Here is a 47965-nt window from a genome sequence, read left to right as displayed (position 1 = left end):
TGCCCTGTTACCCGCTGTGCAATGTAGCGCAATCTGCTCGTGGCATGGCGGACAATGGGAGCCAGCCGGCTCCCGGCCTTCCCTGCGCCCTCTTTCATGAGGGGGTGAGAAGACGAGCAAAGCTCGGGCGAAATGCGCCGCGAGGATGCGAGGGTGTGTCTGCGATTGAACTGCGAATTGGAGGAGCGACGCTGCCCCCACACATTCCGTCATTGCGAGCGCAGCGAAGCAATCCAGAACCTTTCCGCGGAGGGACTCTGGATTGCTTCGCTGCGCTCGCAATGACGGTGTTGAGACAGGTGCGCACAAAAAACCGCGCTCTCGTGCCCCGGACGCAGCGCAGCGCTTCTTCAGCGGTGCGCTGCAGAGCCGGGGCCCATGTCGCAGCAAGTCGCGCGGCCGGCTGGGTCCCGGCTCTGCGGAGCGTCACTGCGTGCCGCACCGCTACGCGCTGCGTCGCGTCCGGGACACGAGAACGATGCTAAACCGGCTTGCCCGTATAGGGCATCGACGCCGTCAGGCCGCCGTCCACCGGGAACGCTTGCCCATTCACATACGAGGCCTCGTCGCTCGCCAGAAACAATCCCATCGCGGCGAGCTCGTGCGGCTGGCCGGGACGCTTGAGCGGATTGAGCTGGCCGATCTTGTCCTGGGTGCCGCGCTCCTTGGCGCGGTCGAAGATCGGCTTGGTCATGCCGGTTTCGATCAGGCCCGGGCATACCGCGTTGATGCGCACGCCGGTGCCGGTCAGCGAATAGGCCGTGGTCTGCACCAGCGAGATCACGCCGGCCTTGCTCGCCGCGTAGGGATGTCCGCTGGCGCCGGCCTTGAGGCCTGCGACGGACGCCGTCAGCACGATCGCGCCGGATTGCTGCTTCACCATGTGCGGCATCGCGTGCTTCACCGCGAGGAACGGGCCGATCAGATTGACGCGCAAGACCTCCTGCCAGTGCTCCACCGTCTGCTCGCCGAGCGGCACCAGCCCGCCGGAGACGCCGGCATTGGCCCAGATCACATCGAGCCGGCCATGCGTCTTCACCGCCTTGTCGATCACCGCAATGACGTCGGTTTGGGAGCCCGCATCCGCGATCATGGCTTCTGCGACACCGCCGGCCTTCTTCACCTCGTCGACCGTCTCCTTCACCGCCTCGGTGCGATCGACCGCGATGAGCTTTGCGCCTTCCCTGGTGAAGAGCAGTGCTGCCGCACGGCCGATGCCGCTGCTGGCGCCGGTGATGATGACGGATTTGCCTTGCAGACGGCCCATGCGTTTCTCCCTTTGCTTCGCACGCGACGCTTGCCGCGCGACGGAATTTCAAACAAGATTTCAAACGGTAAAGTGTCTTGAGACACATTCACACCTGACGTACAGCGACATCACACGGGATGGAAGGGTTTCGATGGCATCCGCAGACAAGCCGAACGTGATCACGACGCGCTGGTGGTGGGTCCGTCATGCGCCGGTGCGCAATGACGGCGGCAACATCTACGGCCAGAGCGATCTCCCCTGCGACACCAGCGACACCTACGTCTTCAATGCTGTTGCCAAGGTGCTGCCACGCAAGGCGGTCTGGTATTCGAGCAATCTGATGCGCACGCACCAGACCGCGGAAGCGATCTGGGCGGCCGGGTACCCGAAGCCTGCGTCGATGCCATGGGAAGCAGATCTCGCCGAGCAGAATCTCGGGCGATGGCAGGGCATGAACCGCGCCCAGTTCATCGCGAGTCGCCCCGTTGGATCGAGCTGGTTCGCCGACATCAACGAGCCCGCGCCCGGCGGCGAGAGTTTCATGGATCTCTACAATCGCACGCGCCGCACCGTCGAGCGTATCAACAGCGAGGCGGGCGGGCAGGACATCATTGCGGTCGCGCATGGCGGCACCATCAAGGCCGCAATCGGGCTTGCGCTCGACGGCCAGGTGGAGAGGGCGCTGTCGTTCGACATCGACAATTGCTCGATCACGCGGCTCGACTATTTCTCGAGCCCCGAACGCTCGGTCTGGCGATTGCCGATGGTGAACCAGCAGCCGTGGATCGCCGATGACGCGCACGCGGAGATGCATCAGCCGTCGGGTCCGGAAGTCAAGAAGCTCGCCTGAGCAATTGCCCGGTCGCGCGGGCGCGGCGTAAGTTTCAGGCCAACAATAATCGCACTCTGCAAATCATAACTCTGGGAGAGAAGCATGACCTTGTTCGACATGAAGGGGAAAGTCGCCGTCATCACGGGATCGACGCGCGGCATCGGGCTTGCGATCGCCGAGCGCATGGCCGAGCACGGCGCCAAGGTCGTGATCTCCTCGCGCAAGGCAGACGTCTGTGACCAGGTCGCCCAGGGCATCAACGACATGTTCGGCAAGGGCACCGCGGTCGCGATCGCCGCCAACATCTCGTCGAAAGAGAATCTGCAAAACCTGATCGACGAGAGCAATCGCGCTTTCGGCAAGATCGACGTGCTGGTCTGCAACGCCGCCTCGAACCCGTATTACGGTCCGCTCGCCGGCATCTCCGACGATCAGTTCAGGAAGATTCTGGACAACAACATCGTCGCCAACAATTGGCTGATCTCGATGGTGGTGCCGCAGATGATCGAGCGCAAGGACGGCTCGGTCATCATCGTCTCCTCGATCGGCGGCCTCAAGGGCTCGACCATCCTCGGCGCCTACGCGATCTCGAAGGCCGCCGACATGCAGCTCGCGCGCAACCTTGCTTGCGAATACGGCAAGCACAATATCCGCGTGAACTGCATCGCGCCGGGCCTGATCAAGACCGATTTTGCCAAGGCGCTGTGGGACAATCCGGAGAATTTGAAAGCCTCGACCTCGCGCTCGCCGCTGCTGCGCATCGGCATCCCCGACGAGATCGCGGGCGCAGCGGTGTTCCTGGGTTCGAAGGCGGGCGACTTCATGACCGGCCAGACCATGGTGATCGACGGCGGCGCGACGATCAGTTGAGGCGCTCCCGCCCAAGGGAAGTGGTTGGGTGAGCCGCTACGGCGAGGAACCAACCACTTTCCGGCTCGTTAGCCCCGCGCATTCATCGTCGACCGATATGGCAGACGAGGGCGAAAAGCGAGATAGATGATCCCCACGGTGATCAAGCCGCAATCTCCCGACGACGTCTCCGCAATGGTTGTCACGGTAGGGGCGGCGATCCTCAGCATTATCATCGTCTCGGCTCTCTATCTGGGACGGGAAATCTTCGTTCCCGTCGCGCTCGCCATCCTGCTGAGCTTCGTGCTCGCAGCTCCCGTCAGGTTGATGCAGCGTCTTCACGCGCCACGCGCGCTGGCCGTGGTCGGCGTCGTGCTGTTTGCCTTCGCCATCATTTTCGCCTTGGGAAGCGTGATCGCGACGCAGCTCAACGGCCTCGCCGGCGATCTGCCGAAGTACCAGGTCACGATTCTCTCCAAGATCCAGTCGGTGCGCGGCGTCGCCGGCGGCAGTTCCACACTGGAGCGCGCCGCCGGGATGCTTCAGGACCTCGGCAAGGAGCTGGACAAGCCCAAATCGGTTGCGCCCGCCAATCCGCTGACCTCCGGCACGCCCACCCCCGGCGTCAAGCCGGTCCCGGTGGAGGTCTTGCAGCCCGATCCCGGCGCGCTGGAGAGCCTGCGCTCGCTGATCGCCCCCTTGGTGTCGCCGCTGGCAACGACCGGGATCATCGTCATCTTCGTGATCTTCATCCTGATTCAGCGCGAGGATCTTCGAAATCGTCTGATCAGGCTGGCGGGCTCGCACGATCTGCAACGCACGACTGCTGCACTCGACGACGCCGCGGCGCGCTTGAGTCGGCTCTTCCTCAACCAGCTCATGCTCAACACGGGCTTCGGCGTGCTGATCGGCACCGGCCTGTGGCTGATCGGGATTCCCAGCGCCGCGCTGTGGGGCATTCTGGCAGCCGTGCTGCGCTTTGTGCCGTATATCGGTTCGATCATCGCGGCGGCATTTCCGCTCGCGCTCGCCGTGGCGGTCGATCCGGGCTGGTGGATGCTGGCCTGGACCGCAGCGCTGTTCTTCGTCATCGAACCGCTGGTCGGGCAGGTCGTCGAACCGCTGTTGTACGGCCGCACGACGGGCCTGTCGCCCGTGGCGGTCGTCGTCTCGGCGACGTTCTGGACGGCGCTGTGGGGACCGATCGGGCTTGTGCTCGCAACGCCGCTCACCGTGTGTCTGGTCGTGCTCGGCCGCCACGTCGAAAGGCTGTCCTTTCTTGACGTCATGTTCGGCGATCGCCCGGCGCTGTCGCCTCCCGAAATCTTCTATCAGCGCATGCTGGCGGGCGACCCGACCGAAGCCGCCGAGAAGGCCGAGCAGTTCCTCAAGGAGCGATCGCTCGCGGCCTATTACGATGAGGTCGCGATCAAGGGCATGCAGCTGGCCCAGTCGGACCTCGACCGCGCGGCGCTGGACCAGACGCGGCTCGTGCGCATCCGCGATACCGTGGTTGAATTTGTCGAAGATCTCTCGGATCAGGAGGATGGCCGTCCCGCCGGAAATGAGCGGACCTTGGACGCCGAAGCCGTCGATGCCGTCGAAGCGGTCGCGCCGGCCACGGACCGGCCGGACATTCCTGTGCTCGACGCTGCCGTCCTCGCGGAACGCTTTCGCGGCGAAAATGCCGTGCTCTGCATTGGAGGCCGGACCAAGCTCGACGAGGCCGGGGCCATCATGCTCGCGCAGCTCTGCCGCGCCCATGGCGTCGGCAGCCGTGTCGAAGGACCGGAAGCGTTGTCGACCGCCAACATCTTCCGCCTCGAGACGTCAGGCGTGGCCTTGGTCTGCCTGAGCTATATCGGCATCACGAGCCCCGCGCATTTGCGCTACGCGGTGCGCCGGCTGCGCCGCAAGCTGCCGCAGGCGGCCATCATGGTCGGATGCTGGGCGGAGGGTGTCGTGAACATCGACGAGCTGCGGGAGACGGCGAAGGCCGATCTGTTTGCCACCTCGTTGCGCGAGGCGGCGCAAATCGTCGTTGCCATGGCGCAGGGCCAGGAGGGCACCGCGCCCTCTGCCGCGGAGCCTGGCTTGTTGGCGCGTGCCTGAGAAGGCTACTCCACCGCCGCGTAAACCAGATCCCGCACCAGCGTCCGGGTAAAATCGCGCTGGCCGGGGCCCTGGCTCATGAACACCGTGAACAGATCCTCCTTCGGATCGATCCAGAAGAACGTCCCGGCAATGCCGCTCCAGAAATACTGGCCGACGCTGCCGGGGAACGGCGCGATGCCAGCCTCGCGGCGGACGGCGAAGCCGAGGCCAAAGCCGTGGCCGGGCGAGAGCAGCGTGCCGTTGGTCACAACGTGCGGCCCGAGGTGATCGGAAGCCATCAGCTCCAGCGTCTTGCGGCCGATGATCCTGTTGCCGTCGAGCGTGCCACCATTGCGCAGCATCAGCGCGAAGCGGGCATAGTCCGTCGTGGTCGAAACGAGACCGCCGCCGCCTGACTCCATGATCGGCTGCTCCAGCATGTTGAACAGCGCGACCTTGTCGCCGGTCCAGGGATCGGCTTCGAACGGCTGGGCGAGCCTGTTGGCATTGGCCTCCGAGGTCGAGAAGCCGGTCTCGGTCATCTGGAGCGGTGCGAGGATGCGATCGGTCAGGAAGGCGCCGAGCGATTTGCCGCTGACGACTTCGATGATGCGGCCAAGGATGTCGGTGGAGCGGCTGTAGTTGAATTCGTCGCCGGGGTGGCAGACGAGGGGGAAGCTCGCCACCAAAGCGGCATGCTCGGCATTGGTGATCTTGCGGCTGCGGACGCGGGACTCCTGGTAGAGCTTGTGTACGGGGCCGTCGCCCTGGTGCTCATAAGTGAGACCCGAGGTGTGGCGGAGCAGGTCCTGCACCGTCATCGGCCGCTTGGGCGGAACCAGTTCCAGCTTGCCGCCGCTGACGACGCCGACCTTCTGGTCGGCGAATTCCGGGATGAACTTGGCAACGGGATCGCCCAGCAGCAGGTGGCCGTCTTCGACCAGGGCCATGATGCCGACCGACACGATCGGCTTGGTCATCGAGAAGATCCGGAAGATCGAATCAAGCGCCATCGCCGGGCCGGCCGGGCCCTGCCTGCCGAGCGCCTCGAACCAGCCGACCTGGCCGCGCCGGGCCACCAGCACCGTGATGCCGGGGATGGTTCCCTTGTCGATCTCGCGCTTGAACGCGTCCGACATCGCCTGGAGGCGGGGCCGCGACAGGCCCAGCGTCTCGGGCCTGGCCTCGGGCAAGGGCGGGGTTTTCGGCGCGGTCGTGGGGCGAGGGGCGGCTGTCGCGGTCATGGGGACTCCCGGTTGCTCTTTATTATCGGGAGGGGACTGTGACCCAGAAGCAGCGGTACAAACAAGCGAAGCCAGCGCGCTTCACCCTTGCAATCCGTCCTTGCAAACCAGCCGTCCCCTGTGCTTGAAAGCGCGCCTGATCCGCGTGGCGACGCGAGGGTCCACAGGAGTGTAGCTCAATTGGTAGAGCACCGGTCTCCAAAACCGGGGGTCGCAGGTTCGAGCCCTGCCACTCCTGCCAGCTAATCCCCGACAATCAGGATAAGTGGCAGGACAACGGCGAGTGAAAGCTCGGACCGTGGGTGATGGGGACGGGGTAAGCCCTTGATCCGGATCAGGTCCGTTAGCCCCAGCCACTTGTATCCCGGCCGGCCCACACCTTGACCTTTGGCCCCATCCGCAGTATCTACCCCGCACTCGCAGCCGGCCCGTTAGACGCGGATCTCCGGCGCGGCTTTGAAATCCCCGAACAATCGAGCCCGGTTTCCGGCTCATCCTTCGAGACAGAGGGCTGGGCCAACGGCGGCTGTTCGGATCCCTGAAATTCATTTGCGTCTGTCGACGGACGCTGGACCTCAAACGATGGCAGTCAGCCCGTTCAAGTTCTTGCAGGAAGTGCGCTCGGAGACCGCCAAGGTCACCTGGCCGACTCGCCGCGAGACCACGATCACCACCATCATGGTGTTCGTGATGGTCGCCGTGGCCTCGATCTTCTTCTTCGCCGCCGACCAGATCATCCGCTACCTCATCACCTTCCTTTTGGGCATTCACTGATGGCTACAGCAACCGCTCAATTGTCCGACAAGCGCTGGTACATCGTCCACGCCTATTCGAACTTCGAGAAGAAGGTCGCCGAATCGATCCGCGAGCAGGCCAAGCAGCGCGGGCTCGAGGAGCTGTTCGAGCTGGTGCTGGTGCCGACCGAGAAGGTCACGGAAGTGCGCCGGGGCCGCAAGATCGACGCCGAGCGCAAGTTCTTCCCGGGCTATGTGCTGGTGAAGATGAAGCTGACCGACGAGGCGTTTCATCTGATCAAGAACACGCCGAAGGTCACGGGCTTCCTCGGCGCCGAGAACAAGCCGATGCCGATCTCGGAATCCGAGGCCATGCGCATCCTGCACCAGGTGCAGGAGGGCGTGGAACGTCCGAAGGCGTCGGTGTCGTTCGAGATCGGCGAGAACGTGCGCGTGGCCGACGGCCCGTTCGCCTCGTTCTCGGGGGTGGTCGAGGAAATCGACGAGGCGCGTTCGCGCGTGAAGGTCGCAGTGTCGATCTTCGGCCGCGCCACGCCGGTGGAGCTGGAATTCGGTCAGGTCGAGAAGGTCTGATCGTTTGAGGCGTGAGGCTTCGGTCTCGCGCCAGCAAGAGGCCGTGGGAGGGAGAGGGCGGTTGCCAGCCGCATCCGACCCAGACCACGAACCTGAAACCGCCGGCCTGGCCGGCACAACAGGAGTGATACATGGCAAAGAAAGTGACCGGATACCTGAAGCTTCAGGTCCCGGCCGGTGCGGCGAATCCCTCGCCCCCGATCGGTCCCGCGCTCGGTCAGCGCGGTCTCAACATCATGGAGTTCTGCAAGGCGTTCAACGCCCAGACCCAGAAGGAAGAGAAGAACACCCCGATTCCCGTCGTGATCACGATCTACGCCGATCGTTCGTTCACGTTCGAGATGAAGACCCCCCCGATGTCGTTCTTCCTCAAGCAGGCTGCCAAGATCCAGTCCGGCTCGAAGGCGCCGGGCCGTGACAAGGCCGGCAAGGTGACCAAGGCGCAGGTGCGCGAGATCGCCGAGAAGAAGATGAAGGATCTCAATTGCGACACCATCGAATCGGCCATGAAGATGGTCGAGGGCTCTGCCCGTTCGATGGGTCTGGAAGTGGCGGGGTAAGGGCTCATGGCAATCGGAAAGCGTTTGAACAAAGCCCGCGAAGGTGTTGACCGCGAAAAGCTTTACCCGCTCGCGGACGCCATCAAGATGGTCAAGGAACGCGCCAAGGCGAAGTTCGACGAGACCATCGAGGTCGCGATCAATCTCGGCGTCGATCCGCGTCACGCCGACCAGATGGTCCGCGGCGTCGTGACTCTGCCGAACGGCACCGGCCGTACGCTCCGCGTCGGCGTGTTCGCCCGCGGCGCCAAGGCCGATGAAGCCAAGGCTGCGGGTGCCGACGTCGTCGGCGCCGAGGACCTGGTCGAGAAGGTGCAGAACGGCACGATCGATTTCGATCGTTGTATTGCGACCCCCGACATGATGCCGCTGGTCGGCCGCCTCGGTAAGGTGCTGGGCCCGCGCGGCCTGATGCCGAACCCGAAGATCGGCACCGTGACCATGGACGTCACCGGTGCGGTGAAGGGTGCCAAGGGCGGCTCGGTCGAGTTCCGCGTCGAGAAGGCCGGCATCCTGCAGGCCGGCGTCGGCAAGGCCTCGTTCTCGGAGGAGAAGCTGGTCGAGAACATCAAGGCTCTGGCCGATGCTGTCTCGAAGGCGAAGCCGGCGGGTTCCAAGGGCACCTACATCCAGCGCGTTGCGGTGTCCTCGACGATGGGCCCCGGCGTGAAGGTCGAGCCGGGCACCATTCTCAGCTAAGGCCTGCCTCGGCTGAGGTTTGGAAATTGCATGAGGCGAGGGGCGGAATCGGGCGACCGATTCCGCCCCTTTCCATTTTCGACGGCACTCATCGGACAACGGCATTCATCGGAAACAAGAACAATGGCTGACAAGGTCCTGGTCTACGCGCGCTTTCCCAAGACGATGCTGGCGCGCTTCGCCGAACGGTTCGAGCTGCTCGACACCGGAGGCAAGCCCGCACACGAGGTGTTTTCGGCGGACGAGATCGGCGGCGTCCGCGCGATGCTCGCCCAGGGTGGGGGCGCACTCGGCGGGGAGGCGATGGATCTGTTTCCAAAGCTCGGCGCCATCGTCTGCTACGGCACCGGCTATGACGGCGTCGACCTGAAGGCGGCAGCCGCCCGCAACATCGCTGTCGGACACAGCCCGGGCGCCAATGCGGCCTCGGTCGCCGACATTGCCATGACCCTGATGCTGGCGACGACGCGGCGGATCCTGGTCGCCGACCAGTATGTCCGCAGCGGCGATTGGGCGGCGTCAAAGCAGTCGCCGATGATGCGCGCGCAGGCCGGCATGCCCGGCCGCCGCATCGGCGTCTACGGCATGGGCGAGATCGGCCGCAAGATCGCCGCGCGCTGCGCCGCCTTCGAGAGCGAGGTCGGCTATTTCAGCCGCACCAGGTACGATCTGCCCTATCAATATTTCCCGACGCTGGAGGCGCTGGCCGATTGGTGCAGCGTGCTGATGATCGCGGTCCGGGCAGGGGCCGAGACCCAGCACGTCGTCAACGCCGATATCCTCAAGCGCCTCGGCGCGGACGGCTATGTCGTCAATATTTCCCGCGGCTCGGTCATCGACGAGAAGGCCCTGGTCGCGGCCCTGACCGACAAGACCATTGCAGGTGCAGGCCTCGACGTCTTCGAGAAGGAACCGCACGCCCCCGACGCGCTGACCGCGCTCCCCAACGTCGTGCTCGCCCCTCATCTCGGCGGCCACACCCTGGAATCGCACGTCGCCATGCAGAACTGCGTGCTGGCGAACCTGACCGCGTTTTTCGAGGGCAAGCCGCTACCTTATGAGGTGAAAAAGGCCTGAATCGGTCCTTGTCGACCCGCCTCAAGCCCCGCCGCCAATCGATTGGAACTGGTGTGAATTTTGCTCTTGGCAAGCAGGCAGAGAGCGGTTAAAGAACCGCTTCCGGACGTGCCGGCCTCGGCTGGCGCGTTCGTGCACGCATTCCGAAAACCCACAAGACAGGAGATCATTCCTTTTCAGGACGTCCGTGAGGATTTGCCCGAAAAGGAAGGAAAACCCGTCGGTTGGTGGAGTGCGGGCAGGGGTCGGACGGTTCGCCGGCTGACCTCGTCCTGTCCAAGACTGCAGGCGCTCGCGGGAAGTTTCGATTTCCCAACGGCTTAATCGCATGGCCTGCATAGACGGGTGAAGACCGGATTTCACTTCGCCTTCCACCTTAAGGGGTGGTTGCGGAACGGGTTCTGGTTCGGACCTCGACACGCCGTGGGCCTTAGCGGGCTCCCGGAGGGCAGGCTTTGAATTGTCGTCTCGCCCGGCGCGTGTCCGAAGGGGTTTTGCCCCCGAGGTTCAGGTTTTGGGTGGGACGATGGGTGCAACCCGGCGGTCCCGCTTCTCGCGATGACCGCCAACCGGAAAGAGCTTGCTGTGGAACGAGCGGCAAAAAAGGAAGCGGTCGAACAGCTCAACGGGGTCTTCAAGACCACGAGCGTCGCGGTCGTTGCTCAATATTCCGGCCTCACCGTCGCCCAGATGCAGAAGCTGCGCCAGCAGATGAAGCAGGCGGGTGCCTCGGTGAAGGTCTCGAAGAACCGTCTCGCCAAAATTGCTCTTGAAGGCACTGACGTCGTTGCCATCGGCCCCATGCTGAAGGGACCGACCGTGATCGCCACTTCGAACGATCCGGTAGCGGCGCCGAAGGTCGCCATCGAATTCGCCAAGGCGAACGAAAAGTTCGTCATCATTGGCGGCTCGATGGGGAAGACCGTCCTGAATGTCGACGGCGTGAAGGCGCTTGCCTCGCTGCCGTCGCTTGATGAACTGCGCGCCAAGATCGTCGGCCTGCTTGTGGCCCCGGCGACCAAGATCGCTCAGCTCGCCAACGCGCCCGCGGGCAAGCTCGCGCGCGTCATCCAGGCTCATGCCTCAAAGGGCGAAGCGGCCTGACGCCCTTCGCAAAACTCAAACCCGAACCAGACATACACGTAAGGAAACTGAACAATGGCTGACCTGCAGAAGATTGTTGACGACCTCTCGAGCCTCACCGTGCTCGAAGCTGCCGAACTCGCGAAGCTCCTCGAAGAGAAGTGGGGCGTTTCGGCTGCCGCGGCTGTCGCCGTGGCCGGCCCGGCCGGTGGTGGCGCTGCCGCCGCTCCGGCGGAAGAGAAGACCGAGTTCACGGTCGTTCTCGCCAGCGCCGGCGACAAGAAGATCGAGGTCATCAAGGAAGTCCGCGCCATCACCGGCCTGGGCCTGAAGGAAGCAAAGGACCTCGTCGAGGGCGCGCCGAAGCCTGTCAAGGAAGGCGTGAACAAGGACGAAGCCGAAAAGATCAAGGTGCAGCTCGAGAAGGCTGGCGCCAAGGTCGAGCTCAAGTAAGCAGCGCTTACTGGCCGGGTCTCGGGCGCGCATCAGCGAAGCCCGGGACCCTGGTCCTCCCTCGAAGGGGTGGGCCAGATGCAAAAGGCGTGCGACGGAACGTCCCGACGCAGGTCGAACACGAAAAAGTGTGGGGATTTGCGGGTTTACCCCTCGAATCTGCACTATTGTCGTCCCATATCGGGTCGACAGCACGAAAGCGCGGTGGCGGGGAGGCCGGATTTCCCTGTAAGCCGTTGGGAGAGCAAGCTATTTCGGGCTTTTGCAGTCCGTGAAGACGATCGTTGTGACGGGCGGGCGTGCCTATGCGCCCCGCGCGTCGTTTTGCGTTTTGAAGGTCTGAAGAACAGATTCAGGACATGACGGCCTGAAACTGGATTTTTGGTCCCCAAAGCGGGTTCGAAAAATTCAACCCGGGGAGCGGCGGCAGCTGCGTCCTGGACGGCGCGCCCAGAGCGGGCGACGAAATGAGAGGCCACGATGGCGCAGCAGACATTCACCGGTCGCAAACGCGTTCGCAAGTTCTTCGGACACATCAAGGAAGTCGCCGAGATGCCGAACCTCATCGAGGTTCAGAAGGCGTCCTATGACCAGTTCCTGATGGTCGACGAACCCCAGGGTGGCCGTCTCGACGAGGGTCTGCAGGCGGTGTTCCGCTCGGTGTTCCCGATCTCCGACTTCTCGGGCACCTCGATGCTGGAATTCGTCCGCTACGAGTTCGAGCAGCCGAAATACGACGTCGACGAGTGCCGCCAGCGCGGCATGACCTTCGCGGCACCCCTGAAGGTGACGCTGCGCCTCATCGTGTTCGATATCGACGAGGAAACCGGCGCGAAGTCGGTGAAGGACATCAAGGAGCAGGACGTCTACATGGGCGACATTCCGCTCATGACGATGAACGGCACCTTCATCGTCAACGGCACCGAGCGCGTCATCGTCTCGCAGATGCACCGGTCGCCCGGCGTGTTCTTCGACCACGACAAGGGCAAGACCCACTCCTCGGGCAAGCTGCTGTTCGCTGCCCGCGTGATCCCGTATCGCGGCTCCTGGCTCGACATCGAGTTCGACGCCAAGGACATCGTCTACGCGCGTATCGACCGTCGCCGCAAGATTCCGGTGACGTCGCTGATGTTCGCCCTCGGCCTCGACGGCGAGGCGATCCTGTCCACGTTCTACAAGAAGATTCAGTACAAGAAGATCAAGGAAGGTTGGCGCGTTCCGTTCGATGCCAGCCGTTTCCGCGGCTACTCGACCGTCAACGATTTGATCGACGCCGATACCGGCAAGGTCGTGCTCGAGGCCGGCAAGAAGCTCACCGTGCGCGGTGCGCGTCAGATGCAGGAGAAGGGCCTGAAGGCGCTGCGCCTGTCGGATGAGGAACTCGTCGGCAACTACCTCGCCGAGGACCTCGTCAACCCCAAGACCGGCGAGATCCATGCCGAAGCCGGCGAGGAAATCACCGACAAGTCGATGAAGGCGCTGAACGAGCACGGCTACAAGGAACTGCCGCTGCTCGACATCGACCACGTCAATGTCGGCCCCTACATCCGCAATACGCTCTCGGCCGACAAGAACATGACGCGCGAGGACGCGCTGTTCGACATCTACCGCGTGATGCGTCCGGGCGAGCCGCCGACGCTGGATTCGGCGCAGGCCATGTTCCAGTCGCTGTTCTTCGACGCCGAGCGTTACGACCTCTCCGCGGTGGGCCGCGTCAAGATGAACATGCGCCTCGACCTCGATGCGCCCGACACCCAGCGCACGCTGCGCAAGGAAGACATCCTCTGCGTCATCAAGACGTTGGTGGACCTGCGCGACGGCAAGGGCGATATCGACGACATCGACCATCTCGGCAACCGCCGGGTGCGTTCGGTCGGCGAGTTGATGGAGAACCAGTACCGCATCGGTCTGCTTCGCATGGAGCGCGCGATCAAGGAGCGCATGTCCTCGGTCGATATCGACACGGTCATGCCGCAGGACCTGATCAACGCCAAGCCGGCGGCTGCCGCGGTGCGCGAGTTCTTCGGCTCCTCGCAGCTCTCGCAGTTCATGGACCAGACCAACCCGCTGTCGGAGATTACCCACAAGCGCCGCCTGTCGGCGCTTGGACCGGGCGGTCTGACCCGCGAGCGCGCCGGCTTCGAGGTGCGCGACGTGCATCCGACGCATTACGGCCGAATCTGCCCGATCGAGACGCCCGAAGGTCCGAACATCGGCCTCATCAACTCGCTCGCGACCTTCGCGCGCGTGAACAAGTACGGCTTCGTCGAGACGCCGTACCGCAAGGTCAAGGACGGTCGCGTCACCGACGAGGTCGTGTACCTCTCGGCGATGGAGGAAGGCCGCTATTCCGTCGCTCAGGCCAACGTGCCGATCGACGCCAAGGGTCGCTTTACCGAAGACCTGGTGGTCTGCCGCGCCAGCGGTACCCGCGACGTCGTGCCGTTGACGCCGGACAAGGTCGACTACATGGACGTGTCGCCGAAGCAGCTCGTTTCGGTCGCCGCGGCCCTGATCCCGTTCCTCGAGAACGACGACGCAAACCGCGCGCTGATGGGCTCGAACATGCAGCGCCAGGCGGTGCCGCTGGTTCGCGCCGAGGCGCCGTTCGTCGGCACCGGCATGGAAGGTGTGGTTGCGCGTGACTCGGGTGCCGCGATCGCGGCGCGCCGTTCGGGCGTGATCGACCAGATCGACGCGACCCGCGTCGTCATCCGCGCCACGGAAGATCTCGATCCGACCAAGTCGGGCGTCGATATCTACCGTCTGATGAAGTACCAGCGCTCCAACCAGTCGACCTGCATCAACCAGCGTCCGCTGGTGAAGGTCGGCGACATCGTCAAGAAGGGCGACATCATCGCGGACGGTCCCTCGACCGATCTCGGCGAGCTCGCTCTGGGACGCAACGTGCTCGTCGCGTTCATGCCGTGGAACGGCTACAACTTCGAAGACTCGATCCTGCTCTCCGAGCGGATCGTGAAGGAAGACGTCTTCACCTCGATTCACATCGAGGAGTTCGAGGTGATGGCCCGCGACACCAAGCTCGGCCCTGAGGAAATCACCCGCGACATTCCGAACGTCTCGGAAGAAGCGCTGAAGAACCTCGACGAAGCCGGTATCGTCTACATCGGCGCGGAAGTCCGCGCCGGCGACATCCTGGTCGGCAAGATCACGCCGAAGGGCGAAAGCCCGATGACGCCGGAAGAAAAGCTTCTGCGCGCCATCTTCGGTGAAAAGGCCTCCGACGTTCGCGACACCTCGCTGCGCGTTCCCCCGGGCGTGCAGGGCACGATCGTGGAAGTCCGCGTGTTCAACCGCCACGGCGTCGACAAGGACGAGCGTGCGCTGGCGATCGAGCGGGAAGAGATCGAGCGTCTGGCCAAGGACCGCGACGACGAGCAGGCGATCCTGGACCGCAACGTCTACAACCGTCTTGCCGAGCTGCTCGAGGGACGGCAGGGCATTGCCGGTCCGAAGGGCTTCAAGAAGGACACCAAGATCACCCGTGCGGTGCTCGAGGAGTACCCGAAGTCGCAGTGGTGGCTGTTCGCTTCGCCGAACGACAAGCTGATGGCTGAGATCGAGGCCATGCGGAAGCAGTACGACGAGTCGAAGAAGGGCCTTGAACAGCGCTTCCTCGACAAGGTCGAGAAGCTTCAGCGCGGTGACGAATTGCCGCCCGGCGTGATGAAGATGGTCAAGGTCTTCGTCGCGGTGAAGCGCAAGATCCAGCCCGGCGACAAGATGGCCGGCCGCCACGGCAACAAGGGTGTGGTGTCGAAGATCGTGCCGATCGAGGACATGCCGTTCCTCGAAGACGGCACGCACGCCGACATCGTGCTCAACCCGCTGGGCGTGCCCTCGCGCATGAACGTCGGACAGATCCTCGAGACCCATCTCGGCTGGGCCTGCGCCGGCCTCGGCAAGCGTATCGGCCAGACGGTCGATGCGTACCTGTCGAAGCAGGACATCAAGCCGCTGAAGGAGACCTTGAAGAAGGTCTATGGCGAGGACGAGACCATCAAGTCGCTCAACGACAACGAGCTGCTTGAACTCGGCCATAACCTCAGCCGCGGCGTGCCGATTGCGACGCCGGTGTTCGACGGCGCCAAGGAAGCCGACATCGAGGAGATGCTGAAGCTTGCCGGTCTCGACGCTTCGGGTCAGTCGACCGTCTATGACGGTCGTACCGGCGATGCGTTCGATCGCAAGGTGACGGTGGGCTACATCTACATGCTCAAGCTGCACCATCTGGTGGACGACAAGATCCACGCGCGTTCGATCGGTCCGTACTCGCTCGTCACCCAGCAGCCGCTGGGCGGCAAGGCGCAGTTCGGCGGCCAGCGGTTCGGCGAAATGGAGGTGTGGGCGCTCGAGGCTTACGGCGCGGCGTACACGCTCCAGGAAATGCTGACGGTGAAGTCGGACGACGTCGCCGGCCGTACCAAGGTGTACGAGGCGATCGTGCGCGGCGACGACACGTTCGAGGCCGGTATTCCGGAATCGTTCAACGTGCTGGTCAAGGAAATGCGCTCGCTCGGCCTCAACGTCGACCTGCACAACTCCAAGGTGGGACCGGCGCCGACGTCGGAAGCAGCCGAGTAATACGACCTTTCATGCCCGGCCTTCACGGCCGGGCATTGGCGCCCCTCCCGAGGCCTTGAGGGCAGGGCGCCCCGATTGAGTGATTTTCGAATTTGCGGCCGTAGGCGACCGGCACGCGAGGAGAAGACGATGAACCAAGAAATTATGAATCTCTTCAACCCGACGACTCCGGCTCAGGTCTTCGACCAGATCCGGATCTCGATCGCGTCTCCCGAGAAGATTCTGTCCTGGTCCTACGGCGAGATCAAGAAGCCGGAGACCATCAACTACCGTACCTTCAAGCCCGAGCGCGACGGCCTGTTCTGCGCCCGCATCTTCGGGCCGATCAAGGACTACGAGTGCTTGTGCGGCAAGTACAAGCGCATGAAGTACAAGGGCATCATCTGCGAGAAGTGCTCGGTCGAGGTCACGCTGTCGCGCGTCCGGCGCGAGCGCATGGGCCATATCGAGCTCGCAGCCCCCGTCGCCCACATCTGGTTCCTGAAGTCGCTGCCCTCGCGCATCGGCCTGCTGCTGGACATGACGCTGAAGGATCTCGAGCGGATCCTGTACTTCGAATATTACGTCGTGCTCGAGCCGGGTCTCACCGCGCTCAAGGACCGTCAGCTGCTGTCGGAAGACGAGTATCTGAAGGCGCAGGACGAGTACGGCCAGGACAGCTTCACCGCCATGATCGGCGCCGAGGCGATCCGCGAGCTGCTCAAGGGCATGGACCTCGAGAAGCTCGAAGCTTCCTTGCGCATCGAGATGCAGGAGACCGACTCCGACATCAAGCACAAGAAGCTCGCCAAGCGCCTGAAGATCGTGGAAGCGTTCCGCCACTCCGGCAACAAGCCGGAATGGATGATCATGACCGTGGTCCCGGTGATTCCGCCGGACCTGCGTCCGCTGGTGCCGCTCGACGGCGGCCGCTTCGCGACCTCCGACCTCAACGACCTCTACCGCCGCGTCATCAACCGCAACAACCGCTTGAAGCGGCTGATGGAGCTGCGCGCGCCCGACATCATCATCCGCAACGAGAAGCGCATGCTTCAGGAAGCGGTCGATGCGCTGTTCGACAACGGCCGCCGCGGCCGCGTCATCACGGGCGCCAACAAGCGTCCGCTGAAGTCGCTCGCCGACATGCTCAAGGGCAAGCAGGGCCGCTTCCGTCAGAACCTGCTCGGCAAGCGCGTCGACTATTCGGGCCGTTCGGTGATCGTGGTCGGTCCCGAGCTGCGCCTGCATCAGTGCGGCCTGCCGAAGAAGATGGCGCTCGAGCTGTTCAAGCCGTTCATCTATTCGCGGCTCGACGCCAAGGGCCTGTCCACCACGGTGAAGCAGGCCAAGAAGCTGGTCGAGAAGGAGCGGCCCGAGGTCTGGGACATCCTGGACGAGGTCATCCGCGAGCATCCGGTGCTGCTCAACCGTGCGCCGACGCTGCATCGCCTGGGCATCCAGGCGTTCGAGCCGGTGCTGATCGAGGGCAAGGCGATCCAGCTTCACCCGCTGGTCTGCTCCGCGTTCAACGCCGACTTCGACGGCGACCAGATGGCCGTGCACGTTCCGCTGTCGCTCGAAGCGCAGCTGGAAGCGCGCGTCCTGATGATGTCGACCAACAACATCCTGCATCCGGCGAACGGCCAGCCGATCATCGTGCCGTCGCAGGACATCGTGCTCGGTCTCTACTACGTCTCGATCATGCGCGAAGGCCTGCCCGGCGAGGGCAAGATCTTCGGTGACATGGCCGAGCTCGAGCACGCGCTGCATGCGAAGGTCATCCACCTCCACACCAAGATCAAGTACCGGTGGCAGGGCATGGACGAGACCGGCAAGGTCTCGACGCGCTGGATCGAGACCACCGCCGGCCGCGTCATGCTCGGCAATCTGCTGCCGAAGAACCCGCGGATTTCGTACGAGATCATCAACAAGCTGATGACCAAGCGCGAGATCTCGGGCGTGATCGACCAGGTCTACCGTCACTGCGGTCAGAAGGAGACGGTGATCTTCTGCGACCGCATCATGGCGCTCGGCTTCTACAACGCGTTCAAGGCCGGCATCTCGTTCGGCAAGGACGACATGGTCGTGCCGCACGGCAAGTGGAAGATCGTCGACACCACCCGTACGCTGGCGAAGGATTTCGAGCAGCAGTACAACGACGGCCTGATCACCCATGGCGAGAAGTACAACAAGGTCGTCGACGCCTGGTCGAAGGCCACGGAAGAAATCGCCAAGGCGATGATGAAGGAGATCTCCTCGACCAAGAAGACGGCGAGCGGGGCCGATGCCGACATCAACTCGATCTACATGATGGCTCACTCCGGTGCCCGCGGTTCGCCGGCCCAGATGCGCCAGCTCGCCGGCATGCGCGGCCTGATGGCCAAGCCGTCGGGCGAGATCATCGAGACGCCGATCATCTCGAACTTCAAGGAAGGCCTCTCGGTGCTCGAGTACTTCAACTCGACCCACGGCGCCCGCAAGGGCCTCGCGGACACCGCGTTGAAGACCGCGAACTCGGGCTACCTGACCCGTCGTCTGGTCGACGTCGCGCAGGACTGCATCATCACGCAGTCCGATTGCGGCACCAAGCTCGGCATCAAGATGCGCGCCATCGTCGATGCGGGCACCGTGGTGGCTTCGCTCGGCTCGCGCATCCTCGGACGCACGGCCTGCGAGGACATCCGTGACAGCTCCGGCAAGGTGATCATCAAGCGCGATACGCTGATGGAAGAGAGCCATCTGGACGCCATCCAGCAGGGTGGCGTGCAGGAGGTGAAGATCCGCTCGGCGCTGACCTGCGAACTCGTCAACGGCATCTGCGGCAAGTGCTACGGCCGCGACCTCGCCCGCGGCACGCCGGTCAACCACGGCGAAGCGGTCGGCGTCATCGCGGCGCAGTCGATCGGCGAGCCGGGCACCCAGCTCACCATGCGCACCTTCCACATCGGCGGTGCGGCGCAGCTCAACGAGCAGTCTTTCGTCGAAGCCAATTTCGACGGCAAGATCGTGATCCGGAACAAGGCCATCGCCCGCAACAGCGAAGGTCACCTGGTCGCGATGGTGCGCAACATGGTGGTGGCGATCGTCGATGCCGACGGCACCGAGCGTGCGACGCACCGTGTCCAGTACGGCTCGCGCCTGCATGTCGACGAGGGCGACAGCGTCAAGCGCGGCCAGCGCATCGTCGAGTGGGATCCCTACACCCGTCCGCTCCTCACCGAAGTCGAAGGTACCATCGGCTTCGAGGATCTGGTCGAGGGGCAGTCGATCTCGGAAACGCTCGACGAGGCGACCGGTATCGCCAAGCGCGTGGTCATCGACTGGCGCTCGACCCGCGGCGGTGCGGACCTGCGTCCGGCCATCGTGGTCAAGGGCAAGGACGGCAAGGTGCTCAAGCTCGCCCGTGGCGGCGATGCCCGCTACATGCTGTCGGTCGACGCCATTCTCTCGGTCGACGTCGGTGCCAAGGTCAATCCGGGCGACATCCTCGCCCGTGTCTCGACCGAAAGCGCCAAGACGCGTGACATCACCGGCGGTCTGCCGCGGGTGGCGGAACTGTTCGAGGCAAGGCGTCCGAAGGATGCGGCGATCATCGCCGAAATCGCGGGCACCATCCGGTTCGGACGCGACTACAAGAACAAGCGTCGCATCTCGATCGAGCCGATGGACAAGACCGACGAGCCGCGCGAGTACCTGATCCCGAAGGGCAAGCACATCCACCTTCAGGACGGCGACGTCGTCGAAAAGGGCGACTTCATCGTGGAAGGCAACCCGGCGCCGCACGACATCCTCGCGGTCAAGGGCATCGAGGAGCTCGCGGCCTACCTGGTCAACGAGATCCAGGAAGTCTACCGGCTCCAGGGCGTGCTCATCAACGACAAGCACATCGAGGTGATTGTCCGTCAGATGCTCCAGAAGGTGGAAGTCACCGACCAGGGCGACACGGACATGATCTCCGGCGAGCAGGTCGACAAGATCGAGTTCGACGCGCTCAACGAGAAGGCCAAGGAAGAGGGCAAGAAGATCGCCACGGGAACGCCGGTTCTGCTCGGCATCACCAAGGCGAGCCTCCAGACCCGCTCGTTCTTCTCGGCGGCCTCGTTCCAGGAGACCACCCGCGTCCTCACGGAAGCGGCGGTCAACGGCAAGGTCGATCCGCTCGAAGGCCTCAAGGAGAACGTCATCGTCGGCCGGCTGATCCCGGCGGGCACCGGCGCCTCCATGGCCAAGATCCGCGAAGTCGCGATGAAGCGCGACAAGCTGATCCTGGACGAGCGCGAGAAGCAGGCGTCCGTCGTGCCGCCGGCGCCGGAAGCCGAGCTTCCTGCGCTCCCGCCCGCGGAATGATGCTTCATCCGTAGGAATACCGAGGACAATGAAAAGGCCGGCGCAAGCCGGCCTTTTTGCTGCTTTGTTTCCCTGTTGCGGTGCAGGATCAACCTTTGTTCATCTTTCCTTCAGGCGCAAAAGCGCTTCTGTTAGGGGAGCTTAGACCGGTGGATCCCGTGACGGGGGCAGGGCCGGAGACCACGGAACTGATATGCTTGATCTCGCAATCGTAGGCGGCGGCCCCGGCGGGCTGATGAGCGCCTGGTATCTGAAGCGCAAGCTCGGCGACCTCTGCCGCATCACCATCTATGAGGCCTCCGACCGCCTCGGCGGCAAGATCGTCACGCGCAAATTCGATTCGGCGCCGGCGATGTACGAGGCCGGCGTTGCCGAGATCTACGACTACTCGATGACGGGCCCCGATCCGCTGCGCGAGCTGATCCAGCATTTCGGCCTGCAAACGATTCCGATGGATGCCGAACAGGTGCAGTTCGGCGGCGAGCTGCTCAACGACGTCGCCGGCATGCGCCGCCGCTACGGCGCCAGGACCGCGGCCGCGATCGAATCGTTCCGCAAGCGCTGCGCCGAGACGATGTCGCCGATCGAATATTACGAGGGCGTCGGCGCGCACGACAACGAGAACCCCTGGGCCTACAAGACCGCCGAGCAAGTGCTCGACGAGGAGGTCGAGGACGAAACCGCAAAGCGTTTCTTCAAGGTGATGGCGCGCTCGGACATCGCCACCGAAAGCCACAACACCAACGGCCTCAACGCGCTCAAGAACTATTTGATGGATGTCGATGGCTATATCGGCCTCTATTCCATCCAGAACGGCAACGAGCAGCTGATCGAGTGCCTCCAGTCGGAGGTCAATGCCGACATCCAGCTCAATCACCGTGTGCTCACCGTCGGCAAGGCGCCGACCGGCCGCTACCAGCTCAAGATGATGAACGGCAAGGGGCCGGAGACGCGCGACTTCGACCTCGTGCTGGTCTGCCTGCCGCATTCCTGGCTCGGGACCGTCGGCTGGGAAGGCGAGCAGCTCCGCAAGTCGATGGTCAAGCATGTCTCGTATTTCGACCGTCCCGCGCATTATCTGCGCGTTTCGATCCTGTTCGACTCCCCGTTCTGGGGCGACAAGATTTCCGGCGCCTGGTTCATGTCGGAGGCCTTCGGCGGCTGCTGCGTCTACAACGAGGGCGCGCGCCACGACGTCGGCAAGCATGGCGTCCTGAACTGGCTGATTCCCGGCTCCGACGCGCTGGCCTTTGCCAATCTGTCGGACCAGGAGCTGTTCGACGCCGCGCTGAAATCGCTGCCGGCCTCGCTCGGCGATGCGCGCGCGCATTTCGTGGAAGGCAAGATCCACCGCTGGCTGTCGTCGGTGAACGCTATACCGGGCGGTCTGCCCGTGCGCGACGTCATGACCAATCACCGGCCCGAGCCGAAGGAGCATCCCGGCATCGTCGTGGTCGGCGACTATCTGTTCGATTCGACGCTGAACGGCCTGCTCGATTCCTCGGACGCCGCGACCGATATCATCCTGACCGAGATGATGCGCCTGCGCCGCGAGCGCGCGCAGGACGACAAGCCGATCTCCGACAAGATCGATCGCGACTATTTCGAGAACTATCGCGGCCTCGGCCCGTACAGCGAGGCGTGGCGGCACTTCACCGATCCCGATTATCTGACAAAGCTGATCGGCATCGTCTGGGGCAAGGCCAAGGGCGCCAGGCTCCTGGTCGCGGGATCCGCCAGCGGCGAGCTGGTCGGGGCGCTGCGCGAACGCGGCGTCGATGCTTGGGGCATCGAGAACAACCGTGCCATCCACGCCAAGACGCCGAAGGCGCTGAAGAAGTACAACAAGCTCGGCTCGATCACCGACATGCCGTTCAAGGACGGCAGCTTCGACTTCGTGTTCGAGACCAGCCTCTGCCACGTTTCCCCGAAGCAGGTGGTCCGCGCGATCCGCGAGCTCAACCGCGTGGTCAAGACCGGACTCGTGTTCGGCTCGGTCACCTCGGACATGGCGTCAGCGGTGATCGACCGCTACGACCTCCTGCGCGGGGTCAAGAAGCTCGGCACTTGGTGGGAATGGTCCGAGCTGTTCTTCGGCAACGGCTTCGACTTGTCGATGCACCGCAAGGACTGCGCCGATGCGCTCTGGGAGGCGACGCTCGCCGCCAACAAGGGCCCCGGCCAGTGGTACGCCGACGCCGACAGTCTGCGCTATTCCTTCTTCGACAAGGTCGAGGACGAGGACGACGACTAGCTCAAGAACTCGGGCGGGTTCGCCAATTGCTTTGCCGAATTCATCGTGATCGCATAGAATCGGTGCGATAGCGGCTCGCCGCTATGCCCTGCTTTCTCTGCGGTCATGCCGGCCGTCAGCATCGATTGGTTTCATGGCGTCCAAGCCCCTCCCGCCCGACAAACAGAAGCTCGCCGCGGAAGAAGCGGTAGAGCTCGACGACAAGCTCGCCCCCGCCAAGCCGGACCTCGAAGACGACGAGGACGACGAGGAGGAGGATGACGGGCTGGAGCTCGATGACGATGATGAGGACGAGGACCTCGTCGTCTTTACCGCGCGCGAGGCCGCCGGCGCGCTCGCGACCATCCTGGGTTTCGTCAAGCCCTTCCTGACCAGCTACAAGCGGATGCTGTCCTTCGTGGCGTTCGGCGTCTTCGTCGAGACGCTGTTCAACGTCATCATGCCGCTCAGCCTGAAGTACCTGATCGACGACGCGCTCGGCGAGGAGGACTTTCAGGCACTGTACAAGATCCTCGGCGTGCTCGCGGTCGCCGGCATCTTCACCTCGATCGTCGCGGTCTGGTACGAGCGCTGGGACGCGCGGCTGGCCGCCTGCATCATCTCCGACGTCCGCAAGCGCCTGTTCGAGCACGTCCAGGACCTGCCGGCGGCCTATTTCGGCCGTACCAAGCGCGGTGAGATCCTGTCCCGCTTCTCGGTGGACCTCTCGGCGTTCGAAGGCTCGGTGAAGACCTTCGCCAACAGCGCGGCACTGCCGTTCCTGGAATTGATCGCCGGCATCATCCTGATGGTGTTCTTGAACTGGCAGCTCGCCGCGGTCGCGCTGCTGGTGTTCCCGATCACGCTGATCGGCCCGCGCATCCTCACCCCGAAGGCGGTGCAGGCCAATTACGAGCAGAAGCAGAACGAGAGCGCGCTGCTCGGCATGGTGCAGGAGAATGTGGCGGCGCAGGCCGTGATCAAGGCATTCAGCCTGCAACGCAAGATGTTCGGTTTCTTCCGCTTCCGCAACGACGAGACCCGCAACAAGATCGCTTCAGCGGCGTTCCTGTCGACCATGGTGGAGCGGACGGTCACCATTTCGGTGCTGCTGCTGCACATCGTGGTGCTCGCGATCGGTGCGTATCTGGCGACCAAGGGCCAGATCACCATCGGCACCTTCGTCACCTTCGAGAGCGCGTTCTGGGAGGTCTCCTACAACATCGCCCATGTGATGCATTTCATCCCGGTGTCGATCTCATCGGCCGCCGCGATTCGCCATATCCAGGAGCTGCTCGACGAGCCGACGCGGGGCGCCGATCGTGCCGGCGCGCCCGACCTGCCGCGCGTCACTCACGACATCACCTTCGATCGCGTCACCTTCCAGTACGAAAACAGCCAGACGCCTGTGCTGGACAATCTCAGCCTCAGGCTGGACGTCGGCAAGCGCATCGCCATCGTCGGTCCCTCCGGCTCCGGCAAGAGCACGCTGCTCAATCTGATCCTGCGGCTCTACGTGCCCAACGAGGGCCGCGTCACCATCGACGGCGTCGACGTCCGCAAGGTGACGCTGGATTCGCTGCGCCGGAGCATGGCGGTGGTGTTCCAGGAGAACATGCTGTTCAACATGTCGATCCGCGAGAACATCCGGCTCGGCAAGGAGGGCGCGACCGATGCGGAGGTGGAGGAGGCGGCCAAGAAGGCCGAGATCCACCGCTACATCATGAGCCTGCCGCAGCGCTACGACACGCCGGTCGGCGAGCGCGGCGATACGCTCTCGGGCGGCCAGCGCCAGCGCATCGCGATCGCGCGCGCGATCATCCGCAATCCGTCCGTGCTGCTGCTGGACGAGGCCACATCGGCGCTGGACCAGACCACGGAGGCCGCGATCAACCGCACGCTGCTGAAGGTCGCCAAGGGCCGCACCATGATCTGGTCGACCCACCGCCTGACCTCGGTGGTCGAGATGGACGAGATCATCGTGATTTCAGGGGGCAGGGCGATCGAGCGCGGCTCGCATGCCGAGCTGCTGGCCAAGAACGGCACCTATCGTAAGCTGTGGAACGACCAGATCCACCAGCCGCATGGCGCCGCGGCTCAGGCCGACGACGACAGCGACGATGACGACGACGATCTCGAGGATGATGAGGACGAGGACGACGAGGAGGCGTGACCGAGGAAGTTCGGCTCCAGATGCACTGCGCTGCCAAGCGGGCGCAGCAGTCCCTGAACCGACCAGGCGATGAAGCGTGCCCAGCGCTGCGCGGTCCAGTACGGGCTCCTGGCGATCGACACTGAGCGGAAGTCGAATGCCTTCGCCGTCGACCATTCGTCGCAGGCCCGCTTGACCGGATCGGCGTAGAAACCCGCGATTTTATCCGCATTCATCCCGTCGGAGGCGAGCCATCGCGGGATGTACACGTTGCAGAGCCGCTCGACGTCGGTGAAGACCTTGTCGCAGCCGGTGCCGGCGACGGGGCAGGAGGTTGCGAACGCATCGCCGACCAGCACGAGGCCGGGCTGGCCTCGTGCATCGTTGACGTAGAGATCGACCGGGCGAATCTTGATGTCGCCGGGGATGTCGAAGGCGCCGGTGATGCGCTTGAGCCGGGGCAGGGCGGCGTTCAGCGTCTCGGCCGGTGCCCGGCGCAGCTCACGCAGCCAGGGGTCGTCGAAGCCGCGATAGACGAACAGATTCGCGCGCATCCGGGGGCCGACCGGAAACAGCGTGACGTAGGGGATGCGATCGCTCGGCCGCTCCGAGAAATAGGTCAGCGCCGGGAAGTCGAACGAGGTCCGCCCCGCCGGCACCACGTCGAACCCGACCGAGATCGAATGGCAGGCGCTCACCACCGTTCGCGTGATTCCGAGCTGGTGGCGAAGGCCGACATTGAGGCCGTTGGCGAGCACGACCAGGCGGGCCGAGACCGTCTCGTCATTGGAGAGCGTGATTCTCTGCCGCTCCGAGCTCGTCTCGATCGCGACCGCCTTGGCGCAGATCCGTGCGACGCTGGCGGGGATTTCGTCGCGGACGGCGTTGACCAGGGAATCGTAGAGGATGTTGAACTGCCGACTCGGTGCTTTGTCGAGCAGGCGGCCGAAGCGCGCAATCCAGTTCTCGCCGGCAAAGGTCGCGCGGCGCAGCACCGATTCTCCGATTCCCGTCTTCAGGAATCGCTCGACCTGGAGCTCGCCGCTGAGTTTTTCGACTCGGAAATCAGCCGGATAGCTGTCATGCGGATCGATCAGCACCGCCGAAACGCCGGCGCGGCCGAGCATTGCGGCGGCTGTCGCGCCGGACAATCCCCCGCCGATAATGGCAATGTCGGTGTACCGCATGGCGCAAATCTCCGCCGAAGGTGGCAGATTGACGCGGCAACAGGAAAAAAAGCCTTAGCAATGGATATAAAAGTATATTTCTCCCGGGTATTAATGGGCCGTTGGGGTGGCGGAACAGGCCCGGCGCTCCCATATCGGAAGAGCGCGACGAGTGCGGTAAACATCGGTTTCGACAGGCGCGAGAAGCGTTTTGTGACTGTCGTTTCACCTTGACTTGATCGATTCCCACTTATAGAAAGCGCCTCACTTAACGACAGGCGGTGAGCATCGCCAACGTCGGTACGGACCACCTGCCTGATCCCTCTGGGGTCGTTCGGCAGGCACCAACCTCGACGAATGCCGCTCAGACGCTGTCGATCATAGCTAGGCAATGCCAGTGCGATTCTAGTTCTCTTGAGCTTGTTCTCTTGAGATCGAATTCGGATGCATGACCTCGGTGCGCGGGCCGCAGCTTTACGCTGATTGGCCCGAAAACTGCGGTCCTCTGTGGCGTCGTAACGCTTTCCGCTCGGTGATGGAGCGGTTGGCGCAATTTCGCTTTGTGCGGATTGTTCCGCGCGGGGCGGCCTCATTGGGCGGGTAGCCCGAACAGAATTGCGGTTCCGGCAACGGGCCGCGGCAAGACAGCGGACCCGGAAGGGGCCGCGGCAGAACAAAGGGTAAGGCCAGGATGCCGACGATCAACCAGCTGATCGCTCAACCGCGTGAAGTGCAGAAGTCGCGCAAGAAGGTGCCGGCGCTGCAGCAGTCGCCGCAGAAGCGTGGTGTTTGCACCCGCGTCTACACGACGACCCCGAAGAAGCCGAACTCGGCGCTTCGTAAGGTCGCCAAGGTGCGCCTGACCAACGGCTTCGAGGTGATCGGCTACATCCCCGGCGAAGGTCATAACCTCCAGGAGCACTCGGTGGTCATGATCCGCGGAGGCCGCGTCAAGGACTTGCCCGGCGTGCGCTACCACATCCTCCGCGGCGTTCTGGATACCCAGGGCGTCAAGAACCGTAAGCAGCGTCGTTCGAAGTACGGCGCCAAGCGTCCGAAGTAAGCGGGAACCAAGCCTATGTCTCGTCGCCACTCAGCGGAAAAGCGCGAAGTTCTCCCGGATCCGAAGTTCGGGAACATCATCGTCACGAAGTTCATGAACTCGGTGATGTACGCCGGCAAGAAGTCGGTCGCCGAAGGCATCGTCTACGGTGCGTTCGGGATCATCGAATCCAAGACCAAGCAGAACCCGCTCGGCGTGTTCGAGCAGGCGCTCGAGAACGTCATGCCGACGATCGAGGTTCGCTCCCGCCGCGTCGGCGGCGCGACCTACCAGGTTCCGGTCGAGGTTCGTTCGACCCGCCGTCAGGCGCTGGGTATCCGCTGGCTGATCTCGGCAGCGCGCGAGCGCAACGAGAAGACGATGACCGAGCGGCTTTCGGCCGAGTTGCTGGATGCCTCGAACAACCGCGGCAACGCCGTCAAGAAGCGGGAAGATGTGCACCGGATGGCGGAAGCCAACCGCGCCTTCTCGCACTATCGCTGGTAACGGCGACACACGGAATCTAAGGAACAGCCCATGCCTCGCGTTCATGCCATAGAGAACTACCGCAATTTCGGTATCATGGCGCATATCGATGCCGGCAAGACCACGACCACCGAGCGCATCCTCTATTACACCGGCAAGAGCCACAAGATCGGCGAAGTGCACGAAGGTGCCGCGACGATGGACTGGATGGAGCAGGAGCAGGAGCGTGGCATCACGATCACCTCGGCTGCGACCACCGCCTTCTGGGCCGGCAAGCGCCTGAACATCATCGACACTCCCGGCCACGTCGACTTCACCATCGAAGTCGAGCGTTCGCTGCGCGTGCTCGACGGCGCCGTCTGCGTGCTCGACTCCAACCAGGGCGTCGAGCCCCAGACCGAGACCGTCTGGCGTCAGGGCGACAAGTACAAGGTTCCGCGCATCGTCTTCGCCAACAAGATGGACAAGACCGGCGCTGACTTCTTCAAGTGTCTGGCCGACATCGTCGATCGTCTCGGCGCCAAGCCGATCGCGATCCAGCTTCCGATCGGTGCCGAGAACAACTTCAAGGGTCTCGTCGACCTCGTGAAGATGCAGGGCATCATCTGGAACGATGAATCGCTGGGCGCGAAGTTCGACTATGTCGACATTCCGGAAGACCTCGTCGACCAGGCCAAGGAATACCGCGAGAAGATGGTGGAAGCCGCCGTCGAGCTCGACGACGACGCCATGGCCGCCTATCTCGACGGCAAGGAGCCGGACGAGGCGACCCTGAAGCGCCTGATCCGCAAGGCTGTGCTGACCGGCGCGTTCTATCCCGTGCTGTGCGGCTCGGCCTTCAAGAACAAGGGCGTTCAGCCGCTGCTCGACGCCGTGGTCGACTATCTGCCGTCGCCGATCGACGTGCCCGCGATCAAGGGCACCGACGATGTCGGCAACGAAGTCGTGCGCAAGGCGGACGACAAGGAGCCGCTGGCTCTGCTCGCGTTCAAGATCATGGACGACCCGTTCGTCGGCACCATCACCTTCTGCCGCATCTACTCCGGCGTGCTCCAGAGCGGCACCGGCGTCGTGAACTCGACGCGCGAGAAGAAGGAGCGCATCGGGCGCATGCTGCTGATGCATGCGAACAACCGCGAAGACATCAAGGAAGCCTATGCCGGCGACATCGTCGCTCTGGCCGGCCTGAAGGAAGCGCGCACCGGTGACACGCTGTGCGATCCCGACAAGCAGGTGATCCTCGAGAAAATGGAATTCCCCGAGCCGGTCATCGAGATCGCGATCGAGCCGAAGTCCAAGGCCGACCAGGAAAAGCTGGGCGTGGCGCTGGCCAAGCTCGCTGCGGAGGATCCGTCCTTCCGCGTGTCGACCGATCAGGAGTCCGGCCAGACCATCCTCAAGGGCATGGGCGAACTCCATCTCGACATCAAGGTCGACATCCTCCGCCGCACCTACAAGGTCGACGCCAACATCGGCGCGCCGCAGGTTGCGTTCCGTGAGCGCGTCACCAAGAAGGCCGAGGTCAAGTACACCCACAAGAAGCAGACCGGCGGTACCGGTCAGTTCGCGGAAGTGTCGATCGTGGTCGAGCCGAACGAGCCCGGCAAGGGCTACGAGTTCGAGTCCAAGATCGTCGGCGGTGCGGTTCCGAAGGAATACATCCCCGGCGTGGAAAAGGGCCTCAACAGCGTGATGAGCTCTGGCGTGGTCGCGGGCTTCCCCGTGGTCGACGTCAAGGTTCAGCTCGTCGACGGCAAGTATCACGACGTCGACTCGTCGGCGCTCGCCTTCGAAATCGCATCGCGCGCGGCTTTCCGCGAAGCGCTGCAGAAGGGCAAGTCCGTCCTGCTCGAGCCGATCATGAAGGTCGAAGTGGTGACCCCGGAAGACTATACCGGCTCGGTCATCGGCGACCTGAATTCCCGGCGCGGTCAGATCCAGGGGCAGGACATGCGCGGCAACGCCAACGTCATCAACGCGATGGTGCCGCTCATGAACATGTTTGGGTACGTGAATAACCTGCGCTCGATGAGCCAGGGACGCGCGACCTTCACCATGCAGTTCGACCACTACGCAGAAGCGCCGGCCAACGTGTCGGCAGAAGTCCAGAAGAAGTTTGCCTGATTGTCGTCGGTCACGAACTGACGATTGAACGGAGAGTCAAATGGCCAAAGCAAAGTTTGAACGTAACAAGCCGCACTGCAACATCGGCACCATCGGTCACGTCGACCATGGCAAGACGTCGCTGACCGCGGCGATCACCAAGGTTCTCGCCGAAGCCGGCGGTGCGACGTTCACCGCATACGACCAGATCGACAAGGCGCCGGAAGAGAAGGCGCGCGGCATCACCATCTCGACCGCTCACGTCGAGTACGAGACGCCGAACCGCCACTACGCCCACGTCGACTGCCCCGGCCACGCCGACTACGTGAAGAACATGATCACCGGCGCCGCCCAGATGGACGGCGCGATCCTGGTCGTGTCGGCCGCTGACGGTCCGATGCCGCAGACCCGCGAGCACATCCTGCTCGCCCGCCAGGTCGGCGTGCCCGCGCTGGTCGTGTTCCTGAACAAGTGCGACATGGTCGACGATCCGGAACTGCTCGAACTCGTCGAGCTCGAAGTCCGCGAGCTGCTCTCGAAGTACGACTTCCCGGGCGACAAGATCCCGATCATCAAGGGTTCGGCGCTCGCCGCTCTCGAAGATTCGGACAAGAAGCTCGGCCACGACGCCATCCTCGAGCTCATGAAGAACGTCGACGAGTACATCCCGCAGCCGGAGCGTCCGATCGACCAGCCGTTCCTGATGCCGGTTGAAGACGTGTTCTCGATCTCGGGCCGCGGCACCGTCGTCACCGGTCGTGTCGAGCGCGGCATCGTCAAGGTCGGCGAGGAAATCGAGATCGTCGGTCTGCGTGCCACCCAGAAGACCACCGTCACCGGCGTCGAAATGTTCCGCAAGCTGCTCGATCAGGGCCAGGCCGGCGACAACATCGGTGCGCTGCTCCGCGGCACCAAGCGCGAAGACGTCGAGCGCGGCCAGGTGCTGTGCAAGCCGGGTTCGGTCAAGCCGCACACCAAGTTCAAGGCTGAGGCGTACATCCTCACCAAGGAAGAGGGCGGTCGCCACACCCCGTTCTTCACCAACTACCGTCCGCAGTTCTACTTCCGCACCACCGACGTGACCGGTGTCGTGCATCTGCCGGAAGGCACCGAGATGGTGATGCCGGGCGACAACATCGCGATGGAAGTGCACCTGATCGTGCCGATCGCGATGGAAGAGAAGCTCCGCTTCGCGATCCGCGAAGGTGGCCGCACCGTCGGCGCCGGCGTCGTCGCTTCGATCATCGAGTAATTACGAGAATAGGGATCGGCGAGTAGCGAATGGTGACATTCGCTATTCGCTATTCGCCACCCAACGAAGAGAGACCACGGCAATGAACGGCCAAAATATTCGTATCCGTCTCAAGGCGTTCGACCATCGTATCCTCGATACGTCGACCCGCGAGATCGTGAACACGGCGAAGCGTACCGGCGCGCAGGTTCGCGGACCCATTCCGCTGCCCACCCGCATCGAGAAGTTCACCGTCAACCGTTCGCCCCACGTCGACAAGAAGAGCCGCGAGCAGTTCGAGATGCGCACTCACAAGCGCCTGCTCGACATCGTCGATCCGACCCCGCAGACCGTCGATGCTTTGATGAAGCTCGATCTGGCCGCCGGTGTCGACGTCGAGATCAAGCTCTAAGATTTTTTGGATCCCGTTCGCGTCAGCGGACAAAGAGAACAGGAAGCAAGCCGATGCGCTCCGGAGTGATCGCACAAAAGGTCGGGATGACGCGGGTCTTTACGGAGGCCGGCGAACATATCCCAGTGACCGTGCTGAAGCTCGGCAATTGCCAGGTCGTAGGCCACCGCACTGAAGAGAAGAACGGTTACGTCGCGCTCCAGCTTGGTTCTGGCAGCCGTAAGACCGTTTACATGCCCAAGGCGGAGCGCGGCCAGTTCGCGGTCGCCAAGGTCGAGCCGAAGCGGCAGGTCGAGGAGTTCCGCGTCTCCGCGGATGCCATGATCCCGGTTGGCGCCGAGATCCTCGCCGACCACTTCGTCGTCGGCCAGTTCGTCGACGTCACCGGCACCTCGGTCGGTAAGGGCTTCGCCGGCGGCATGAAGCGCTGGAACTTCGGCGGTCTGCGCGCCACGCACGGCGTGTCGATCTCGCACCGTTCGATCGGTTCGACCGGTGGTCGTCAGGACCCCGGCAAGACCTGGAAGAACAAGAAGATGCCCGGCCACATGGGCGTCGATCGCATCACCACGCTCAACCTCCGCGTCGTTCAGCTCGATGTCGAGCGCGGTCTGATCCTCGTCGAAGGCGCCGTTCCCGGCTCCAAGGGCGGCTGGATCCGCGTGCGCGACGCCGTCAAGAAGCCGCTGCCCAAGGAAGCTCCGAAGCCCGGCAAGTTCAAGGTTGCTGGCGACGCGGATGCCGCCCCGGCTGCGCAGGAGGCGTGAGATGGAATTGAAGGTCACCACCCTCGAAGGTAAGGAAGCCGGCTCTGTCCAGCTGTCCGACACCATTTTCGGTCTCGAGCCGCGCCAGGACATCATTGCACGTTGCGTGCAGTGGCAGCTCAACAAGCGCCAGGCCGGTACGCACAAGGCCAAGGGCCGCGCCGAGATCTGGCGCACCGGCAAGAAGATGTACAAGCAGAAGGGCACCGGCGGTGCTCGTCACGGCTCGGCGCGCGTGCCGCAGTTCCGCGGCGGTGGCCGTGCCTTCGGTCCGGTGGTGCGTTCGCACGCCACCGACCTGCCCAAGAAGGTCCGCGCGCTCGCTCTCAAGCATGCGCTCTCGGCCAAGGCCAAGGACGGCGATCTCATCGTGATCGAGAAGGCCGCGCTGGAAGCCGCCAAGACCAAGGCGCTGCTCGGTCACTTCTCGGGTCTGGGCTTGACCAACGCGCTGATCATCGACGGCGCCGAGCTCAACAACGGCTTCGCCGCTGCGGCCCGCAACATCCCGAACATGGACGTGCTGCCGATCCAGGGCATCAACGTCTATGACATCCTGCGCCGTCAGAAGCTCGTTCTGACCAAGGCCGCCATCGATGCGCTGGAGGCGCGCTTCAAATGACGAAGAACATCGAGCCTCGCCACTACGACGTGATCCTGTCGCCGGTCGTGACCGAAAAGGCCACGATCGCCTCGGAGCACAACAAGGTCCTGTTCAAGGTGGCCGCCAAGGCGACCAAGCCGCAGATCAAGGAAGCGATCGAGAAGCTGTTCGACGTCAAGGTCAAGAGCGTCAACACGCTGGTTCGCAAGGGCAAGACCAAGGTGTTCCGCGGCAATCTCGGTTCGCAGTCGAACTCCAAGCGCGCGATCGTGACTCTCGAAGAGGGTCACCGGATCGACGTGACCACCGGTCTGTAAGGTCGTAAGACGATGGCACTGAAGACATTCAATCCCACGACGCCGGGCCAGCGCCAGCTGGTCATGGTCGATCGTTCGGCCCTGTACAAGGGCAAGCCGGTCAAGGCGCTCACCGAAGGCAAGCACTCTTCGGGCGGTCGCAACAACACCGGTCGCATCACCGTGCGCTTCCGCGGCGGCGGTCACAAGCAGACCCTGCGCACCGTCGACTTCAAGCGTGACAAGGTCGATGCGCCCGCGACGGTCGAGCGGCTGGAATACGATCCGAACCGCACCGCGTTCATCGCGCTGGTCAAGTATGAGGACGGCACCCAGGCCTATATCCTGGCGCCGCAGCGCCTGGCCGTCGGCGATTCCGTGGTTGCCGGCAACTATGTCGACGTGAAGCCCGGCAACGTCATGCCGCTTGGCAACATGCCGGTCGGCACGATCATCCACAACATCGAGGTCAAGATCGGGAAGGGCGGCCAGCTCGCCCGTTCCGCCGGCACCTACGCCCAGCTCGTCGGCCGCGACCAGGACTACGTCATCATCCGCCTGAACTCGGGCGAGCAGCGCCTGGTGCACGGCCGTTGCCGCGGCACGATCGGCGCGGTGTCGAACCCGGATCACATGAACACCTCGATCGGCAAGGCCGGTCGTAACCGCTGGTTGGGCCGCAAGCCGCACAACCGCGGTGTCTCGATGAACCCGATCGACCATCCGCACGGCGGTGGTGAAGGTCGCACCTCGGGCGGTCGCCACCCGGTCACCCCGTGGGGCAAGCCGACCAAGGGCAAGAAGACCCGCTCCAACAAGTCGACCAACAAATTCATTCTCCTAAGCCGCCACAAGCGGAAGAAGTAAGGAACGCCGGACATGGTTCGTTCAGTCTGGAAAGGCCCGTTCGTCGAGGGTTCTCTGCTCAAGAAGGCAGATGCCGCGCGCGCGTCCGGCCGTCACGACGTCATCAAGATCTGGAGCCGTCGTTCGACGATCCTGCCGCAGTTCGTCGGTCTGACCTTCGGCGTCTACAACGGTCAGAAGCACGTGCCGGTGGCCGTCAACGAGGAAATGGTCGGTCACAAGTTCGGCGAGTTCTCGCCGACCCGGACCTTCCATGGCCACTCCGGCGACAAGAAAGCCAAGAAGGCTTGAGGATTAAACGATGAGCAAACCCAAGCGCGAACGGAGCCTCGCCGAGAACGAGGCCAAGGCGGTCGCCCGCATGCTGCGGGTGAGCCCGCAGAAGCTCAACCTGGTCGCCCAGCTCATTCGCGGCCGGAAGGCGGCTGCTGCGCTCGCCGACCTGCAGTTTTCGCGCAAGCGGATCGCGGTCGACGTGAAGAAGTGCCTGGAATCGGCTATCGCAAACGCCGAGAACAATCACGACCTCGATGTCGACGATCTGGTCGTGGCGCAGGCCTTCGTGGGCAACGGCCTCGTGATGAAGCGCTTTGCCGCCCGCGGCCGCGGCCGTTCGGGCCGTGTCTACAAACCATTTTCGCAGCTGACGATCATCGTTCGTCAGGTCGAAGCCGAAGCAGCGGCCTAAGGGACGCAGGAGCACACGATGGGTCAAAAGATCAATCCGATCGGTCTGCGTCTCGGCATCAACCGGACCTGGGATTCCCGCTGGTTCGCCGGCAAGCAGGAATACGGCAAGCTGCTGCATGAGGACGTCAAGATCCGCGAGATCCTGCACAAGGAGCTCAAGCAGGCGGCCGTCGCCCGCATCGTGATCGAGCGTCCGCACAAGAAGTGCCGCGTCACCATCCACTCGGCCCGTCCGGGCGTGGTGATCGGCAAGAAGGGCGCCGACATCGACAAGCTGCGCAAGCGGGTCGCGGACATCACCTCGTCCGACGTCGTCATCAACATCGTCGAGATCCGCAAGCCGGAGCTCGATGCGACGCTGGTGGCCGAGTCGATCGCGCAGCAGCTGGAACGCCGCGTGGCGTTCCGCCGCGCCATGAAGCGCGCCGTGCAGTCGGCGATGCGTCTCGGCGCGGAAGGTATCCGCATCAACTGCTCGGGTCGTCTGGGCGGTGCGGAAATCGCGCGCATGGAGTGGTACCGCGAAGGTCGCGTGCCGCTGCACACGCTGCGCGCCGACATCGACTACGGCGTTGCGACCGCGTTCACGACCTTCGGCACCTGCGGCGTCAAGGTCTGGATCTTCAAGGGCGAGATCCTCGAGCACGATCCGATGGCCCAGGACAAGAGAATGGCCGAAGGCGAGAGCAGCGGCGGTGGTGATCGTGGTGGCCGTGGGCGCCGCGACAACGCTGCGGCCTGAGCTGCACCAAGAATTTGAGGGCTTAAAGCCATGATGCAACCTAAGAAAACGAAGTTCCGGAAGGCGCATAAAGGCCGCATCCACGGCGTTGCGTCCTCGGGCGCGACGTTGGCGTTTGGCCAGTTCGGCCTGAAGGCGACCGAGCCGGAGCGCGTCACCGCGCGCCAGATCGAAGCCGCCCGCCGCGCGCTGACCCGTCACATGAAGCGTGCCGGCCGCGTCTGGATCCGCGTGTTCCCCGACGTTCCGGTGTCGAAGAAGCCTGCCGAAGTCCGCATGGGCTCCGGCAAGGGTTCGCCGGAATTGTGGGTCGCGCGCGTCAAGCCGGGCCGGGTGCTGTTCGAGATCGACGGCGTCAACACCCAGACGGCGCGTGAGGCGCTGACCCTGGCGGCCGCCAAGCTGCCGATCAAGACGCGCTTCGTCGAGCGCATTGCGGAGTAATGGCCATGGCCCAGATGAAGATCGAAGACATCCGCGCGATGAGCCCCGACCAGCAGGATGACGCCATCCTGAACCTGAAGAAGGAGCGCTTCAACCTGCGCTTCCAGCGCGCCACCGGGCAGCTCGAGAACACTTCGCGCCTGCGCGAGGCTCGCCGTGACATCGCCCGCATCAAGACCGTCGCCGCGCAGAAGCGCGCGAAAGAGAAGTAAGGGGCTTACGAATATGCCGAAACGTACTTTGCAAGGCGTGGTCGTCAGCGACAAGACTGCCAAGACCGTGGTCGTGCGCGTCGATCGCCGCTTCACGCACCCGATCTACAAGAAGACGATCCGCCGTTCGAAGAACTACCACGCGCACGACGAGGACAACCAGTTCAAGCCGGGCGACATGGTGTGGATCGAGGAATCGAAGCCGATTTCGAAGTTGAAGCGCTGGGTCGTGATCCGGGGCGAACACAAGAAAAGCGCCTGATCTGTTGGCTTTAGCCGACTGACTTCAGGGAAATGTTGAGCGCCGGCTGGGCTGGCGCAAGAGAGAAGAGGACGAGGTGCATCAATGATTCAGATGCAGACCAACCTCGACGTGGCCGACAATTCTGGCGCACGCCGTGTCATGTGTATCAAGGTGCTCGGAGGCTCCAAGCGCCGCTACGCCACGATCGGCGACATCATCGTCGTCTCGATCAAGGAAGCGATTCCGCGTGGCAAGGTGAAGAAGGGCGACGTGATGAAGGCCGTCGTGGTGCGCGTCCGCAAGGACATTCGCCGCGCCGACGGTTCGGTCATCCGCTTCGACCGCAACGCCGCCGTTCTGATCAACAACCAGTCCGAGCCGGTCGGCACCCGTATCTTCGGGCCCGTGCCGCGCGAGCTGCGCGCCAAGAACCACATGAAGATCATCTCGCTCGCGCCGGAGGTGCTGTGATGGCTGCGAAGATCCGCAAGGGCGACAAGGTCGTCGTGCTGACCGGTCGCGACAAGGGCCGCACCGGCGAAGTGTTCGAAGTGCGTCCCGACGCCGGCACGGCGCTGGTGCGCGGCATCAACATGGTCAAGCGTCACCAGAAGCAGACGCAGGCCCAGGAGGGCGGCATCATCTCGAAGGAGTCGCCGATCCAACTGTCCAACATCGCGTATGTCGGCAAGGACGGGAAGCCGACCCGCGTCGGATTCAAGATTCTGGCGGACGGCAAGAAGGTCCGCATCGCCAAGAGCTCGGGAGCTGAGATCGATGGCTGAGGCCGCTTACACGCCGCGCCTGCGCGCGGAATACGACGCGAAGATCCGCACGTCCATGACCGAGAAGTTCGGTTATGAGAACGTGATGCAGGTTCCGCGCCTGGACAAGGTCGTGCTGAACATGGGCGTTGGCGATTCCGTCAACGACCGCAAGAAGGCCGAGACCGCCGCTGCCGAGCTGACCCAGATCGCCGGCCAGAAGGCGATCGTGACCTATTCGCGTATCGCGATCGCGACCTTCAAGCTGCGTGAAAACCAGCCGATCGGCTGCAAGGTCACGCTGCGCAAGGCCCGCATGTACGAGTTCATCGATCGCCTGGTGACGGTCGCGCTGCCGCGCGTCCGCGACTTCCGCGGCCTGAACCCGAAGAGCTTTGACGGCCGCGGCAACTACTCGCTCGGCATCAAGGAGCACATCATTTTCCCCGAGATCGACTTCGACAAGGTCACGGAAGCCCGCGGTATGGACATCACCGTCTGCACCACGGCCAAGACCGACGAAGAGGCGAGGGCCTTGTTGACCGCTTTCAATTTCCCGTTCCGGCAGTGAGACGCTGACTTAAAGCCTCTCAAACGCGGATACCCAGGAGCCAAGCATGGCAAAGAAGAGTTCAATCGAGAAGAACAACCGGCGCAAGCGGATGACGAAGAACGCCGCCCCGAAGCGCGAGCGGTTGAAGGCGATCATCGCCGACAAGACGCTGCCGATGGAGGAGCGGTTCGCCGCCACCCTGAAGCTGGCGGAAATGCCGCGAAACTCGTCGGCGACCCGCATCCGTCTGCGTTGCGAGCTGTCGGGCCGTTCGCGTTCGAACTACCGCAAGACCAAACTGTCCCGCATCGCGATGCGCGACCTTGGCTCCAAGGGCATGGTCCCGGGCCTCGTGAAGTCCAGCTGGTAAGGAGGGTCGTTTAGATGTCTACGCACGATCCAATCAGCGATCTGATCACCCGTATCCGCAACGCGCAGATGCGCTCCAAGAGCAAGGTCTCCACGCCTGGCTCGAAGATGCGCGAGAACGTGCTCGAGGTCCTCAAGACCGAGGGCTACATCCGCGGCTACGCCACGCTCGAGCATTCCTCGGGCCGCAGCGAGATCGAGATCGAGCTGAAGTATTTCGACGGCGAGCCCGTCATTCGCGAGATCGAACGAGTCTCGAAGCCCGGGCGCCGTGTTTACGCCTCGGTGAAGGCTCTGCCGCGGGTGAACAACGGACTCGGCATTTCGGTGTTGTCGACGCCGAAGGGAATCATGGCCGACCACAGTGCGCGTGAAGCGAACGTGGGCGGTGAAGTTCTCTTCACGGTGTTCTGAGAAGGATTTTTGATCCATGTCACGAGTTGGCAAAAGGCCTGTTCCGGTTCCGTCGGGTGTGACCGCGACCGTCGATGGGCAGACCGTCAAGATGAAGGGGCCGAAGGGCCAGCTTCAGTTCGTCGTTCATGACGACGTCGAGGTGAAGCTCGAGAACGGCCAGGTCAAGGTGAACCCGCGGGTCGAGACCAATCGCGCGCGGGCGCTGTACGGTACCGCTCGCGCCCAGGTCGCGAATCTGGTCGAAGGCGTCACCAAGGGCTTCGAGAAGAAGCTCGAAATCACCGGCGTCGGTTACCGCGCCGCGATGCAGGGCAAGAACCTGCAGCTCGCGCTCGGTTACAGCCACGACGTGGTCTACGCGATCCCGGAAGGGATCACGATCACCGTGCCGAAGCCGACCGAGATTACGGTGACCGGCAGCGACATTCAGCGTGTCGGCCAGGTCGCCGCCGAGATTCGCTCCTATCGTCCGCCGGAGCCCTACAAGGGCAAGGGCGTGAAGTATGTGGGCGAATTCATCTTCCGCAAGGAAGGCAAGAAGAAGTAACGGAGCCGGTCATGTCGAAAGCCAAGGTTACGAATGCCCGGCGCAAGCGGAGTGTGCGGCTGAAGCTGCGCCGCTCCGGTGGTGGCCGTCCGCGTCTGTCGGTGTTCCGCTCGTCCAAGCACATCTACGCCCAGGTCATCGACGACCTGAAGGGCGAGACGCTGGCCTCTGCCTCGTCGCTCGAGAAGTCGATGCGCGACGGCGGCAAGACCGGCGCCGATATCGATGCGGCGAAGGCGGTCGGCAAGCTGCTGGCCGAGCGCGCCGCCGAGAAGGGCGTCAAGGAAGTCGTGTTCGATCGCGGCAGCTACCTCTACCACGGGCGCGTCAAGGCTCTTGCCGACGCGGCGCGTGAGAGCGGGCTGAGCTTCTAACAGAATTTGAGGATTGAGGCGTAAGCCTCTGAAGGATTGGAAAAACCATGGCAGAACGCGAACAGCGTGGTGGACGCGATCAGCGGGGCGGCGGACGTGAACGCAAGGAGCGCGAGGAGCGCGACAGCGAGTTCGTCGACAAGCTCGTCCACATCAATCGCGTGGCGAAGGTCGTCAAGGGCGGTAAGCGTTTCGGTTTCGCAGCGCTGGTCGTGATCGGCGACCAGAAGGGCCGCGCCGGCTTCGGTCACGGCAAGGCGCGCGAAGTTCCCGAGGCGATCCGCAAGGCAACCGAATCCGCCAAGCGCAACCTGACCCGCGTCTCGCTGCGCGAGGGCCGCACGCTCCATCACGACATCGCCGGCCGTCATGGCGCGGGCCGTGTCTATCTGCGTGCAGCTCCGGCCGGTACCGGCATCATCGCCGGCGGCCCGATGCGCGCCGTGTTCGAGACGCTCGGCGTCCAGGACGTGGTCGCCAAGTCGATCGGTTCGTCGAACCCCTACAACATGGTTCGCGCAACCTTCGACGCGCTGAAGCATCAGGATTCGCCGCGTTCGGTCGCAGCCCGCCGCAACATCAAGGTATCCACTCTGCAGTCGCGCCGTATCGGTGGCGATGCCGAGGCGGCTGCCGACTAACGGAAGCTGGAGTAGACTCCCATGGCCAAGGACGCCGCTAAGTCCAGCAAGACGATCAAGCTCGAGCAGATCGGCAGCGCGATCCGCCGCCATCATTCGCAGCGCTCGACGCTGATCGGTCTCAAGCTCAACAAGATCGGTCGCACCAGCGAGCTGCAGGACACCCCTGCGGTCCGCGGCATGATCGAGAAGGTTCACCATCTCGTTCGCATCGTCGACGAGAAGTAAGTAACGGCGCGCGATCCCGGAAGCGGGCGACCTGCTTTCGGTGAAGATCGTGCGCAAGAAACAAGGAGCAGGGCGATGAAGCTCAGCGATATCGCCGACAATGCCGGCTCGCGCAAGAAGCGCATGCGCGTCGGCCGTGGCATCGGTTCGGGCAAGGGCAAGCAGTCCGGCCGCGGCGGCAAGGGCCAGACCGCGCGTTCGGGCGTGCGCATCAAGGGTTTCGAAGGCGGCCAGATGCCATTGCATCGCCGTCTGCCCAAGCGCGGCTTCAACAACATCTTCCGCGTCGAGTTCGCCGAGATCAACCTGGACCGGCTCCAGGATGCGGTCGATGCCAAGAAGGTCGACGCCGGCAGCGTGGTGACCATGGAGTCTCTGGTGAAGGCCGGCGTGCTTCGCCGCGCCAAGGCCGGCCTGCGGCTGCTCGGCCGCGGCGAGCTCAAGTCCAAGCTCAACATCGAAGTGCACGGCGCCACCAAGACCGCGATCGCCGCGGTCGAGAAGGCCGGCGGTTCGGTGAAGATCCTCGCCCCTGCCAAGGAAGAAGGCGAGGCGGCGTAACAACTGCGTCATTGGCCCGCGGCTCGCGGGCCTTTACGCATGCGGGACGTGGACTTATCGAAGCCGAGCCCCAGATAATGTCCGGCGTCCGCTAGAGTAGCCCGGCCGCGGGCATGACGGCGCAACAGGCGGCGGGAGAAAGTCCAAGATGGTCTCAGCAGCGGAACAACTGGCAGCCAATCTCAATTTCGGCGCGTTTGCCAAGGCCGACGAACTGAAGAAGCGCATCTGGTTCACCCTGGGTGCGCTGCTCGTTTATCGGCTCGGGACCTACATCCCGCTGCCCGGCATCGATCCCAACATCTGGGAGCAGGTGTTCAAGTCCCAGGCGGGCGGCATCCTGGGCATGTTCAACATGTTCGCCGGCGGCGGCATCCACCGCATGGCGATCTTCGCGCTGAACATCATGCCGTACATCTCGGCATCGATCATCATCCAGCTCCTGACCACCGTCTCGCCGCAGCTCGAAGCGCTGAAGAAGGAAGGCGAGGCCGGCCGCAAGCTGCTGAACCAGTACACCCGCTATCTCACGGTCATCCTGGCCGCGTTCCAGTCCTACGGCATCGCGGTGGGCCTCGAAGGCGCCGGCAACGTCGTCAGCGACCCCGGCCTGTTCTTCCGCCTGTCCACGGCGATCACGCTGACTGGCGGCACCATGTTCCTGATGTGGCTGGGTGAGCAGATCACCTCGCGCGGCATCGGCAACGGCATCTCGCTGATCATTCTCTCCGGCATCGTCGCCGAGCTGCCCGCGGCGCTCGCCAACATGCTCGAGCTCGGCCGTCAGGGGGCGATGTCGACCGGCCTGATCCTGGTCGTCATCATCATGGCCGTCGCCGTGATCGCCTTCATCGTGTTCGTGGAGCGCGCCCAGCGCCGGCTGCTGATCCAGTATCCGAAGCGCCAGGTCGGCAACAAGATGTTCGAGGGCCAGTCCTCGCATCTGCCGCTCAAGCTGAACACCTCGGGCGTGATCCCGCCGATCTTCGCGTCCTCTCTGCTGCTGCTGCCGACCACGGTTGCGAACTTCAACGCGGGCAGCGGGCCGGAATGGTTCCAGTGGATCACGACCCAGCTCGGCCACGGCCGTCCGCTGTTCCTGATCATGTATCTCGCGCTGATCGTGTTCTTCGCGTTCTTCTACACCGCGATCGTGTTCAACCCGACCGAGACCGCGGACAATCTGAAGAAGCATGGCGGCTTCATTCCGGGCATCCGTCCGGGCGAGCGCACCGCTGAATATATCGACTACGTGCTGTCGCGCATCACCGTGCTCGGCGCGGTCTATCTGGCGATCGTCTGCCTGATCCCGGAGATCCTGATCTCCTACGCCTCGGTGCCGTTCTACTTCGGCGGCACCTCGCTGCTGATCGTCGTCAGCGTCACCATGGACACGGTGGCTCAGGTGCAGGGCTATCTGCTGGCCCATCAGTACGAAGGCCTGATCCGCAAGTCGAAGCTGCGGGGCCGCCGTAGATGAGCAGGGAGCTCGCGCGCCGGATCGCTTTCACGATTGGCGCGCTGCTCCTTTTCAGGCTCGGCACCCAGATCCCGTTTGTCGGGATGGGCCCGCCAAGCTTGTCGTTCCCGGCCCACGACATGGTCCGCCTTTCGATCTTCGCACTCGGCATCCTTCCCTATCTGACCGCTGCGATCGTCGTTCGGCTTCTCTCGCTGGTATGGCAGCGCCTGAACTCGCTCGAGAAATCAGGTGAGCGCGGCCGGCGCGCCATCGCGCGCTGCACGCTGATCCTGACTCTGGTGTTTTCCACCTTCCAGGCCTACGGCTACGCCTCGGCTATCCGGACAATTTCGGCGCTGGTTCCTGAACCGGACGAATGGCCTGTTCTCGCGGCGACGGCCTCGATCGTCGGCGGCGTGTTCGTTCTGATCTGGCTCAGCGAGCAAATCACCCGCCACGGCATCGGCAACGGTCTGGCGCTGATCCTGGGTGTCGGCTTTCTCGTCTCGCTGCCGCGCGACGTCGCCGGCATCATGGAGCTCATGCAGCAGGGGGCGATTTCGAGCAATCTCGTGCTCGGCCATGTCGTGTTCTGGATCGCGACCGTCGCCGTGATGGTGCTTGTTGAAGGCGCGCGGCGAAATATCCGCGTCGCGTTCGGCGCGGTCAGCGTCGGCGCGCGGCAACTGCCGGCGCGCGATGCGATGCTGCCGATCAAGCTCAACAGCGCCGGGTTCCTGATTCCGGTCACCGTAGCGCCGTGGATATTCTTTCTGCCGCTCGCCTTTGCGGGCTTTGTCCTGGGCGGCGATCACCCCGTGGTCGCTGCGGCCTACCGGCATCTTCAACTCGGCCAGCCGGTCCACATGATCCTCGTGTCGATCGCCGTGTTCGTGCTTGCTTTCATCTACACCGCCTATGTCGTCGATCCCGAGCACACGGCCAAATCCCTGGCCCAGCGTGACGGCACAATTCCCGGTGTCGCGCCGGGCGAGGCGACGGCGGACTATCTCGATCGCGCCGTGTCATTGACGACGGTCGTCGGAGCCGTCTACCTGACTGCGTTGCAGTTGATTCCGGAGGTCTTCGAGCTTTACGGGATCGGTCTGCCTTATAGTATGGTCGTCAATGGTGGTGCGGCGCTGGTTGTGGTTTGCACTGCCCTTGATATCAAAACACAGGTGCGCGACGTATCGCTCACCAATCCGGGGGGCGTACGCCGATGAGAATTATACTTCTGGGACCGCCGGGGTCGGGCAAGGGGACCCAGGCGCAGCTGCTGGTGCAGCGCTATGGCATCGTCCAGCTCTCGACCGGTGAGATGCTGCGCGCAGCCGTTGCCGCCGGAACGCCGGTCGGGCTGAAGGCCAAGGAGATCATGGCCGGCGGCGGCCTGGTGCCCGACGAGATCGTGGTCGGAATCATCTCCGACCGGATCGACCAGCCGGATGCCCGGAACGGTTTCATCCTCGATGGTTTCCCGCGCACCGTGCCGCAGGCCGAGGCGCTGGATGAGCTGCTCAAGCACAAGCACATGAAGCTCGACGCGGTGATCGAGCTCCGCGTCAACGAGAGTGCGCTGCTGAGTCGTGTCGAGACCCGCGTCGCCCAGATGCGGGAGCGCGGGGAGGAGGTCCGGGTCGATGACACCCCGGAGGTCCTGACCAAGCGGTTGGCCAACTACCGGAATCAGACGGAACCTCTGATTCACTACTATTCGGAGCGGCGGAAGCTCTCCACCATCGACGGCATGATGGCCATCGACGAGGTCACCCGCGCCATCCACCGTCTGCTCCTGGCGTTGGGAGCGGTCGAGCCGAAGAGCCATGCCCGCAGCGTGGCCAAGGCGGGGCCAGCCAAAAAGGGCAAGGCTGCGAAGAAAGCGACCAAAAAGCCGGCCAAAGCAGCCAAGAAGGCCGCCAAATCGGCAAAAACCGCCAAAAAACCTGCCAAGAAGGCCGTGAAGGGTACCAAGAAAACGGCCAAGAAAGCGACCAAGAAAACCGTCAAAAAGGCAACCAGGACGACCGCCAGGAAGGCAGTCAAAAAGGGTGCCAAAAAGGCCGCAAAAAAGGTCACGAAAAAGCGAGCCAAGCGCTAGCAGCGGTTGACGAAAGCCCCTGGAATCCCCTAATAAGCCCCGCATCCAAGTCGGATAGTTTCAAACGATGCCGGGCCCCAGGAAGACCAGGGGTGGGCGTCGTGTTCGCGTTTGTGAACACCTGCCCGAGAAACCAAGCACTTAAAGACCGGTTCCTGACGAGGGATCGGCAACAGGAGAGAAGGCCGTGGCCCGTATTGCCGGCGTGAACATTCCGACCAACAAGCGCGTGCTGATCGCGCTCCAGTATATCCATGGCATCGGCCAGAAGATCGCTGGGGAGATCCTGGAGAAGGTGAAGATCCCCGTGGATCGTCGCGTCAACCAGCTCAGCGATGCCGAAGTGCTCCAGATCCGCGAAGTGATCGACCGCGACTATCTCGTCGAGGGCGACCTGCGTCGTGAGGTCGGCATCAACATCAAGCGTCTGATGGACCTCGGCTGCTATCGCGGCCTGCGTCATCGTCGCGGTCTGCCGGTGCGCGGTCAGCGCACCCACACCAATGCGCGTACGCGCAAGGGCCCGGCGAAGGCGATCGCCGGCAAGAAGAAGTAAGTCTTCGCATCCAATCGTGGCGTGCGGCGGGCAGGGGACAACCTGTTCGCCGCGCGCCTTTCGTTCCATCAGGTGTAGCCGCTGGCATTACGGCGGCGTTTGAGATCTCCAGGAAAGGTAGTCTATGGGCAAGGAAGCCACCCGCGTTCGCCGTCGTGAACGCAAGAACATCGCCTCCGGCGTCGCGCACGTGAACTCGTCGTTCAACAACACGACCATCACCATCACCGACGCGCAGGGCAACACGATTGCCTGGTCTTCCGCCGGCACGATGGGCTTCAAGGGCTCGCGCAAGTCGACCCCGTACGCCGCCCAGGTTGCCGCCGAGGACGTGTCGAAGAAGGCGCAGGAGCACGGCATGCGCACGCTGGAAGTCGAAGTCGCCGGTCCCGGTTCGGGCCGCGAATCGGCGCTCCGTGCACTGCAGGCCGCGGGTTTCACCGTCACCTCGATCCGTGACGTGACCACGATCCCGCACAACGGTTGCCGTCCCCGCAAGCGTCGGCGCGTTTGATTAAGAGGTTGCGGGCGCATCGGCGCCCGCAATGACTTTTGTAAGAAGCCGCGGGTGCGACCTGCGGCCTTTCTCCAACGCCAGTGTCTGCAACGGCAGTTCGACTGGCCTGTATGGGTGAAACAGTGACGATCCAGAAAAATTGGCAAGAACTGATTCGGCCGAACAAGCTCCAGGTCACGCCCGGCAGCGATTCGAACCGCTTTGCGACCATCGTCGCCGAGCCGCTCGAGCGCGGCTTCGGCCAGACCCTCGGCAACGCGCTGCGCCGTATCCTGCTCTCCTCGCTCCAGGGCGCGGCGGTGCAGTCGGTGCACATCGACGGCGTGCTGCACGAGTTCTCCTCGATCGCGGGCGTCCGTGAGGACGTCACCGACATCGTGCTCAACATCAAGGACATCTCGATCAAGATGCAGGGCGAAGGCCCCAAGCGCATGGTCGTGAAGAAGCAGGGTCCGGGCGTCGTCACCGCCGGCGACATCCAGACCGTGGGCGACGTCGTCGTGCTCAACCCCGACCTCCAGATCTGCACCCTCGACGAGGGCGCCGAGATCCGCATGGAGTTCACGGTCGCCACCGGCAAGGGCTACGTGCCCGCCGAGCGCAATCGTCCCGAGGATGCGCCGATCGGCCTGATCCCGGTCGACAGCCTGTACTCGCCGGTCCGCAAGGTCTCCTACAAGGTCGAGAACACCCGCGAGGGCCAGATCCTCGACTACGACAAGCTGACCATGACGATCGAGACCAACGGCGCGATCTCGCCGGATGACTCGGTCGCTTACGCCGCCCGCATCCTCCAGGATCAGCTCAACGTGTTCGTCAACTTCGAAGAGCCGCGCAAGGAAGTCGCCCAGGAGATCATCCCGGACCTCGCCTTCAACCCGGCCTTCCTCAAGAAGGTGGACGAGCTCGAGCTGTCGGTGCGTTCGGCCAACTGCTTGAAGAACGACAACATCGTCTACATCGGCGACCTCGTGCAAAAGAGCGAAGCCGAAATGCTCCGCACTCCGAACTTCGGCCGCAAGTCGTTGAACGAGATCAAGGAAGTGCTGGCCCAGATGGGTCTGCATCTCGGCATGGAAGTGCCGGGCTGGCCGCCGGAGAACATCGACGAGCTCGCCAAGCGCTTCGAGGATCATTACTGATCCGCTTTCACTGTCGCGGCCGGACATCTCCGGCCGCGATTCTTATGGGCGAACGCAGGAAGCCCACCTGAGCAACTGATCCGACGAACCATCGCGGCAGTTCATACGTAAGGAATAGACACATGCGTCACGGCAAGGTTCATCGGAAGCTCAACCGCACTGCCGAGCATCGCCGCGCGATGTTCGCCAACATGTGCGCCGCGCTGATCAAGCACGAGCAGATCGTCACCACGCTCCCGAAGGCCAAGGAGCTCCGTCCGATCGTCGAGAAGCTCATCACCCTCGGCAAGAAGGGCGGGCTGGCCATGCGCCGCCAGGCCATCTCCGAGATGCGCGACAAGGATCAGGTCAAGAAGCTGTTCGACACGCTGGCGCCCCGCTACAAGGACCGCCAGGGCGGCTACACCCGCATCATCAAGGCCGGCTTCCGCTACGGCGACAATGCCGCGATGGCCGTGATCGAGTTCGTCGATCGCGACGTCGATGCCAAGGGCCAGGATTCCGGCCCGGTGCAGGAGAAGGAAGCCGAGGCGGCGTAAGCCGGCTGGTACTTCAGGTTTCAGAAAGCGGCGCCCTTGGGCGCCGCTTTTTTGTATGGCACGGCGACATCTCATGCCGCGCATCGTTTTTGTTGAACGCGATTCCGGGCGGGGGCTCTCATGAGGATTGTGTTTGGGATTGCGCTGGCGCTGCTGACGTCGCCAGCCTTTGGTGAGACGCTGGTCGAGCGCGGCGCCTATCTCGTCAACAGTGTGATGATCTGTCACAACTGCCATACGCCGCGCGGGCCGCAAGGCCTCAATCTGTCGCGCGCGCTCTCGGGCGGCAGCCAGATTTTTGACGAGCCCGCCTTCAAGGTCACCGGCTCCAACATCACGCCGGACAAGGAGACCGGCATCGGCAATTGGAGCGATGCCGAGCTGAAGCGGTTTCTGGTCAGCGGCACCAGGCCTGATGGCACCAGGGTCGCGCCGATCATGCCGACTGCGTTCTACACGGTGCTCACGACGCGCGATCTCGATGCGCTCGCGGCTTACTTGCGTTCGGTGCCGGCCGTGCGCCACGAGACGCCGGCGCCGGAATACAGGATCGCGCTGAAGCCGGAGGCGCCGACCTATGCCGGCAAGCAGGCGAGCGAATCTGAGCTGTCCGACAAGCTCGCGCGCGGCCGCTATCTCCTGACCATCGCCCATTGCCTGGAATGCCACACGCCCGAAGGTCCGTCCGCCGTGCATGATTTCACAGCAGCGAGCGGCAAGGGCGGCCGGACATTCAGGGGGCTGTGGGGTGAATCGGTCTCCCCCAACATCACCGCGGATTCCACAGCCGGCCTCGGCCAATGGAGCGATGACGAAATCAAACGTGCGATTACGCAAGGCATCGCCCGTGACGGCCACAAGCTCAAGCCGCCGATGGCCTATGCTGCCTACGCCACCATGACGGCGCAGGACCTTGATGCCATCGTTGCGTTCGTGCGGACGCTGCCGGCGCGCAACTGATCCTCACGCGTCGGTGAGAGGCGGTTGAAGCCGCCTGCGCAGCGCACGATATCTTCGCCAGCATCAATGGAGATGATTCATGAAGATCGACCTTTCCGGAAAGACCGCCCTCGTCACCGGCTCCACCGCCGGCATCGGCCACGC

General features: G+C 63.5%; 50 protein-coding genes and 1 tRNA gene. 48 read left to right on the top strand and 3 right to left on the bottom strand.

Going from position 1 to position 47965, the window contains the following annotated elements; genetic code table 11:
• Positions 1–481 precede the first annotated feature (481 nt).
• The gene (locus PMI42_RS17485; protein ID WP_008136448.1) at positions 482–1267 is read right to left on the bottom strand and encodes an SDR family NAD(P)-dependent oxidoreductase; all 786 of its coding nucleotides are present in this window, start codon (positions 1265–1267) and stop codon (positions 482–484) included.
• A 133-nt stretch (positions 1268–1400) separates the two neighbouring features.
• Between PMI42_RS17485 and PMI42_RS17480 the strand changes: the two genes are divergently transcribed.
• From PMI42_RS17480 to PMI42_RS17470, 3 genes are all read left to right on the top strand, one after another.
• Positions 1401–2099, top strand: coding sequence for a histidine phosphatase family protein (locus tag PMI42_RS17480; protein ID WP_008136447.1), 699 nt, complete (start codon positions 1401–1403; stop codon positions 2097–2099).
• Positions 2100–2183: 84 nt separating this feature from the next.
• The gene (locus tag PMI42_RS17475) at positions 2184–2951 is read left to right on the top strand and encodes an SDR family NAD(P)-dependent oxidoreductase (RefSeq protein WP_008136446.1); all 768 of its coding nucleotides are present in this window, start codon (positions 2184–2186) and stop codon (positions 2949–2951) included.
• Between the two features lie 126 nt (positions 2952–3077).
• A complete protein-coding gene (locus PMI42_RS17470) occupies positions 3078–5042 on the top strand; it encodes an AI-2E family transporter (protein WP_008136445.1) in 1965 nt (654 codons plus the stop codon).
• Positions 5043–5047: 5 nt separating this feature from the next.
• Here the strand turns inward: PMI42_RS17470 and PMI42_RS17465 are convergent, their stop codons facing one another.
• Positions 5048–6268: a serine hydrolase domain-containing protein gene (locus tag PMI42_RS17465; RefSeq protein WP_008136444.1), complete on the bottom strand. Its 1221-nt coding sequence runs from the start codon at positions 6266–6268 to the stop codon at positions 5048–5050.
• A 165-nt stretch (positions 6269–6433) separates the two neighbouring features.
• Between PMI42_RS17465 and PMI42_RS17460 the strand changes: the two genes are divergently transcribed.
• From PMI42_RS17460 to PMI42_RS17405, 12 genes are all read left to right on the top strand, one after another.
• Positions 6434–6509, top strand: a tRNA-Trp gene (locus PMI42_RS17460).
• 341 nt (positions 6510–6850) lie between these two features.
• Positions 6851–7042, top strand: coding sequence for a preprotein translocase subunit SecE (gene secE, locus PMI42_RS17455; RefSeq protein WP_007611620.1), 192 nt, complete (start codon positions 6851–6853; stop codon positions 7040–7042).
• Positions 7042–7596, top strand: coding sequence for a transcription termination/antitermination protein NusG (nusG, locus tag PMI42_RS17450; RefSeq protein ID WP_008136441.1), 555 nt, complete (start codon positions 7042–7044; stop codon positions 7594–7596). Before secE ends, nusG begins: the two co-directional genes overlap by 1 nt.
• Positions 7597–7727: 131 nt before the next feature.
• Positions 7728–8156 carry a 50S ribosomal protein L11 gene (rplK, locus tag PMI42_RS17445; RefSeq protein WP_008136439.1) on the top strand — a complete coding sequence of 143 codons (429 nt, stop codon included), beginning with the start codon at positions 7728–7730 and terminating at the stop codon, positions 8154–8156.
• A gap of 6 nt (positions 8157–8162) precedes the next feature.
• The gene (rplA, locus tag PMI42_RS17440) at positions 8163–8855 is read left to right on the top strand and encodes a 50S ribosomal protein L1 (protein ID WP_008136438.1); all 693 of its coding nucleotides are present in this window, start codon (positions 8163–8165) and stop codon (positions 8853–8855) included.
• A gap of 123 nt (positions 8856–8978) precedes the next feature.
• Entirely contained in the window at positions 8979–9932 is a 954-nt protein-coding gene (locus PMI42_RS17435) for a 2-hydroxyacid dehydrogenase (protein ID WP_008136436.1), read from the top strand.
• 585 nt (positions 9933–10517) lie between these two features.
• On the top strand, positions 10518–11036 hold the full coding sequence (rplJ, locus tag PMI42_RS17430) for a 50S ribosomal protein L10 (protein ID WP_035965995.1): 519 nt from the start codon (positions 10518–10520) through the stop codon (positions 11034–11036).
• A 54-nt stretch (positions 11037–11090) separates the two neighbouring features.
• Positions 11091–11468, top strand: coding sequence for a 50S ribosomal protein L7/L12 (gene rplL / locus PMI42_RS17425; protein ID WP_008136432.1), 378 nt, complete (start codon positions 11091–11093; stop codon positions 11466–11468).
• 480 nt (positions 11469–11948) lie between these two features.
• Positions 11949–16073 (top strand): DNA-directed RNA polymerase subunit beta, encoded by a 4125-nt coding sequence (rpoB, locus tag PMI42_RS17420; RefSeq protein WP_008136431.1) that lies wholly within the window; start codon positions 11949–11951, stop codon positions 16071–16073.
• Positions 16074–16202: 129 nt separating this feature from the next.
• A complete protein-coding gene (rpoC, locus tag PMI42_RS17415) occupies positions 16203–20399 on the top strand; it encodes a DNA-directed RNA polymerase subunit beta' (RefSeq protein ID WP_008136429.1) in 4197 nt (1398 codons plus the stop codon).
• 193 nt (positions 20400–20592) lie between these two features.
• On the top strand, positions 20593–22653 hold the full coding sequence (locus PMI42_RS17410; RefSeq protein WP_008136427.1) for an FAD-dependent oxidoreductase: 2061 nt from the start codon (positions 20593–20595) through the stop codon (positions 22651–22653).
• A 133-nt stretch (positions 22654–22786) separates the two neighbouring features.
• Positions 22787–24805, top strand: coding sequence for an ABC transporter ATP-binding protein (locus PMI42_RS17405; protein ID WP_008136425.1), 2019 nt, complete (start codon positions 22787–22789; stop codon positions 24803–24805).
• On the opposite strand, the gene PMI42_RS17400 is transcribed toward PMI42_RS17405, so the two are convergent.
• Positions 24730–25971: an FAD-dependent oxidoreductase gene (locus tag PMI42_RS17400; protein WP_008136423.1), complete on the bottom strand. Its 1242-nt coding sequence runs from the start codon at positions 25969–25971 to the stop codon at positions 24730–24732. The genes PMI42_RS17405 and PMI42_RS17400 overlap by 76 nt on opposite strands.
• A 670-nt stretch (positions 25972–26641) precedes the next feature.
• On the opposite strand from PMI42_RS17400, the gene rpsL reads away from it, so the two are divergent.
• The 33 genes from rpsL (at position 26642) to PMI42_RS17235 (ending at position 47821) form a co-directional block, all read left to right on the top strand.
• A complete protein-coding gene (gene rpsL, locus PMI42_RS17395; protein WP_007603006.1) occupies positions 26642–27013 on the top strand; it encodes a 30S ribosomal protein S12 in 372 nt (123 codons plus the stop codon).
• Positions 27014–27028: 15 nt separating this feature from the next.
• A complete protein-coding gene (gene rpsG, locus PMI42_RS17390) occupies positions 27029–27499 on the top strand; it encodes a 30S ribosomal protein S7 (RefSeq protein ID WP_008136420.1) in 471 nt (156 codons plus the stop codon).
• A 30-nt stretch (positions 27500–27529) separates the two neighbouring features.
• Positions 27530–29602 (top strand): elongation factor G, encoded by a 2073-nt coding sequence (gene fusA / locus PMI42_RS17385; RefSeq protein ID WP_008136417.1) that lies wholly within the window; start codon positions 27530–27532, stop codon positions 29600–29602.
• A gap of 40 nt (positions 29603–29642) precedes the next feature.
• Positions 29643–30833 (top strand): elongation factor Tu, encoded by a 1191-nt coding sequence (tuf, locus tag PMI42_RS17380; protein ID WP_008136415.1) that lies wholly within the window; start codon positions 29643–29645, stop codon positions 30831–30833.
• A gap of 82 nt (positions 30834–30915) precedes the next feature.
• Positions 30916–31224, top strand: coding sequence for a 30S ribosomal protein S10 (rpsJ, locus tag PMI42_RS17375; RefSeq protein ID WP_002712302.1), 309 nt, complete (start codon positions 30916–30918; stop codon positions 31222–31224).
• 53 nt (positions 31225–31277) lie between these two features.
• Positions 31278–31991, top strand: coding sequence for a 50S ribosomal protein L3 (gene rplC / locus PMI42_RS17370; protein WP_008136366.1), 714 nt, complete (start codon positions 31278–31280; stop codon positions 31989–31991).
• A 1-nt stretch (position 31992) separates the two neighbouring features.
• A complete protein-coding gene (gene rplD, locus PMI42_RS17365; RefSeq protein WP_008136364.1) occupies positions 31993–32613 on the top strand; it encodes a 50S ribosomal protein L4 in 621 nt (206 codons plus the stop codon).
• Positions 32610–32912 (top strand): 50S ribosomal protein L23, encoded by a 303-nt coding sequence (locus tag PMI42_RS17360; RefSeq protein WP_008136362.1) that lies wholly within the window; start codon positions 32610–32612, stop codon positions 32910–32912. The genes rplD and PMI42_RS17360 overlap by 4 nt, the downstream gene beginning before the upstream one ends.
• Before the next feature lie 12 nt (positions 32913–32924).
• Complete coding sequence (gene rplB / locus PMI42_RS17355) at positions 32925–33758, top strand: 50S ribosomal protein L2 (protein WP_008136359.1); 834 nt, start codon at positions 32925–32927, stop codon at positions 33756–33758.
• Positions 33759–33770: 12 nt separating this feature from the next.
• Entirely contained in the window at positions 33771–34049 is a 279-nt protein-coding gene (rpsS, locus tag PMI42_RS17350; protein ID WP_008136357.1) for a 30S ribosomal protein S19, read from the top strand.
• A 10-nt stretch (positions 34050–34059) separates the two neighbouring features.
• The gene (rplV, locus tag PMI42_RS17345; protein ID WP_008136353.1) at positions 34060–34446 is read left to right on the top strand and encodes a 50S ribosomal protein L22; all 387 of its coding nucleotides are present in this window, start codon (positions 34060–34062) and stop codon (positions 34444–34446) included.
• 18 nt (positions 34447–34464) lie between these two features.
• Positions 34465–35190, top strand: coding sequence for a 30S ribosomal protein S3 (gene rpsC, locus PMI42_RS17340; protein WP_008136351.1), 726 nt, complete (start codon positions 34465–34467; stop codon positions 35188–35190).
• Positions 35191–35220: 30 nt separating this feature from the next.
• Positions 35221–35634, top strand: a complete 414-nt coding sequence (rplP, locus tag PMI42_RS17335; protein ID WP_008136349.1) for a 50S ribosomal protein L16 — start codon at positions 35221–35223, stop codon at positions 35632–35634.
• Between the two features lie 5 nt (positions 35635–35639).
• A complete protein-coding gene (gene rpmC / locus PMI42_RS17330; protein WP_008136348.1) occupies positions 35640–35846 on the top strand; it encodes a 50S ribosomal protein L29 in 207 nt (68 codons plus the stop codon).
• Between the two features lie 13 nt (positions 35847–35859).
• Positions 35860–36108 (top strand): 30S ribosomal protein S17, encoded by a 249-nt coding sequence (gene rpsQ, locus PMI42_RS17325; protein WP_008136346.1) that lies wholly within the window; start codon positions 35860–35862, stop codon positions 36106–36108.
• Positions 36109–36192: 84 nt separating this feature from the next.
• Positions 36193–36561, top strand: a complete 369-nt coding sequence (gene rplN / locus PMI42_RS17320; RefSeq protein WP_007603030.1) for a 50S ribosomal protein L14 — start codon at positions 36193–36195, stop codon at positions 36559–36561.
• On the top strand, positions 36561–36875 hold the full coding sequence (gene rplX, locus PMI42_RS17315) for a 50S ribosomal protein L24 (protein WP_007603031.1): 315 nt from the start codon (positions 36561–36563) through the stop codon (positions 36873–36875). The genes rplN and rplX overlap by 1 nt, the downstream gene beginning before the upstream one ends.
• A complete protein-coding gene (gene rplE / locus PMI42_RS17310) occupies positions 36868–37425 on the top strand; it encodes a 50S ribosomal protein L5 (RefSeq protein ID WP_008136341.1) in 558 nt (185 codons plus the stop codon). The genes rplX and rplE overlap by 8 nt, the downstream gene beginning before the upstream one ends.
• A gap of 46 nt (positions 37426–37471) precedes the next feature.
• Positions 37472–37777, top strand: a complete 306-nt coding sequence (rpsN, locus tag PMI42_RS17305; protein ID WP_008136339.1) for a 30S ribosomal protein S14 — start codon at positions 37472–37474, stop codon at positions 37775–37777.
• Between the two features lie 14 nt (positions 37778–37791).
• On the top strand, positions 37792–38190 hold the full coding sequence (gene rpsH / locus PMI42_RS17300; protein WP_008136338.1) for a 30S ribosomal protein S8: 399 nt from the start codon (positions 37792–37794) through the stop codon (positions 38188–38190).
• Positions 38191–38206: 16 nt separating this feature from the next.
• Positions 38207–38740: a 50S ribosomal protein L6 gene (rplF, locus tag PMI42_RS17295; RefSeq protein WP_008136336.1), complete on the top strand. Its 534-nt coding sequence runs from the start codon at positions 38207–38209 to the stop codon at positions 38738–38740.
• A gap of 11 nt (positions 38741–38751) precedes the next feature.
• Entirely contained in the window at positions 38752–39114 is a 363-nt protein-coding gene (gene rplR, locus PMI42_RS17290; RefSeq protein ID WP_007603036.1) for a 50S ribosomal protein L18, read from the top strand.
• Positions 39115–39161: 47 nt separating this feature from the next.
• Positions 39162–39755: a 30S ribosomal protein S5 gene (rpsE, locus tag PMI42_RS17285; RefSeq protein ID WP_008136332.1), complete on the top strand. Its 594-nt coding sequence runs from the start codon at positions 39162–39164 to the stop codon at positions 39753–39755.
• Between the two features lie 21 nt (positions 39756–39776).
• Positions 39777–39983, top strand: coding sequence for a 50S ribosomal protein L30 (rpmD, locus tag PMI42_RS17280; protein WP_008136329.1), 207 nt, complete (start codon positions 39777–39779; stop codon positions 39981–39983).
• Positions 39984–40058: 75 nt separating this feature from the next.
• Positions 40059–40544, top strand: a complete 486-nt coding sequence (rplO, locus tag PMI42_RS17275; protein WP_008136328.1) for a 50S ribosomal protein L15 — start codon at positions 40059–40061, stop codon at positions 40542–40544.
• Positions 40545–40692: 148 nt separating this feature from the next.
• A complete protein-coding gene (secY, locus tag PMI42_RS17270; protein WP_008136327.1) occupies positions 40693–42024 on the top strand; it encodes a preprotein translocase subunit SecY in 1332 nt (443 codons plus the stop codon).
• Positions 42021–43232: a preprotein translocase subunit SecY gene (locus tag PMI42_RS17265; protein WP_008136326.1), complete on the top strand. Its 1212-nt coding sequence runs from the start codon at positions 42021–42023 to the stop codon at positions 43230–43232. The genes secY and PMI42_RS17265 overlap by 4 nt, the downstream gene beginning before the upstream one ends.
• A complete protein-coding gene (locus tag PMI42_RS17260) occupies positions 43229–44107 on the top strand; it encodes an adenylate kinase (RefSeq protein WP_008136325.1) in 879 nt (292 codons plus the stop codon). Before PMI42_RS17265 ends, PMI42_RS17260 begins: the two co-directional genes overlap by 4 nt.
• A gap of 187 nt (positions 44108–44294) precedes the next feature.
• Entirely contained in the window at positions 44295–44663 is a 369-nt protein-coding gene (gene rpsM / locus PMI42_RS17255) for a 30S ribosomal protein S13 (RefSeq protein WP_008549231.1), read from the top strand.
• Positions 44664–44787: 124 nt separating this feature from the next.
• A complete protein-coding gene (gene rpsK, locus PMI42_RS17250) occupies positions 44788–45177 on the top strand; it encodes a 30S ribosomal protein S11 (RefSeq protein ID WP_007603045.1) in 390 nt (129 codons plus the stop codon).
• A gap of 113 nt (positions 45178–45290) precedes the next feature.
• Complete coding sequence (locus tag PMI42_RS17245) at positions 45291–46322, top strand: DNA-directed RNA polymerase subunit alpha (RefSeq protein ID WP_008136316.1); 1032 nt, start codon at positions 45291–45293, stop codon at positions 46320–46322.
• Positions 46323–46444: 122 nt separating this feature from the next.
• The gene (gene rplQ, locus PMI42_RS17240) at positions 46445–46861 is read left to right on the top strand and encodes a 50S ribosomal protein L17 (protein ID WP_008136314.1); all 417 of its coding nucleotides are present in this window, start codon (positions 46445–46447) and stop codon (positions 46859–46861) included.
• Between the two features lie 120 nt (positions 46862–46981).
• A complete protein-coding gene (locus PMI42_RS17235; RefSeq protein ID WP_008136313.1) occupies positions 46982–47821 on the top strand; it encodes a cytochrome c in 840 nt (279 codons plus the stop codon).
• Positions 47822–47965: the final 144 nt, after the last annotated feature.

Origin of the sequence: Bradyrhizobium sp. YR681 (genome assembly GCF_000282615.1) — a bacterium.
GTDB lineage: Bacteria > Pseudomonadota > Alphaproteobacteria > Rhizobiales > Xanthobacteraceae > Bradyrhizobium.
Note: the sequence above shows the minus strand (reverse complement) of the source record. Positions and strands in the feature narration are given on the sequence as shown.

What these genes read in the sequence shown, in the direction of transcription:
- PMI42_RS17485 (WP_008136448.1), bottom strand. Translation starts at nt 1,267, where the DNA reads ATGGGCCGTCTGCAAGGCAAATCCGTCATCATCACCGGCGCCAGCAGC.
- PMI42_RS17480 (WP_008136447.1), top strand. Translation starts at nt 1,401, where the DNA reads ATGGCATCCGCAGACAAGCCGAACGTGATCACGACGCGCTGGTGGTGG.
- PMI42_RS17475 (WP_008136446.1), top strand. Translation starts at nt 2,184, where the DNA reads ATGACCTTGTTCGACATGAAGGGGAAAGTCGCCGTCATCACGGGATCG.
- PMI42_RS17470 (WP_008136445.1), top strand. Translation starts at nt 3,078, where the DNA reads ATGATCCCCACGGTGATCAAGCCGCAATCTCCCGACGACGTCTCCGCA.
- PMI42_RS17465 (WP_008136444.1), bottom strand. Translation starts at nt 6,268, where the DNA reads ATGACCGCGACAGCCGCCCCTCGCCCCACGACCGCGCCGAAAACCCCG.
- secE (WP_007611620.1), top strand. Translation starts at nt 6,851, where the DNA reads ATGGCAGTCAGCCCGTTCAAGTTCTTGCAGGAAGTGCGCTCGGAGACC.
- nusG (WP_008136441.1), top strand. Translation starts at nt 7,042, where the DNA reads ATGGCTACAGCAACCGCTCAATTGTCCGACAAGCGCTGGTACATCGTC.
- rplK (WP_008136439.1), top strand. Translation starts at nt 7,728, where the DNA reads ATGGCAAAGAAAGTGACCGGATACCTGAAGCTTCAGGTCCCGGCCGGT.
- rplA (WP_008136438.1), top strand. Translation starts at nt 8,163, where the DNA reads ATGGCAATCGGAAAGCGTTTGAACAAAGCCCGCGAAGGTGTTGACCGC.
- PMI42_RS17435 (WP_008136436.1), top strand. Translation starts at nt 8,979, where the DNA reads ATGGCTGACAAGGTCCTGGTCTACGCGCGCTTTCCCAAGACGATGCTG.
- rplL (WP_008136432.1), top strand. Translation starts at nt 11,091, where the DNA reads ATGGCTGACCTGCAGAAGATTGTTGACGACCTCTCGAGCCTCACCGTG.
- rpoB (WP_008136431.1), top strand. Translation starts at nt 11,949, where the DNA reads ATGGCGCAGCAGACATTCACCGGTCGCAAACGCGTTCGCAAGTTCTTC.
- rpoC (WP_008136429.1), top strand. Translation starts at nt 16,203, where the DNA reads ATGAACCAAGAAATTATGAATCTCTTCAACCCGACGACTCCGGCTCAG.
- PMI42_RS17410 (WP_008136427.1), top strand. Translation starts at nt 20,593, where the DNA reads ATGCTTGATCTCGCAATCGTAGGCGGCGGCCCCGGCGGGCTGATGAGC.
- PMI42_RS17405 (WP_008136425.1), top strand. Translation starts at nt 22,787, where the DNA reads ATGGCGTCCAAGCCCCTCCCGCCCGACAAACAGAAGCTCGCCGCGGAA.
- PMI42_RS17400 (WP_008136423.1), bottom strand. Translation starts at nt 25,971, where the DNA reads ATGCGGTACACCGACATTGCCATTATCGGCGGGGGATTGTCCGGCGCG.
- rpsL (WP_007603006.1), top strand. Translation starts at nt 26,642, where the DNA reads ATGCCGACGATCAACCAGCTGATCGCTCAACCGCGTGAAGTGCAGAAG.
- rpsG (WP_008136420.1), top strand. Translation starts at nt 27,029, where the DNA reads ATGTCTCGTCGCCACTCAGCGGAAAAGCGCGAAGTTCTCCCGGATCCG.
- fusA (WP_008136417.1), top strand. Translation starts at nt 27,530, where the DNA reads ATGCCTCGCGTTCATGCCATAGAGAACTACCGCAATTTCGGTATCATG.
- tuf (WP_008136415.1), top strand. Translation starts at nt 29,643, where the DNA reads ATGGCCAAAGCAAAGTTTGAACGTAACAAGCCGCACTGCAACATCGGC.
- rpsJ (WP_002712302.1), top strand. Translation starts at nt 30,916, where the DNA reads ATGAACGGCCAAAATATTCGTATCCGTCTCAAGGCGTTCGACCATCGT.
- rplC (WP_008136366.1), top strand. Translation starts at nt 31,278, where the DNA reads ATGCGCTCCGGAGTGATCGCACAAAAGGTCGGGATGACGCGGGTCTTT.
- rplD (WP_008136364.1), top strand. Translation starts at nt 31,993, where the DNA reads ATGGAATTGAAGGTCACCACCCTCGAAGGTAAGGAAGCCGGCTCTGTC.
- PMI42_RS17360 (WP_008136362.1), top strand. Translation starts at nt 32,610, where the DNA reads ATGACGAAGAACATCGAGCCTCGCCACTACGACGTGATCCTGTCGCCG.
- rplB (WP_008136359.1), top strand. Translation starts at nt 32,925, where the DNA reads ATGGCACTGAAGACATTCAATCCCACGACGCCGGGCCAGCGCCAGCTG.
- rpsS (WP_008136357.1), top strand. Translation starts at nt 33,771, where the DNA reads ATGGTTCGTTCAGTCTGGAAAGGCCCGTTCGTCGAGGGTTCTCTGCTC.
- rplV (WP_008136353.1), top strand. Translation starts at nt 34,060, where the DNA reads ATGAGCAAACCCAAGCGCGAACGGAGCCTCGCCGAGAACGAGGCCAAG.
- rpsC (WP_008136351.1), top strand. Translation starts at nt 34,465, where the DNA reads ATGGGTCAAAAGATCAATCCGATCGGTCTGCGTCTCGGCATCAACCGG.
- rplP (WP_008136349.1), top strand. Translation starts at nt 35,221, where the DNA reads ATGATGCAACCTAAGAAAACGAAGTTCCGGAAGGCGCATAAAGGCCGC.
- rpmC (WP_008136348.1), top strand. Translation starts at nt 35,640, where the DNA reads ATGGCCCAGATGAAGATCGAAGACATCCGCGCGATGAGCCCCGACCAG.
- rpsQ (WP_008136346.1), top strand. Translation starts at nt 35,860, where the DNA reads ATGCCGAAACGTACTTTGCAAGGCGTGGTCGTCAGCGACAAGACTGCC.
- rplN (WP_007603030.1), top strand. Translation starts at nt 36,193, where the DNA reads ATGATTCAGATGCAGACCAACCTCGACGTGGCCGACAATTCTGGCGCA.
- rplX (WP_007603031.1), top strand. Translation starts at nt 36,561, where the DNA reads ATGGCTGCGAAGATCCGCAAGGGCGACAAGGTCGTCGTGCTGACCGGT.
- rplE (WP_008136341.1), top strand. Translation starts at nt 36,868, where the DNA reads ATGGCTGAGGCCGCTTACACGCCGCGCCTGCGCGCGGAATACGACGCG.
- rpsN (WP_008136339.1), top strand. Translation starts at nt 37,472, where the DNA reads ATGGCAAAGAAGAGTTCAATCGAGAAGAACAACCGGCGCAAGCGGATG.
- rpsH (WP_008136338.1), top strand. Translation starts at nt 37,792, where the DNA reads ATGTCTACGCACGATCCAATCAGCGATCTGATCACCCGTATCCGCAAC.
- rplF (WP_008136336.1), top strand. Translation starts at nt 38,207, where the DNA reads ATGTCACGAGTTGGCAAAAGGCCTGTTCCGGTTCCGTCGGGTGTGACC.
- rplR (WP_007603036.1), top strand. Translation starts at nt 38,752, where the DNA reads ATGTCGAAAGCCAAGGTTACGAATGCCCGGCGCAAGCGGAGTGTGCGG.
- rpsE (WP_008136332.1), top strand. Translation starts at nt 39,162, where the DNA reads ATGGCAGAACGCGAACAGCGTGGTGGACGCGATCAGCGGGGCGGCGGA.
- rpmD (WP_008136329.1), top strand. Translation starts at nt 39,777, where the DNA reads ATGGCCAAGGACGCCGCTAAGTCCAGCAAGACGATCAAGCTCGAGCAG.
- rplO (WP_008136328.1), top strand. Translation starts at nt 40,059, where the DNA reads ATGAAGCTCAGCGATATCGCCGACAATGCCGGCTCGCGCAAGAAGCGC.
- secY (WP_008136327.1), top strand. Translation starts at nt 40,693, where the DNA reads ATGGTCTCAGCAGCGGAACAACTGGCAGCCAATCTCAATTTCGGCGCG.
- PMI42_RS17265 (WP_008136326.1), top strand. Translation starts at nt 42,021, where the DNA reads ATGAGCAGGGAGCTCGCGCGCCGGATCGCTTTCACGATTGGCGCGCTG.
- PMI42_RS17260 (WP_008136325.1), top strand. Translation starts at nt 43,229, where the DNA reads ATGAGAATTATACTTCTGGGACCGCCGGGGTCGGGCAAGGGGACCCAG.
- rpsK (WP_007603045.1), top strand. Translation starts at nt 44,788, where the DNA reads ATGGGCAAGGAAGCCACCCGCGTTCGCCGTCGTGAACGCAAGAACATC.
- PMI42_RS17245 (WP_008136316.1), top strand. Translation starts at nt 45,291, where the DNA reads ATGGGTGAAACAGTGACGATCCAGAAAAATTGGCAAGAACTGATTCGG.
- rplQ (WP_008136314.1), top strand. Translation starts at nt 46,445, where the DNA reads ATGCGTCACGGCAAGGTTCATCGGAAGCTCAACCGCACTGCCGAGCAT.
- PMI42_RS17235 (WP_008136313.1), top strand. Translation starts at nt 46,982, where the DNA reads ATGAGGATTGTGTTTGGGATTGCGCTGGCGCTGCTGACGTCGCCAGCC.